The sequence below is a fragment of the Aeribacillus composti genome, assembly GCF_031760945.1.
Lineage (GTDB): Bacteria > Bacillota > Bacilli > Bacillales > Aeribacillaceae > Aeribacillus > Aeribacillus composti.
The window spans coordinates 1,884,549-1,942,219 of the sequence record NZ_CP134501.1 but is presented as its reverse complement, the minus strand read 5'-3'; the positions used below and the strand labels follow the sequence as shown (position 1 = coordinate 1,942,219).

The following is a 57,671-nucleotide window of genomic DNA, read 5'->3' as shown; positions in this document are numbered from 1 at the left end:
AAGCCCTTTAGTTGCAATCGAATATCAAATTGTGATTTTGATCGGTATTGCCGGAAGTGTAGGGATTTCATCTTTTTTATCACTGCAATTCGGCTACAAAACATTTTTTAATGATCGCTTCCAATTTATACCACAAAATAGAAAAGAGAAGTAAAAGAACGGCAAAGAGCGGCAATAATTCATTGATTTTGCCGCTCAAATCATGAGGATGAGGGTATGAGTGGAGTTTTTTAAAAACATAAATATATTATGTAAACTTAGAAGAAGATGAATGAACGGACTTCGGGATATAGAACAAACAAAAATGAAGCGTTAATAAAAATAAATAAATCATAATCCAAAATTAATCATGGAATGAATTTAAACACGCAGCAAATCATAACGAATTTTTAAGATCAATTAATTAAATTGCAATGTAAATTTACAATTTAAAAAGAAATTCATTAAATGCAATTAAAATACAATTTGTTTCATTTTTTTATTTCGTCTCATCACAACAAGTAATCTCTTTAGTGAAACAAGATCCATTTATAACTTCCTATAATATATATTATGTAAACTAAAATTCGAAAAATATAAAGCAGCTATTGACTACTTAACTGCCCTTTCGTTAATTTTATAAAATTCTTCGTTAAATGATTTGTCATGTTTTAACAACCATGTATAATACGTTCCTAATGTAATTCAAGCAGTTCCACATGCTCGATGAATGCAATAATTTTTTTTTTCGATATTCATCGATAAAAGCTTTTTACTTTCTGCAACAGCATGTTTTGTCTTTAATTTTGCGTTTTGCAATGTTTCTGTATCCAAATTTTGATCCGGGAACACTTCAAATTTGCGTTTTAAGTACAATCCTTTGTCATGAGATAAATCCAGTCGTAAAATTCCTTAATGGTTTTACGACCGCTCATATATAAACGAATATGATTTTCTTTTTTAGTTAAAGTTTACTTCAAATTCACATGCTTTTAAATGATTCTCCAATGCAGTTACAATAACTTTTCTATAAATCTCTATCACCAATGCAACAAGCATTTCAGAGGAATCTGAACTTGAAAAAAATTAATTTAAGTTATTATTGTTGATGTATTCACAATATTTATTTAATTATCTGGTTAAGAAAGTGAACATCGTTAAAAAGCAGTTAATTTAACAAACCGATCGACTTGATTTTCTTAGATTTCATACATTAATATTCAACCCGCAAATTATAACACCGCGTTTTCCTATTAGAAAATCCGATTAGATGAATTATTATTCTAAATCATCGTAATCATGAGGAGTACTTACAGCTAATTTATAACGATAATTTAAATTTCCTGGTTCTTTTTGATACAGTTCTTCATATAAGCGCAATGCTTCCACGTACTTTTTCATGTATAAGAAAATTCTTACTTTTTACTGATGTTGCAAAGCTTTCATAGTGTGTATCCTTAATGGTTACTCCTTCAAATTCGAGGATTTCTTCAGAGGGGTTCATTTGTGTCGTGAATTTATGAAGTTAGAATCTATTTGATTAATGCAATAGTGTTGCCTTAACCTTTTTTTCTTTTATTCGCAGGATGGTTGAGGTTCTTAACGAAAATTCCTTTCTGCATCTGGTTAGATAATTTATCTAACTTCTCCAACTTTTCGAATACAGATATGTCCCCTCCAATTGCTTTTCCAAACAACTCTTTTATGATATCCGTTTGGGCATTCTTTTCATAAAGTTCTGCTGACCTTCTTTTTGAATACTTTGGTGATAGATGGGCTTCTTCTGCTATCTTGAACATATTGAAATTGTAGAGCGTGCAAATTTGAAACATTCGAAGAAATGGATTTTACTCCTTCTATCAGTAGAGCATTTTTTACATCATGAGCGTTTATTTTGAACGACGAAATGAACTTTTTATTTGGGAAAGTTTATTTTGTAAGTTTGCGTGATCACGTTTCATTTGACTAAGACGATTTGTTACAACTTTTTTTCCATATCCATGTGGTGCGGAGGCGATTAATATTACATTTTCTTTATAATTGTTCATTTGAGAGACCTCCTAACAGCATTTTGATAAAGTAACAATAAGAATATCCTTTTGATTCAAGTATAGCATTAAATATATTCTCTTTGTAAGCCTTCAGTTTATAATAATCCCACTCTCCTAGCATGGGCAGATGAAAGCAAAATACATAAGTCTTTACCTTAAACAAGAAATAGCATATTCTTTTTTCCAGTGAATAGTATAGCTTTTCATTATGATTATGATCATTATATGTTTGCACAACGTAAGAAGAAGCATCATCTAATGAAAAGTTCTCAGGAGTTGTTAATCCATCATATTCTTTGCAAATCATCTGTTCATCTCTTTTTTCGTAAAGAGTTACGGCTTTACAGTCCATTAATGCTCCTATAGCTTCTTGTTGGTACTTTGTATTTGTAGAGTAAATATTGCAGCCGACCATCTTAGATCGTAAAAGTGCCAATAGCCTTCTCCAATTTGTAATTTGTCCATTCCGCAATAAACTTATGAATTCAAGTGATAGTTCATAAAAATCCCCGTATAATTCTACATGTTCTAAGCTCCGTTCTATTTCAGAACGAATATTTAAGTATTGAAGGCTTTCTTTGAAAAGAGCTGAAAGATAGCTTTTTATGTTTGAAAGAATTTCGACACCTAATGAGCATTTTTCAAAATATATACCTTTTTGTTCTGCATCATAAAGAAAGTACCATACATAATTTTCGGCAATATGAGGCTCCTCTTTAATATTTTCGCTTATAAAATTCAACATTGAATCCGGTTCTTTACCGTGTTCCCTTAAATACTGTACTAACGATTGTTTTATTTGAGGTCTGATCGTCCGAAAATAGGTATCAAGAACTATATCGTGAACATACACGATAAGACGTTTATTTTCGTGATATGCACGTAAAAATTCAAGGTGAGTAACAGTTTTCCCTTCATCCTCTAAGAATGTTCCTGCTTTATCCGCGATAAATAGTAGAAAGATATCACTTCTTGATACGTACTCCAAACAAGTTCGGATGGCATCTTGATGAATATATCGCATACTATCTTCAAAGCGAATAGGTTCATGCCCCATATTTTTTAATTCTTCAAATACAGCGTTTCGGATAGAGGAAAGCGTATCTTGTGCAACAGAACTTATAAAAATAGTAGTTCTATCCATATTACAACACCACCTTACTTTTTAAACAACCTCCCGTTAGAATCTATTTGATTAATCGAACATTGTTGTCTTAACCCTTTTTCTTATTCGCAGGGCAGGATGGTTGAGATTCTTAACAAAGATTCCTTTCTGTATTTAGCTTACGACAAAAGCTGCTAAATTCCTCCGCTTCAATGATAAGTTTTTCTTCACAAGAGCGATTAAAAATCACTTCAAATGAGAGAAAGAGCTCCGTAATCTGAACGCTTACCTCTAAATATCGCTTCATTCGAGCATTAAAGATGTAAATTTTAGGGTACCTTGGTACTTTAAACAAACGACTACCTGTTTTAATCCGATAGATATCGAACGCACTTGTTCCAACGGGGAGAAAATACATTCAAATCATATACGAAGGTATATGACCAAGTATGGCGTACCACATAAAATAAGTTTGCTATTAATTCTGCCTTTCACATATTTTCATTTTCATAACTTTTTCGTTAGGGATGTATTGGAAATTTCATCTATCAATAGTCTTATCATTTGATTATTTTCATATTATTCTAAAAATAAAACGATTAGGAGAGATTATGGATGAATACTTATTTTATTGCCGGTCACGCCAAACTTCCGACAGGGATGGCGGCCAGAAGTGTTTATGAAACTTTAACGATTACAGCAGAGGTTGATAAATTATATGGTGTGATTGTGGATGCTTCCTGTACGCTTGCTACCGAACACGGCAGAGAATATATTTCCAGGCTCTTGAAAGGTCATAGTTTGCGCAACGGCATTGAAAAGCCGTTGGAAGAGTTAAAGAATGGTTATTTAGGAAAGGCCAATAATGCCCTAATTGCCGCATTAAAAGATCTGTATAAACAGTATGAAGCTATCAATCAATAAGCAATAAGGGGATCGGATGCAAAATGGAATCCGATCCTGCTATCGATTGGTACCTAACTATCCGTTACTGTCTCTTTATCACATTCAAAGGGCCAGGCTGGCAGCATGTTATTTAATGGCTTATCTTCCCGATACCCAAGCACATATTCTGCCTGCATAATGGTGTGGATTTCTCTTGTTCCTTCGTAAATAACAGGAGCTTTGGAGTTTCTTAGGAAGCGCTCAACAGGATATTCATTGGAATAACCGTAGGCTCCGTGAATTTGAACCGCATCATCTGCGGCCTTATTGGCAAAATTACAGGCCTGCCATTTGGCTAGAGATGTTTCTCTCGTGTTGCGCAATCCTTTGTTTTTGAGCTCTCCAGCACGGTACACCAATAAACGGCTCATTTGCAATCCCGCTTCCATGTTGGCAATCATTTGCTGGACAAGCTGGTGTTTACCAATTTCTTTGCCAAATGTTTTACGCTCGTGACAATATTTTACACTTTCTTCCAAGCATGCCATAATCAGGCCTACTGCCCCTGCAGCAACGGTAAAACGTCCATTATCCAGCGCAGACATCGCAATTTTGAATCCTTCTCCTTCTTGGCCAAGTAAATTTTCTTTTGGTACACGGACCTGATCAAAGAACAATTCTCCTGTATTTCCGGATCGGATTCCGAGCTTCCCTTTAATGGACTTGGATGAAAATCCAGGCATAGTGCGTTCGACGATAAAGGCGGAAATTCCATGATGCTTTTTCGATTTATCTGTATACGCAAACACGATAAAATGATCGGCGACATCGCATAAAGATATCCATGTTTTGGAGCCGTTTAAAATGTAGTGGTCACCGTCTTTAACAGCCGTTGTTCCAAGTGATGCCACGTCAGATCCAGCTCCCGGTTCTGTTAAGCCAAAGGCGCCGATTTTTTCACCTTTTGCTTGTGGAACGAGATATTTTTGCTTTTGTTCTTCGGTCCCCCACTGTAACAACGTCATACTGTTTAATCCGGTATGAACGGATACCGCCGTGCGGAAAGCTGTGTCGCCTCTTTCCAGTTCTTCACAAACGATGGCCAGCGAATTATAATCCATTCCGCTGCCGCCGTATTTTTCAGGGATGCAGACACCCAGCAAGCCTAATTCTTTTAAGCGCTTCCAAATGATCGGATCGAAATATCCCCGTTCATCCCACTCTCGCATATTCGGGATAATTTCCTTATCAACAAAATTTCTGACCATCTTTCTCAACATCCGTTGTTCTTCTGTGAATTCAAAATTCATCTTAAAAACTCCTCCCGCGATTAAATAATGTTATTCTCTTTAAAATAGGTAATCTCCTCAAATGAAAATCCAGCTTCCTGCAGGATTTCCCATGTATGCTCCCCGGCCATCGGTGGATGACGTTCTATCTTTGTATTCGTTCTTGATAGTTTAACAGGCGAACCAACGAGTTTTACCATTCCTGCTTCCGGGTGTTCGACTTGGACAACCATATCACGGGCCAAAACTTGTGGATGTTCAAATACTTGATCTATAGTATGGATGGGACCGCATGGAATATTTTTTTCTGAAAACAGTTTTATCCACTCATTGACCGTTTTGAGCTGGAGCTGGTATTCTAAAATCCTCGTCAGCTCCAGCTTATTTTCCATTCTTGCCACATTCGTACAGAAGCGAGCATCCATTGCCATTTCGCTCAGCCCCATTACTTCACATAGTGTGGCAAACTGCCGGTTATTCCCGACTGCGATAATTATGTCCCCATCTAACGCTTTGAATTTCGAATAAGGGACTATATTCGGATGGTCATTCCCGAGTCTACGCGGTACCTTCCCGGAAATTAGATAATTGCTGGCGACATTGGCAAGCGAGCTGACCGCTGTATCCATCAGTGATAGATCAATTTTTTGCCCCTTGCCCGATCTTCCCCTTTCCAACAAAGCCGCTTCAATGGAAATGACCGAATATAATCCTGTTAAAATATCCACCATGGCAACACCGATTTTCATTGGACCGCTCTCTTCGCTTCCGGTTATACTCATCAGGCCGCTCATCCCTTGAATAATAAAGTCATAACCCGGCAGATAGCGGTACGGGCCCGTTTCCCCGAATCCCGTGATGGAACAATAGACGAGCCGTGAATTTATTTTTTGTAAGGAGTCGTAGTCGAGCTGCCATTTTTCCATCGATCCAGTTTTAAAATTATGAATGAGCACGTCCGCTTCTTTTGCCAGAATTCGAATGATTTCCCTGTCCTCTTCCGATTTCAGATTCACGGTAATGCTTCGCTTATTGCGATTTGCACATAAATAGTAAGCACTGACACCGTTTTGAAACGGCGGTCCCCAGAACCTCGTTTCGTCGCTGCCGCCCGGGGCTTCTACCTTAATGACATCTGCTCCGAGGTCTGCCAAAATCATCGTACAATATGGGCCGGCAAGCACCCTAGTCAAATCTAATACCTTTACACCCTCTAGTGCGCCTCCGATGTTCATCGCCTCCTATTGAAAAAGGTTTCTTAAAAACAAAAAACCAGCCCAAACACACTTTAGTGATATGGACTGGCTTTACGAACCATTTGAACCAGCCGGCTAAGGCTGGAAATGGAATCTTATCAGTCAACTGTTAAATTAAAAAGAGATATCTTCATTACCTTCACCTGTAAAAGGTAGATAGGATGAAGTTTACACTTATTTTAAAAGAATTTTCTGAATATTTCAAGAGGATTTTACCAAAAATATATAAACATTTCGCTCCTGTTTTGCTTATCGTTCATTACCTGTTATTTTTTGCTTAACCCCTAGATGCAATGATGTCATGAAACCTTCGTATGTTGCCTCTTCTAATGTTCTTGGTGCCAAACAGTCTCCAATTTGCCATACCTGTGGTACCAAATGCTTGATTTGTTCGTATAATTCACTATTTGGTACACGACCAAGTGAAAGAACGATCGTGTCCCAATTTTCTATCATTTCTTTTTCATAAGAAAATAGATTTCTGATGACAACCTGATCATCATTAATTTCTCCTAAGTCATAATGCGGTTTCATTTTAACATTCAACTGATACAATTTTTTTAAATATTCATTCCTTAAATATTGATGAACTTCTTCGCCAATATGGAGCCTAGCAGAAATCAACAAAACGATATGGCCTTTTCCGGCTAAATCAATTGACGCTTCAATCGCCGGCCAATCCCCCGCAAAATCAAATACCAAAACTCTTTTTCCGATGTCTTTCCCCCGCTTATTAAACAGTTCATCAACCGTCATCACTCTAGAATTGTTTATTCCGGGAATGTTTGGGATAAACGGTCTCGAACCGTTAGCACAGATGATGGCATCAGGTGAAATTGGTATAATATCGGCGGGCTGAACATCAAAACCTAGCTCAAGCTTTACATGACTATTGGACAATTTTCGTGTGTAATTATCGAGCATGGATTCAGCGAGCTCCTGTCTCATGGTCGCCTGTCTTAATGTATGCAATAATCCTCCCACTTTATCTGTTTTATCAGCTAAAATGACATCATGCCCTAGTTCATCTAATGTGACGGCCGCTTGCATCCCTGCTGGTCCCGCTCCGATTACAAGTACTTTCTTTTTCTCTCTTGCAGTTTTCTTTAATGCTGTAACCTGCACTTCCTTCCCTGCAGATGGATTTTGCACACAACCAATTGTTAATCCTTTGTGATAATGACCGATGCAGGCCTGAAGGCAGCCAATACAGGCATCAATCAGCTGTAAATTCCCAGAATACGCCTTATTAGGCATTTCGGGATCGACAATCAATGCACGGGTCATGCCCACTACATCCGCTTTTCCGGTTGCCACGATCTGTTCGGCCTCCGCTGGGTCAACAATCCGGGAGCCCACAAATACAGGCACAGCCCCGGCCATACGGATTTTAAAGGATTGGGGAGTAAGGTATCCATGTTTTATTGGTGAAGGCGGGACGATATGTGTCGAGCCGGCAAAGGTGCTGGAATCCCCAGCAGTGACATCGATAAAATCTACCCTTACCCGCTCTACTAAATATTCAACTATTTTCACGGCGTCTTTAATAGTGGTGCCATCCATGGTCATTTCATCCGAACTCATACGAATTCCGACCGTAAAGTCTTCTCCCGCTTTCTGCCATATCTGTTCGATTACTTCTACAATAAATCGCATTCGATTTTCAAACGTGCCCCCGTATTCATCGGTACGGAAATTCGTTTGTTCCGACCAAAATTGAGCGGGAAGATAACCATGCGAGCAGCAGATTTCTACCCCGTCAAGACCTCCTTCTTTCGCTAATTTTGCGGAAACGGCAAATCCTTCAATCACCTCTTTGATTTCCTCAATGCTCATCATCGCCTTTGGCATCGTGCTGAAACGCAGGCTGGGAACAGCGGACGGAGCCCAAGCGGCATTCCGGTAATCGCTCGAAACAACCTCCCTGCCTCCGTGAAATAATTGCGAGAACACTTTTGTTCCGTATTGATGCACCTCATTTGCCAGTTCCAAATAGGCAGGGACTACATTTTCATCATACCCGGCAATGGTATTTGTCGTCAGCTTCCCAGATGGATGAACAGCTGCAGCCTCGAGGATGATTAAGCCTGCACCGCCCTTTGCCCGTTCAACATGATAAGCCGTCATATCCGGGGTTGGAATCCCATCAATGACATGATTTGTTTGATGGGCTGTACTTAAAATCCTATTTTTTAATTTCGTACGACCAATGATGGTTTGACTGAATAAATGTTTAAATTGTGTCATGATCACTCTCTCCCAAGAAATATTTTTATAAATTTTACCAGCAAGAATCATGCCAACTATATTTCATATAAATTTCAATTTTTTGAAATTATTTAGAAAAAACAATTATATAATTTCTCGTAAGATTGAACCTTTTTTACATCACCCGTTGCAAAAAGGGTTCAAATCTCTAATATTACTTGCAAACAGTTTAAAATTCTGCTTCCAGGCTATTCAAACGGATTTTATTGATGCAAAATGTGTTCAATTTTTACAAAAAGGAGTGAAAATATGATGGGTGTTGACAAATACAAGCAACAGATTCATGATCTATTACATGTGAACGCCTCTCTTCAAGAACAATTAGATATTTCCCTAAAACAAATTAAAGAGCTTACCCAAATCCTGAATTCCAGTTATGATGAAATTTTTGTTACCGACGCAAATGGCAATGTGTTATTTGTAAGTGAATCATGCAAATATTTTACAGGTCTTCCTCCTGAGGCTTTTATCAATAAAAACATCCGTGAATTGGTACAAAAAGGTATTATTAAGGAATCGGTCACATTAAAAACGATGAAAACGCAAACGGTTCAATCCATTGAGCAGTATTACCCAAACGGAAAAACCGTTCTGGCTACGGCCAAACCTGTTTTTGATGAAGAAGGAAAATTATACCGGATTGTCTGTAATACACGAGATATTTCCGAACTGGTTGAAATGAAAAGAAAACTTTCAGAAATCCATTCCCTTCAACAAGAAAATAAAATCATCCTTACAGCAGGCAAGCAAAAATTCATTACACAATCCCCAAATATGATCTCCACGCTGCAAACGGCTCAAAAGGTTGCGCCCATGGATTCCTCGATTTTTATTCATGGTGAATCCGGTGTAGGCAAAGGTGTATTAGCGAGAATTATTCACGAACACAGTCCGAGGAAGAATAAACCTTTTGTTCAAGTGAATTGCGGAGCCATTCCGGTAACTTTATTAGAGGCGGAATTATTTGGATATGAGGCAGGAGCATTTACGGGCGCAAATAAACATGGAAAGCTCGGACTGGTTGAATTGGCGGACGGTGGGACATTGTTTTTAGATGAAATTGGTGAAATGCCGCTGGAGCTGCAGGTCAAAATTTTGCATTTAGTTCAAGAAAAATCCTTCAAAAAAGTCGGAGGTACGTCCGAAAAACAAGTCGATATCCGAATTATTTCGGCTACGAATAAGAACCTTCTGCAGATGATCGAAGAGAAAACATTTCGCCAGGATTTATATTATCGTCTGCATGTTGTGCCGTTAAGAATTCCGCCTTTAAGAGAACGCAAACAGGATATTTTAGTTTTGACAGATTATTTTCTTGAAAAATTTAATAGGAAGTATTCGCAACGCATCAATATTGATGAAAATGCTAAATTATTCATCCAACTGCAGGAATGGCGCGGAAATGTCAGAGAGCTCGAAAATTTCATTGAACATCTTGTGGTTACTGCTCACAAGCCCCTGCTAAGCATTGAAGATTTACCAATTGCCATGGACAATCGGATTCAAAACGACTTTTCATTTAAGGAAATACCATTGAAAAAAGCCGTTGAAGAAACAGAGAAGCATGTCCTTTTATACGCATTATCGAAATATAAAACGACTAGAAAAATGGCAAAAGCCCTTGGGGTGAATCAAACGACCATTATGAGAAAGCTTCGTAAGTATAAACTGAAGTTATATGGGACTAGTTAACATTAAAATTAACAGAATTTTAGAAATGGCACACAATTTGCATGGTATTTAATTGAACAAATGCAAAGGAGTGAATGAAATGGGGGAGTTTCTCTTTACTTTAGGCTATGGAGGCTCACTGATTATTCTTGGACTTATTACACATGCATTTATCCGTAACATGGATCACAGCACGGTTCCAAAACGTTCGGAAAATACGGATTAAAAGGCGGGGATATCATGATTTATACAATCGGTATTGCGGCATCCTTTATTCTGTACGTCCTTATCGGTTTGGTTCTTTCAAGGAAAGTAAAAAGCTCTGAGGAATACTATGTTTCAGGCAGAAAAGGTTCCACGCTTATGGTAACAGGAACACTTGTCGCTTCATTTTTAAGCACAGTGTCCTTTATGGGTGAAGCAGGATTTTCTTATGAAGGTTACCCTATTCTTTTATTAATTCTCGTTATTTTTAATGCAACAGGTTATGTGGTTGGTGTCTTCTTTTTCGGGCGATACTTAAGAAGAAGTAAGGCTTTAACTGTTCCTGAATATTTTGGTAATCGCTTTCAATCAAACAAAGTAAGGATGGCCGCTGCCATTACGACGATCCTAGGAATTTCTGCTTATTTAGTGGCGGTTACACAAGGCGGAGCAGTGCTGCTGTCGGAAATTTCGGGCGTCTCCTACTTCGTTGCCTTATTAATTATGTGGCTTGTATATGCATCCTTCACGGTTCTGTCCGGAGCAAAGGGTGTAATGGTGAATGATACAATCATGTTTTTCTTGTTTTCCATCGCGACATATATTTCATTCCCCTTTATTATAGGCAAGTCAGGAGGAGTTCCGGATGCTATTATTAAAGCAGCGACCAATCCGGAACGGCCAGATTTATTAAGCTGGCACGGAATCACCGGTCCTAATGCTTATATGGGCGAACCGTGGGAGGCTTTGATTTGGGCTGTTATTTTAGGATTAGTTTGGTCTGCCGTTATTGCAATCAGCCCGTGGCAAAGCAGCCGCTACTTAATGGCTAAAAATGAACATGTTGCTATTCGTTCCGGTGTCTGGGCGACGATTTCCATTATTACGATTTATCTATTCCTTCATATTAGTATTTCAACGACTACAACCGTTAATCCGGATATTAAACCTGCGGAAAAAGTATTTATTTGGTCAGCCATGAACATGGTCCCTACATGGTTGGGAGTTATTATCATAAGCGGGATTATGGCTGCAGCCCTTTCCTCGTGTGCAAGTTTCCTGCAGCTAATCGGCTCAAGTGTTACGAGAGATATTATGGAGCAATCCAGAAACAAAACGTATTCGGACAAACAATTGCTAAGAGCAAGCCGCATTTCGATGATTGTCGTTAGTTTTGTCATTCTTTTGATTGGTCTTTGGCAGCCGCCTTCTATCATGTGGATTGGTTATTTTGCAGCAACACTATTCGCCGCTTCTTGGGGTCCAGTTGCTTTTGCCAGTGTTTATTCAAAAAAGGTAACAAAAACCGGAGCTTTATGGAGTATTATTATGGGCTTTTTAGGTGTTGTATTTGGAGAAAGCTTGAAAAAGGTTGGAGTCGCACTTCCAGTTTATTTTAATCCCGTGATTATCGGTATTATCCTAAGCTCACTCGCCTTATATATAGGCTCTAAATTCGGAGAAATCACTGCCGAAGAAAGGGACTTTCAAGAAAACATTTTACAACGTCCGATTGAAGAAAACGAAAAAGAGGAAATGGCTATCACTCGCAGATATCCAATGTACTTGGCCGTTAGTGGTATTCTCATTATCGTGATAACTTTCATATTCTATTATTGGCCGCTGATACTGGCCATGAAGGGTTGATAATCGTTTAAACAATAAGCTAACATCAACGTAAAGCTGGGCTAGCTTTTTATTATCTTCAATTGTTGTGAGAGGAAAAATGTAAAAGTCATCTTCTAGAAAGCGTTCCGCCCGCTCCCTACCGCTTTAACGCGTTTAAACAGATGTGGACTGACCCATTTTTAACACACCTTTTAATCGACTTGGTGCGGAAAAACGATGGACCAATCAAAAGCAATGAAGTGTTGACGCTTAGACCATCTAGCTGTGACAGAATTATTTTCGTTTTGTTATTGAATCAAGAATAATTCTGTCACTTTTTATATACACAAGGGCTGCCCCCTCAACGTCTTTCACTCCATCATTGCGGCATACATTTGCTACCTTGTTACAATAAGAAAATGTTAATCTATGTACCGTATAAGAACTACTCGGTCATGAAAGTTTAACTATGGCTTAAGTGAAACTCGCTAAGGGGCTCATCCCTCTCTTTTTTGCATATAAATAAACGAATAGAAAGGCCTAAATCCAAAGGGGAGAAACAATTATCTCGACAACAAGATACATAAGAGGATCTTTCCATTATCGATCGTGTTTTCATTTACCTATTCCTCATTTTTCCCAACATCCATGTAATTGCATCAGACTCATTAGTAAACATTTCTCCAGAACAACCAAGCATCTTTGATATTATCATTCCAGCTAAGGGTTTATATAATTTCAGCAATCTATCAGAATTTGTAGCCATTGCTACACCGACGCAATATTGCTTTAGGAGAGGTTTATTTTTCTTCAACCAACCATTAAACCATTTGGTTGCTTCAGGATTTTTCTGATGATCTCCGTTTCTTATAATAATGATTCCGAATGTCTGTTGCTGCTTTAATTTTTCTTCAAGAATCTTAACCAATTCTCGCATATGGTCCACTGTAACAGAAGTACCTACTTCGTATTTAATTAATTTATCAGACATCTGTTCGATTTTCATTGATTCTCAACCTTTCTTTTTAGTTTTCCATTTCGATCTTAATGTCCAAAAAGCAGCCGTGAGAAACGATAAAACCCAGATGCATGAGACACCTTCAACTATATGTATCATTCCTATACACCGCTTGCACGTCTCTTCCTTGTTTTCACTGCTATGAGAGAATGAACAATCCTGCAAGCAAAATGCACAAGATATATCAAAATAAATTACTTACGGTATGCCTAACCTACGTATAACTGAATCTATCCTATGGAGACTGTTACAAGTGATCGATAATAATTATCATTCACAAGTCAATTTTTGTACTACCTGTTGAGGAAGTTTTTTTCCCTGTAAAAGGAGAAAATAAGAAAAACCCTTCAAGCACTTTCATGTGTTTGAAGGGTTAGGCTTATCGTTTATGGTCATCCTGCACACTGCCTTTTATTCCGGCCTGTTGATATATCTGTTTTAAGTATTCGCTGGGATTGAATCCATATTTATTTATACTATATTATTTGCAATTTGCAAATAATCATTTTTAATAATAAACTGAAGCTCCATCAGATCGTTGAATGGAGCCGAAAAAAACTGTTAAGACATTAGTTATGAAACTAGCTGAATTTTGCACTACAGAGTTAAAAATAGACTATTCACACAAATCTTTTGTCCGCTTTAAACCACTCATATATTGTTATTGGAACCATGAAAAAGTTTCGAGTCTTTCAATACCTAGACCTGTGCTGCTTATTTATTCGCTGTTAAAACAGTTGTTAGCTCGTCAATTGCTTGCCGAATATCATCCTGCGTATTGTAAAAATGAGGAGCGATTCGGATGACGTCGTTTCTAGCAGAAACAATGATATTTCTCTCTTTCAAGATCGATTCTATTTGCCCAGCATTTTTTACATAAAAAGCAGTTATGCCGCCTCTTTTGTGAGCCGATAAAGGAGTAACAGTGTGTAATCCTTTTTCTTGTCCATAATCTAATGCGAATTGAGCTAATAGGTTTAAATGAGAAGATATATTCTCCACTCCTATTTCAAGAAGTAAACGAATAGCGGCAGCTGCTGCATAAGCGCTTATAAAAGAAGGCGTTCCAGTCTCAAAACGACGTGTTCCAGCTGCTGGTATAATTTGATGAACATTGAATTTCGAATGATCCTCTTGACCAAACCATCCTGTGACGCGCGGCTTCCATTTCTCTGCCAATTCAGCTTTTATGTATAGGAAGGATATTCCCGGAATACCTAACAAGTATTTCCTTGTTCCTGCTGCCAATATGTCGATATCCATTTTCTTTACATCAATAGGCACCTGTCCAGCAGATTGATATGCATCAACAAAAAGAAGTGAACCTTTACGATGAACAATGTCTGCAATCGCTTTGAGATCTTGTTTAAAACCGTTGTAATAACAGACATGGGAAATGGATGTGACAAGTGTGTCAGACGTTACATAACGTTCATAATATTCTAAAGGAATGACTCCTTGTTGAGAAGGAATAAATCTGACCTTTGCTCCAAATTTCTCCTGAGCGAGCCATACATGACCGGCGGTTGGAAAGTCCATATCTGTCGTCACAATGATATTTTTCCCTTTTTCAAAAGAAAGTGAAGAGGCGATAGTAGAAAAAATGTCAGAGACCGAGCATAATACAGCAATTTCATTAGGTTCAGCACCGATTAATTTTGCAAAACGGTATTTTGCCTGTTCAACTACTTTTATTGCTTGATTCCAATTAACCCCCGCCGTTAGCAAACTATTCATATACGCTTCAATCGATTCGGAAACATTTTTTGAAATGGCTCCTTGCGAACAGCTCGCCAGATGGATTTTCGATGCTAAAACAGGAAATAAAGAACGATAATGAGCATACGGGTGTTTCAATCCTATCTCCTCCTTTCAACTCCGCAAAAAAATTTTCTCCTAGTTATTGGTCTCCCGATTATTATAGTAATCAGCAACTGGATTTTTTCTTTTAGTTTATTATCCTGTTTCATAGACTTACAAGAGTTTACTATTTGGAGTAATGAAACCTCTACTGTAAACTCCTGTTTTTATTTTGCCAGTGTGAATCCAACATAAATCGCTGCTCCCCACATGACGAGCGCGGAAATTTTGTTAAAAGCATTCATCAAACGTCCAGATTGATCTAGATCCCCTATTCTCCGCCCTGCCAAAGCCAGCCCCGCAAACCAGATCCAGGAAACTAGAATACAGGCAAGTGCAAAAGCTGCTTTTTCCCCTTCATTGTATTGAAGTGAACTCGTTCCGATCACTCCAATCGTATCCATGATCGCATGTGGATTGAGCAGCGAGACCGATGCTGAAAACACAACTTGTTTGAATGGTGTAAAAGTTTCCTTGGCTGTTTTTCCGTTATTCTCTTTAACAGCAGAAGGGGTACTTTTCCAAGTGCTCCACCCCATGTATAACAAAAATAAAATCCCTAAGCACAGCATAATCGTTTTGATCAAAAAAGAACCCAAGACCATAATAGATACTCCGAAAACAGCAAGGATGATTAAAAGTGTATCACATAGTGATGCAGTTAAAACGGCTGGGAGCGCATGAATGAAGTGTTTCTGAAGAGCTCCTTGATGAAAAATAAAAACGTTTTGGACGCCAAGAGGAAGAATAAGTCCAAATGCAAGAATAAGTCCGTGAATAAAGGCTTCCGCCAATCCAATCCCTCCTATTGTATAGCATATGAATACAATTTTACCCGGAAATCGATTATTGTCTCCAACCAATTGGATGGATTCAATACCAACCAAGTTGTATAATCGACTCATATGATTGTAAAGGGAGAGTATTTTTTCATGAATGAATTAGATTGGAAGCCAGACAAATCGACTCCAGTTCCCCTTTATATCCAGATCAAAGAATATATTAAAGAAAAGATTGAAACAGGAGAATGGACTTTAGGGACAAAAATCCCTCCTCAACGCACATTGGCCAAAGCATTCGGAGTGAACCGCAGTACGATCGTGGCGGCTATGGAAGAATTGATTGCTGATGGATTGCTGGAAGGAAAAAGAGGAGGCGGTACCAAGATTATTAACAATTCGTGGTCTTTGATGACCTCTACTCCTCTCCCAGACTGGAATTCCTATGTGCAAGCGGGGAGTTATTATCCTAATTTGCCTACGATACAGGAAATCAATAAAGCAGAGTTTGATTCAAATATCATCCGGCTAGGAACAGGAGAGCTTTCTCCAGATTTATTTCCACGTGAGATGATGAAACAAGTATTTGAAAAGCTGACGGGGCACATTGATTCACTTGGCTACGAGGAACCGAAAGGGCTGCTTTTTCTCAGGGAACAGCTCAGTAGATATTTGAAAACCATCGGGATTGAAGCTTCCCCTTCTTCCATTTTGATTGTGTCAGGAGCTCTGCAGGCATTGCAATTGATATCAATAGGTCTATTGCGGCGAGGTGCTACGATCTTTCTGGAAAAACCATCGTACCTGTATTCCCTGCATGTATTTCAATCTGTCGAAATGCGATTATTTGGACTTCCTTTAGATGAGCATGGAATTCAAGCAAATAAGATTTCGGAACAAAAAAAGCGGCAAAATGCTTCATTGCTTTATACAATTCCGTCCTTTCATAATCCAACAGGAATTTTGATGTCCGAAGAAAGACGGAGAAAACTGATCGATGTATGCGAAAAGGAGCGGCTGCCGATTATTGAAGATGACGTATACCGAGAACTCTGGCTCGATTCACCGCCTCCCCCACCATTGAAAGCCATCGATAAAAATGGGCTTGTTTTATATCTTGGGAGCATGTCGAAAACATTGAGTCCCGGTCTGAGAATCGGCTGGATAGTCGGACCGAAGCCTGTTATTGAGCGATTGGCGGATATTAAAATGCAAACCGATTACGGATCCAGTTCCTTGTCTCAATGGGCAGTTGCGGAATGGCTAGCAAGCGGGCTCTATCATCAACATTTGGAAGAGGTCAGAAAAGAATTGAAGGTTCGAAGAGAGATCATGATTGATTTATTACAGAGGTATTTTTCCGATATTGCGACCTGGACTGTTCCTAGAGGTGGTTTTTATATATGGCTGCGCATATTGCCTTCAATCTCCATACGGGAACTTTTTGAAAAATCATTAGAGCATGGAATTCTATTAAATCCAGGAAATGTCTATGATAAGCATGCAGCCCAGTACCTTCGCCTTTCTTATTCCTACGCTTCTTTAGCTGACCTGGAGAAAGGAATGTTCCGTCTTTCGAAAGTCATCCGACAACTAATCACCTAACTCTTTAACGTGCGTTCCATAGCGGTAGTTGAATCCATCGCATACATCAACATCTCGTATAAAACAGCCAATATCGAAACTTGAATAGGTCCCACATTCAGGCGATTGTGAATCGACGCTTGTATCGGAAGCTTTCTCGATTTTATTCTTTCAAGCCCCACTTAAACTACACATAACCAAAATAAAATAATGTTAGAAATCGGGCGGTGTTTCAAAAATGTAATAATTGAAGCCTCAAATCGTACTATAAATCCCTTAAAACTTTTACCTAAATTAAATATCTATTTTTCTCCCTAAAATCTGCCCCATTGCAGCAAATCTATTAATCTTAATGTTGATATTGTCTTGCAACAGCCAATGCTATATGACTTTTTCGTTAATTGTCTAATTCTTCTCCTAAAAAACACGAAGAGCCCGAGAAAGTTCTCCAGGCTCTTTTTGTTATTGATATGGAGGGACTGAAGGAAGTTATTCACCAGTCTCAGCAAAACGTTTAATTCTTTCACCAATCTCATCGCGAACACGCATGAAAACAGCCCATTTTTCTTCTTCTGTCCCCTCTGCCTTCGCAGGATCATCGAATCCCCAATGTACGCGTTTCACGTGCGGAGGTGTTACCGGGCAATGGTCTGCGGCGTGACCGCATAATGTTACGACCAAATCAGCATTATTTAAAATTTCCGGATCAATGATATCCGATGTTTGGTTCGAAATATCAATTCCTACTTCTTTCATGACTTTTACCGCGTTTGGATTTAATCCGCGAGCTTCGATACCGGCGCTGTACACTTCCCACTCGTCGCCAAGATATTTTTTTGCCCATCCTTCTGCCATTTGGCTGCGGCAAGAGTTGCCAGTGCATAAGAAGTAAATGATCTTTTTGTTTTTCATGTTTTATTGCACCTCTGTTGTTAGTATGATACTGATTCGGTTTTAAAGTATTTTCGCTGAAACCATAATGCTACGTTGACCAATGCAATCATGACAGGCACTTCCACAAGTGGTCCAATGACAGCTGCAAATGCTGCACCAGAATGGATCCCAAACACGCCAACAGCTACAGCAATCGCTAACTCAAAGTTATTGCTGCCGGCTGTAAAGGCAAGTGTGGTGGTGACAGGGTAGCTCGCTCCAAATTTCTTCCCCAAGAAGAAGGAAACGAAAAACATCAATACAAAGTAAATGAACAATGGAATGGCGACTCTCACTACATCCAACGGCAAACTTACGATAGCGTCTCCTTTTAAAGAGAACATGACGATAATCGTAAACAATAAAGAAATCAATGTAATCGGGCTGATTTTTGGAATGAATACTTTTTCATACCATTGTCTGCCCTTTGCTTTTACCAACAAAAAGCGCGTCACCATTCCGCCAAGAAACGGAATTCCTAAGTAAATGAACACCGACTTGGCGACTTCCGTCATTGTAATATGAACGACAGCACCTTCTAGTCCTAACCATTCTGGAATGATTGTTACAAACACATACGCATAAACAGAGTAAAATAGCACTTGGAATACAGAGTTAAACGCTACAAGCCCAGCTGCGTACTCTCTGTCTCCTTTCGCTAAATCATTCCAGACGATCACCATCGCAATACAACGTGCCAGACCGATTAGGATGAGTCCGACCATGTATTCCGGCTTATCCGGCAAAAATACAATCGCCAATACAAACATCAATATTGGTCCAATAATCCAATTTTGTACAAGGGACAAAACCAATACTTTTATGTCTTTAAAGACGCGTCCCATCTCCTCGTAGCGAACTTTTGCTAACGGAGGATACATCATGAAAATTAAACCAATGGCAATTGGAATCGATGTGGTTCCTGCCTGTAAACTGTTTATTGCGTCTACAAAGCCCGGAAAGACAGATCCAAAGCCAATTCCTGCTGCCATAGCTAGGAAAATCCAAAGCGTTAGATATCGATCCAAGAACGATAGGCGTTTTTTCCCCGTATTATTCATTTTCCCTCCCAATTAAATTAAAATTAATAGGTTAACAACCACAACGGAGTGTAGGGTTGGTTTCCTCAATCTTACGAATATTCTCTGTTTGATCTGGAATGTGCTGCAGAATTTCTTGAATGCAATCATATAACTCATTTTCTAGATTGAGAGAATAATAAATCCATTGCCCCCTTCTATCTTCTTTTACTAATCCTGCATCTTTTAACTTGCGTAAATGCTGACTAATAGCCGGCTGACTCATATCAAATACTTCGAGAAGCTCACAGACGCAACACTCGCGTTGCTTTAAAATGGCCATAATCGTTAAACGTGTTTTATCACCGAGTAGCTTTAAAATGTGTGCTGCTTTTTCTATTTCCACCACTGCTTTTTGCATTTGGAACACCCCTATACATATATAGTTATATAAATATTTACTTATATATCAATCTACTTTATGGTTCATCGCACACTAAAAAATGTCTTTTCATATCCACGACATGAATACTGTTTAGTATTATCATTTCCTTATCTTCAATAAACATATAACAATATACTTATATAAATCAACGGAAAATACGATTTTTAACATAATCTTTATAATTGACCCGAAAGTATGAAAGAAATTTTTAAAATCAGTGCAAATAATTTACACAATTGATTATGAGGAAAAAAATAAAACGTTAAAATTCCCTACTTTTTTAAGAAGCCAATACTATGTTTAAAACAAGAAGCTGTTGAACAATAACCCATGTCAACAGCTTCCTTCATCTATATAAAATTAAAAGAGGGGGAACAATTGTTAATCGCATTTTCTTATGCGAGACTGGATTTTACTAAAACTTTATAGAAGATCTCGATTCAAGCAATGCTTTGAAACGAATCATCATTTTGTTAAGACACTATGTTCAAAAATCCCGCAATAAATGACTCCGTTTAGCTTATCGTTTATCCAAAAAACTGGCTAAACGGCTGCCGCTAATTTGAATAATGGAAACTAAAATGATCATGATAACAACTGTAGCAAGCATAATATCCGGTTGATAACGATAATAGCCATTTCGAACGGCAAAATCTCCGAGACCGCCTGCGCCAACAACACCCGCTATGGTAGAATAAGATATTAAAAGAATAATAATATTAGATAAGCTGACTACCATTCCTGCTCTCGCTTCAACAAACATTACTTTCCATATAATTTGAAATATATTAGCTCCCATTGAAATAGCTGCTTCGATGACCCCTTTATTTACTTCCACTAAAGATTGTTCTATTAGTCTGGCGAAATAAGGAATAATAGCGATCGAAAGCGGTACAGAGGCAGGAACCGTTCCCACGGATGTTCCTACCAACAGCCGAGTAAACGGAATGACAGCTACGATTAAAATTAATAATGGAAATGCGTTAATTAAATTCACTAATGAATTTAAAATATTGAAAATATGCGGCTGTTCTAATAATTGCCCTTTTCTTGTTAAAAACAGAATCGTTCCTAAAGGAATTCCAAATAGTATGCCAGCTGTTACTGAAATACCTACCATAATGGCTGTTTGCTTAGTGGCTTCTATTATATCAGGAATTTGTTGAATGATGTTTTCAAACATTTAGGATCATCCTTTTGTCCTTATTAAATATTAATTTAGCAATATCAGACTTAGGATTATATTGATTGTCTGATAACGAAAATTCCTCTAAAATACTTCCTTTTTCCATTACGGCTACTTTATTGCAAATTTTTCTCACTACATCCATTTCATGTGTAACAATAACCATCGTTATATTTAGCTCTTGATTAATTTTCTTTAAAAAGGATAGAATATTATCCGTTGTTTGTGGATCTAAAGCTGATGTAGGCTCATCACATAACAAAATTTTCGGGTTCGTTGCCAAAGCTCTTGCGATGGCAACTCTTTGTTTTTGTCCCCCGCTTAAATTAGAGGGGTATTGATTTGCTTTATCTTCTAATTGAACTATGGAAAGACATTCTTCTATTATACTTTTACGTTTAACGGATGGTATTCCGGCAATTTCTAATGGAAAAGATACATTGTCATAAACCGTTTTATTATGAATCAAGTTAAAATGTTGAAATATCATGGAAATCGATTGTCTCATATGCCGCAGCTCTTTCTTCTTTAAAGCCATTATATTTCTTCCTTCAATAAGAACCTCCCCTTCATCAGGCTTTTCAAGGAGATTGATTGTACGAAGCAGAGTTGACTTTCCTGCTCCGCTAAATCCGATAATCCCATAGATATCCCCTTTTTCCACTTTTAATGATACGGATTTAATTGCTTCCAATTTCTCATCTTTTTTAATTTGATAAGTTTTCTTTATATTTTTTAAATGTATCATTTGTGACAGCCCCCATTATTCAAATACTGGGATTATGTCCCCATGGAATGTTTCCTCAATGAATTTTTTAACCTCCGGTGTATGCAAAACCTTTTTTAATTTTTGGATTTTTTCGTCATTTTGGTTGTCTGGTCTAGTCGTGATAACGCCTATAAATTCAGAGCTAGAGTCTTCCGCAAGCAGCGCATCTTTTAAGTGAAGACCAACTGCTGTTTGATATCCTCCTAAAATAAAAGCTAAATCTACATCATCAAGAGATTTTGCTGACATTCCTTGATCTAATTCGATAATTTTGAAATTTCTTTTGTTTTCAATGATATCTTTTTTAGTTGCTTGTAATCCTACCCCTTCTTTCAATTTAATGAATCCATGTTTTGCTAAGAAATCAAGCGCTCTTCCGTTATTGGAAGGATCCTGCGGTATACTGATGGTTGCCCCGTCAGGAACGTCTTTTATGTCTTTATAACGCTTTGAATAAAGTCCGGAAGGCCAAGCAAGTACTTTAATCGCTGCAACTAAATTAGTTCCATGCTGCTTGTTGTAAGCTTCCATATAAGGAATATGTTGAAAAGCGTTCGCATCAACACTTTTGTCATGAACGAGCTCATTAGGCTGAATAATGTCATTTACATATTCAATTTTTAAATCTATACCTTCCTCTTTCAACTTAGGTTTTATAAATTCAAGTATTTCTGGAAAACCATTAAACGAAGGATTCGTTGCTATTACTAATGTATCTTTATCTTCACCGGCATTAGTAGCTTTTCCACAACCGCTTATTAGTACCATTAAGCAAATTATGTAAATCAAATACGAAAGTCTTTTCATTTTGTCTTCTCCCCCAAAATCATTTATTATTGTTATTTCTTTTATTTTTTCTGGATGATGCATCTTTTTAGTTTATCCCTAATCCAACAAATTTTTCCCGATCATTTCTCGCGCGATATGATTTGATGGTCCCATGGCGCTGCCTGCTCTGGCATCTCGATATAATCTTTCCAAAGTTCCTTCACGGTAACCGAATCCGCCGCTGATATCAAGTCCTATTTGTGCAATCTCATTGGCTGCATCGGAAGCTAGGACTTTGAATTCAAGTAAAGAATTTTTCAGCTCTTCTGGAGCGTATTTTTCTCCGCTTTCTAACCATTCATCCAATTGAGAAGCTAAATCCTTCTGCCAGGCTTGCAGGCTGTCCGTTAAAATTTTCGCTTTTGCTAGCTGGCTGCGAATAACTTGATAATCGCTTAATGCCTTATTGACATCCTGATGAACTTTCCGCTTAGCATATGCAAGTGTTTCATCCAAAATCCCGATAGCGGTTCCTGTCCATGTTGCCCCTAGACCAATCAGGTAAGCGATACCGTTTTGAACAATTTCTTTTCCCTCACCTTCTTCACCTAAACGATCCTTTTTATCTACAAAAACATTACGAAGGGTAAGCGAAGAGCTGTGATTTCCACGCACTCCCAGCGCTGCCCATTCTCCAGCTTCTATCCCTTCTTGATGACCGTCCACAATAAAATAAGTAATGTCATCTGGTGATTTAGCATTTGGTGTTTTTGTTTGGAATACATAAAAATCCGCAAATCCACTGCTCGTGGTGAAAGATTTTTGAGCATTAATAATGTACCCGTCATCCGTTCTTACAGCTTCACTTATGTTGTACCAGTAATGTCCTCCTGTTGCTCCTTCGCTGGTTGAAGTTGTACCAAACTTTCCACTGCGAATCGGTTTCAACCACCGTTCCCATTGATCTTCATTTCCATGAGAGTATATCGTGCGGGCTGCCTCTACATGCATAGTGTAAATAAGTGCAGTGGAGGGACATGCCTTCGCTATTTCCTGAACAACAATTGCAAAGGCAGAATAGTTCAATCCCAATCCCTCTAATTTTTCTGGAAGTAAAATACTGTTAAACCCCTCTTTTGCAAGAACGGCGATATTTTCACTTGGAAATTCTTTGCTTCGATCAATACGATCTGCATTGGGACGGATAACTTTATCCACAATTTCACGAATTTTTTCATGTACTTGACCGAGTGTTAACGTGATAGGATTTTCATTTTCAGAAATAATTCTTGACATAAGCTTTCATCCTCCCTATATAAATGATGGTTTTTCCAGCCCATCCTCACTTTTTCTCGAGGAAAGGTGAAAACTACAGCATTTGCTCAAGTTTTTAGGCGTTCAGGGCCTTCAGATTATCCCTTAATGTTCCGTTTTCAACATATTCTGTCCTTGCCAAACCGCGTTTTTGTAAAATTGGCACCACCAACTCAACAAACTCTTCCAGTGAGCCGGGCAAATAAGCTGGACTTAACAGAAAGCCGTCTCCTCCTACTTCCTTCATTGTCTCTTCCATCCAATCGGCTACTTGCTCTGGCGAACCTACTAACTGTGGAGTCATGACGCCGCGACCATGTAACATCCCAGCCTCACGAATGGTTATATTTTTAGAACTACTATGTTTATAAGCGTCAATCATTCCTTGAATACCAGGCACTTTTAAATCAGCAATTAATTCGTCCAGTCCGTGTTTGGATAAATCGTAGCCCAAGTGACCGGACAAGATCGTTACCCCTGCTTCAGCCGGAACGAGAGAATTGTGGAGTGCAGCTTTCGCACGGGCAATTTCCTCTGTTTCTCCAACAAATACTTGCAATCCAAAACAGACTCTGACATCATCCGGATCGCGCCCAGCTTTCACTGCTCCTTCTTTCAAACGATTGTAATAAACCTTCATTGCTTCGCGATCAGGCTGAAGAGTAAAAATAAGTTCGGCATGTTTAGCGGCAAATTGGATTCCGCGTGATGATTGTCCAGCCTGAAGGATAACCGGGCGCCCTTGCGGGGAACGATCGATATTCAATGGGCCTTTGCACTTGAACCATTTTCCTTCGTGATTGATCGGATGCACTTTTTCCGGATCGGCAAATATGTTATTTTCTGCATCCATAACGATTGCATCCGGCTCCCAGCTGTCCCATAATTTGTAGCAAACCTCCATATACTCTTCCAACCGATCATAGCGCTGATCGTGGGATAAATGATACTGTTCAACACTCAACCCAAGGTTTTCAGATGCATTCTTATGAAAAGCAGTGACAACATTCCAGCCGACACGTCCACGTGACAGGTGATCCAAGGTGGCCAGTTTGCGTGCTAAAATGTATGGTGGATAACCTGCCACCGAAAACGTCATGGTCAGTCCAATATGCTTTGTTACCGCACCCATAAATGCCATTAAAACTGACGGTTCATAACAAGGCACTTGCGAGGCATAGCGAACGGCACTTTTGTAGCTGTTCTCATACTCGGAATAGATGCCTTCCGTATCGGCAAAAAATACTGCATCAAGTTTGCCTCTTTCGGCGATTTGGGCAACCTCTTGCCAAATTTCCGGACGATTCCATTGAAAAGCATTCGTCATCGTCATATTCCGCGGCTTCCATGTCGCGCTGCTGTGATGAGTTACAGGCGGCATCATATATTGAAGCAAATGCATTTTCTTCTTTTTCATGAGCTGTTTCCTCCCTACAATTCATTCCAATCATATTGCGTTCTGGCCAAAATTTTTATTGCCATGACCACCTGTACCGATAACAAGGAAGTTCTTTATTCGGTAAAGCGTGAATATTGTATTAAATAATTTCTGTACTATTTTGAAAAGAAAAAAGATTTTGATATTATCATCCGGAATTTTTCAGCACCTCCTCGTTCAAGACCTACCCGCCCATAAGTAAGGCTGATTTGCTCTCTTTTTTATGGAGTTCGCTCATACAACTCTCCTTATGAATCCATGCGAAAAAAAATTTGTGATGTTTTTTTCCTCAACATGCCGAATTAACTCAACTGTCTCCATACCATTCAGTTGCTTTACTCTCTAAGATAATGGGTACATCGAATTCTAAATCTCATTTTTTCAGACAGCTTTTGCTTTTAGCTGCAATCAAGGCGGCTTTCCCTACGTTAAGTAAATATTCATGTTCAGATGCTACATTTATAGCAGCCATACCTGATCCACCGAAATAAGCGTTGGCTAAAGAGTTAGGATAGCCATTAATTGGACGACTTCTTCTTCAACACACTGGTGAACTTTATGATCAGGCAAAATATTTCGATAACATTATTGAAAAATCATCCGTTAGCTTAAATCGTGCGTTTTGATCAAGAAATAAACCATCCCCGCTAAGCTGCGGGCTCTCGTCCTATTCAACCATCTGCTGTTGCGAAACGGTCAATCGTCACTACCATTCATGCAGCTATGGTAGAAGATCAAGCCCCGGCCGAACTGTAACAAGAAATTTCAGTTTTTCCATAAATTAAAGGCAAAAATCCTCGCATCTTCACTTGATTTCCCATTGGGATTAAGCCCCCAATATAGTCAAACTCATTTTGTGGTCGGAACGATTTATTTTAAATATGTAATTTAATTTGCGAATCAAACAGTGTATGCTCCATAGATCATGTCTAGAGCACCAAGCATCGGAAAAACGAAAAGAGGCTCTCAACTCAAATGAATATTTTCATTGAATTGAGAGCCTCTAGTAATCCAGTCGGCATGTTTATTTTTGAAATAAAGGAAACTATTTATATATTTCGAAAAATCTTTAGTAAATATATTAAATAAATTAAACATATGTGTCAAGTTGGATTTTTATTTTTTCTTCCTCGATTATCCCCCTCACATAATATAGTTTCACAAAGCTTTTTCAAATGCGCTTCAAACTGTTTTACCTTTTCTTGATGTCTCTTTGAAATTCCTCATGCTCGACATGTCTAGATATTCGATTGACTTAAAATTTAAGTTATCATATAGTTCGTAAACTGGGCGCTTGAGAGAAAAGTAATTAACAATACCACTTTTGCTTCTCCTGTTGTTTCATCATCTGTATCGTTTGCAACATGATTTCCTTTCTTGCAAAGGGTAATAAACATTTCATGTAGTTAATAATCAAGCAGTCTTTGTAATGAATGTATTGATTGGTTTCTCTAGTATTTCCAAGAGCCAAAATAATTTTGCAAACATATTTCCGAACGAGTGGAACATTATTAAAATTGAATTGGAGTCTTTTGTTACGTTCTTCCGTATTCTTTACATAGATTGACTAATATGTCTCATAAATATCAACGCTTATTGTATACTATCATTATTCATTTATTGTAATCGTAGTTTTAGATGCACAATAAAAGAAGGAGTAGTTTCATGGGTGATATTAAATTATTTCGTATAAATGGAGAACATGTAAGTGAATTGGAAGGCACATCTCTGACAATTGAAAAATCGCTGCAAACCCTTATTGAGCGTAATCTTGAAACATTTTTAGGTGTACGGTTTTTAGCATCAGAATATTCTACTGGTAAGACACATTGCGGCAGAATCGATACATTAGGTATTGATGAAAATAACTCTCCAGTTATTATCGAATATAAACGAGCTGTCAATGAAAATGTCATTAACCAAGGATTATATTATCTGGACTGGCTGTTGGATCATAAAGCAGAATTCACTCTTATGGTAATGCACAAATACGGTAATGACTTGGCTGACGCAATTGATTGGACGAATCCGCGCTTATTATGTATTGCGGGTGGATTCACAAAATATGACGAACATGCTGTTCAACAAATTAATCGGAACATTGAGTTGTACCAGTATAAGTTTTATAAAGATGGATTTCTTTTGCTCGATTTAGTAAATACAACAACTGCACAACCATTACTGGAAGTTGAAAACCATATTAACTCATCGAAGCCCGGATATAAGACAGTCTCCGAATATCTGGAACAATCCAGTACAGAATTAAAAGACCGGTTTGAAGCAATAAAAGCATATATTATGGCACTAGGCGATGATGTACAAATGGCTGTATTAAAATACTACATAGCCTTTAAGCGCATTAAAAATTTTGTCTGCTTAGAAGTGCATCCTCAGACAGAAAAAATCGTCTTATTTTTAAAAGTGAATCCAGATGAAATTGAACTCGAGCCAGGATTTAGCCGTGATGTACGAAATATCGGTCATATCGGAACAGGGGATTTAGAAGTCAGTATTTATAATGATGAAGATTTTGAAAAGGCAAAGCGACTTATTCATATGAGCTATGATAGAAGTTAGAAATCGCCGGTAATTATTATACTTGGCGATTTTTAATAATTAAATATTTTTAACCAATCCTCTGTAAAGAAGGCAGGATTTATTTTATCTCATTATTTTCATGATACAATTCCAATAAAAAGTGTTTATTAAGAAGAGACAGGAATTGTTAAAACATATAGGTGGAGCAGATTTTTGAAGGAATTTGCGAACGAAAGCAGTGATGATGTTCTACATATATTTGACAAAAAGGCAGTGTTAGAATATGAATAGCTGGAGGGAATCTTGTGAATCAAACTTTAAAGAAACAACCTGTTGCGTTTGTTACAGGAGCTTCAAGCGGCTTTGGATTGCTAACAAGTATAGCGCTTGTCCGCGAAGGCTACCGCGTGCTGGCTTCAATGAGAGATTTGGATAAGAGAGGACGACTGGAAGCGGCAGCCAAAGAAGCAGGTGTAACAGACCGGATTGAGATTATCCAACTAGATGTAACCGATTTTTCAGCAGCGGAAACTGTAATTCAGAATGTGATTGAAGATTACGGCCAAATTGATCTGTTGGTAAACAACGCGGGGTATGCAGCGGGAGGGTTTACGGAGGAGCTTGCTGTTGAAGAATGGCAGAGGCAATTTGAAACGAATTTTTTCGGTTTGGTGGCAGTAACAAAAGCTGTTTTGCCGTCGATGAGGGCACGCAGAAGCGGCAAGGTTGTGAATATAAGCAGTATTAGCGGACGAATCGGATTCCCTTCTATGGGACCTTATGTGGCATCCAAGTTTGCGGTGGAAGGATTCAGCGAGTCTTTGCGTTTAGAGATGCTGCCGTACGGTGTTCATGTCGTTTTAATTGAACCGGGATCCTATAAAACGGAAATCTGGTCAAAAGGGCTGGATGCGGTATCGGTCAATCCGGATTCTCCTTATGTTAAAGAGATGGAGAAAATTTTGAAATATGTCAACCATGTTGCTGACACGGCACCCTCTCCGTATGAAGTGATCCAACAGATTGTACACGTGGCAAAGTCTCCTTATCCGAAATTGCGGTATCCGGTTGGCAAAGGTGTGAAATTAGGAATTGTCTTGAAAAATATATTGCCGTGGAAGTGGTGGGAGCGGATGGTGATGAAGCGGCTGTGGGACAGATAGAATCCGGATACTAGGATTTTCTTCCAAAAAATCTAGAATTACGTTTTCCACTCTATTTTTGTTTTTAAGGTATTTAAATTATCTAGAAATTTACAATTGATATTTCTTGTTTAAAATGAAGTATTGCTTGCGGCAATGCTAACCTTTTTGGTTAACTATCTTGTGAGTGCCAATATCGTTTCAAATATTCCAGCATGGTTTTACTGGTCGCTTATCTTTCTAGGTCTTGTCATAAAAAATTTTGCTATACAAAAAATATGTTCCTGGTCAGCTCATTGCTGCTGTTACTCATTTATTCGTTGTGGTTCCATCAATCTTTTCCATTGGAATTTTTATGGTGCTTTTATCTGTAATTGTATTCATATTGCAATTATGAATATAAAAAAACAAAACTACGGATTCGCAAGTTGAGTTGAACGGAATTTACACAATAATCATTTCAGATTTTATTATTCATAAAAAAATTCGCCCTAATGACTAATGTCACCATATGACATTTAAATGAAACAAGGCGATTTTTCCACACTATCGCTACTAATGAAATATAATAGCTGATAGTTGTCTTAAAAATATTTGTCGCATTAAAAAAATGATGGTAATTCAACTTTAACGGAGATTTAGACGATGACGACTAATCCAATTCAAGGTCCTAATTGCCAATCTTTTGTCCATCTGTATTGTACAAATAAACATAATAAATGCTCTGAGGCAATTTCCAAGGATCAAAACTCTCGTAAGTTGAACTACCTTTCGTAATCAGCTTTTTTCTTTAAGAATCTACTAATGGCGGGCATGAAGGGCTCAAATATTCTTTCGTCATATCGCTTATTTCAAAATCTTAAATCCGAATTTTTCAAAAATTTGAAACGAATCTTCTGTCTGTAGGTACTGATAGAAATCGGCAGCCTCTTTTTTATGCTTTGTGTCCTTAATGATGCCAACTGGATAAATAATAGGATCATGCATATTTGCGTCTGCGATGTCGACAATTTTTACCTTATCAGATATTTGGGCATCAGTTTTGAATACTATTCCTGCGTCCACTGTATTTGCTTCTACATATGATAATACTTGGCGCACATCCTTTGTGTATACGACTTTCTCTTTTACTTTTGGCCAAAGATTTAGCTTGGTCAGAGTTTGCTGCCCGTATTGACCTGCTGGAGTAGTTTCAGGATTTCCTAATGCAAATTGCTTAATACCGCTGTCTGCCAAAGACTGAAATCCTTTTACTGTGTCTGCTTTATCTTTCGGAACGATTAAAACGATTTCATTTCCTAGCAAGTTTTTGCTCTCTTCTTTGTTAATCAATCCTTTGTCTACGAGTGGACGAAACTTATTTTCAGCAGCCGAGAAAAATAGGTCTACCGGCGCTCCTTGTTCGATTTGCTGTTGCAATGCACCAGAACTTCCAAAGTTAAATGTAATTTTTATATTTTCATGTTCTTTTTCATACTTTTTCTGAATTTCCGTTAAGGCATCTTGTAAGCTTGCGGCTGCTGAGATGGTTAATTGTACTGTCTGTTTATCCTCTGTCTTCTTTGATTCCTGTTTTTCTCCCTCGTTTGTACAACCAAAAATAAAAAAGATTGAAGCACACAAAAACATGATCATGATCATGCGAATAGAATGCTTCATGCTTTCTCTCCCCCTTCTACTTTTAATCTAATATAAAACTTATTATAATTTCTTATAACTATTTTGTATAGTATATAATTAATTTATATAAAATATAATTATATAGAATAGTAAAGTGTCTCCGTTCACGGATAGAAAAAACACATTTGTTCAGTGCAATGAAAAAAACCATAAGGTGCTTTTTTAATCGGCCTTGCCAATAACGCCTTTTCAATAAATGCTTTTATCAGCTTTTACTTTATCTACGTTTTCGATTCTTTTTTCAAACCATCCAATCTTAGATGTTTCTATTGCATCAAACATCGGAACGTAAGGCTTTATATCGAGTAGAGGTGTTTCGTTCAATACATCGACATCTAGGACATGGATATGATTCCCCTCAATACTTTTCAATCGAACGACTGAAAAGCCGATTGGGTTCGGTCTTTTCGGGAATCTTGTTGCAAAAATACCATGGGGTTGATCATCTAAGAAAGGAACTACCTGCAATGAATATTCATGAATCTTATGAAAATAATAAATAAGAATAAGATGTGAAAAGCCGTCCAGATCTTTCATCCCTTCTACATACAATGGGTTAAGCTCTATTGTTCCTTCTACATTTTTCGCCGCCGCCGATTGAATCGGCATTCCTTCCAAGGTGTTAAAAGGGGTTAGAATTTTTCCTATCGCTTTAAAATGAATGTTCATCTTTACAACATCCTATGTTCTTTTATTTATAATTAATTATATTTAATTATAAATAAATATAATAGAAAAAGATATACTTATGTTTCTCTTTTTGGTTTTTCATTTCCAGTGCTCACGAATCAAGAAAACCAGATATTCCAGTGCCAAAAAGTGATAAAACAAAGCCAGAGGTTTTTAAGAGAACCCCTGGCTTTTAGCTGGATCCATTTCAGCTTTCATAAACGACTTGTCCGGTTTGTGACAAATCATAGCCTCCTAGTGCTTTTAAATCGTTTTGAAAGTGAACCGATCTTAAAATTTGCAGGACTTGACTAATTAACTCTCTATTCTCATCGTTCTTTAAAATAACCAAATCGTACTTTTCATTAACTAACGGAATGAAATCGACATCTTTAACTAGGTTAGCCCCTCTTTCAATTCCTACCCCGACATCTGCATCCCCTTTAGCGACAGCACTTGCGACACTTACGTGATTGGTTACCTCATTGTCATAGCCGTTAATTTCAGAAACAGGTATGCGATACTTTCTCAAACATTCATCTAGTAAAACACGAGCACCCGCACCTTTTTCCCGGTTCACAATTTTTATATTTTTTCTTCTTAAATCTTCCCAATGCTTAATATTCAACGGGTTTCCCTTTTTGACGTAAAAGCCTGCCTTCCTTGTTAGTAAATGAATCACGATATACTGAAAATTCACTAGTATCTTATTGATATACGGAACATTATATTCACCTGAAATTCCTTCGATTAAGTGTGTACTGACAATGTCTGAATATCCTTGATACATTGAAATTAGGCTTTCTAAGCTTCCAACATAAGAACGAAGTGGCCGAAACCTTTTCGAGGATTTTTCTAAGTAGTTCGCCAAAATATCTAAGCTCATATCCTGGCCGCTTATAATTAATTGTCTAGGTTGCAAATACCCTTGTGTTTCAATCGATGTTTCTTTTTTTGATGACTGTACGGAGCTTGGCTGCAGTTCTTCTTTTGACTTTTTTATATACTCTTCTAGATCGGAAGGATCAATTCGCATTTGTCGTCCGACACGATAAGCAGGTAATAACCCTTTTTTCACTAAATCATATACGGTTAATTTTGAAACCTTTAATATGTTTGCCACTTCCTCGGTTGTATAAGAAAGATTTTTTTCCATACCTACTTGCTCCTTCATAAAAAAATTCGTTATAAGTAATTAAATGTAATTTGATATATTGTATTGATAACTTCTGTATCAATGATTTATATTTAAATATAAATAAAATTAATTATTTTCTTAACAAGAAGATGGCTATGTAGTTTATATCTAATCTTGATTATATCATGTTTTGTTTCGCTCTTTTTCAATGGAAATGACTCAACTTCTTGTTTTACCATTTCCTTTACTCCAAAGTTCAAAATAATTATAACCATTTATAACGAAAAATGATGAAACTTTATGAAAAGGTGAACGACAAATATGAATTACTCGCCGCTTATACTCTCTTTAAAAACGGCAACAATCGCCACGTTTATCGTATTTGTTACTGGGGTTGTGTTGGCACGATTGATTAGTCGTAACTCCTTTCGAGGGAAAAGTATTATAGAAGCGATTATTTTGTTGCCACTCGTGCTTCCGCCTACAGTTGTAGGCTTTGGTTTATTATATATATTTGGTAAAAACGGATTTATTGGTCGATTACTGCTCGATTGGTTTGATTTCCAAATTGTTTTCACCTGGTATGCTGTTGTGATCGCAGCAGTCGTCGTGTCTTTTCCTTTAATGTATCAAAGTGCATCTGCAGCGTTTCGGCAGTATGACCCAAATATTGAAAATGCTGCATATACAATGGGGGCATCGAAATGGAGAGTGTTTTGGACGATATCTTTTCCACTGGCATGGCCAGGACTGTTAGCTGGCTTAGTTTTATCCTTTGCACGAGCGTTAGGAGAGTTTGGTGCCACTCTCATGCTCGCCGGCTATATTCCGAATGTCACCGACACTATTCCTCTAGCCATTTATTTTGCGGTGGAGTCAGGTAATTTGGAAGCGGCAAAATTTTGGGTAATCATTATCGTTGCCCTCGGCTTTAGCGCTATTTTATGGCTTAATTGGTGGAGCAAAAGAAATATGATGAGACATGTACAAAAATAGTAAGTTCAAATTGTCGCTTACTTAAAGGAGTTTTTTCTTATGCTTATCGTTGAAATCCAAAAAAGACTATCCCATTTTGAATTAGATGTAAAATTTTCAGTGGCCAATGAGATTGTTGTCCTTTTTGGCCCCTCCGGCTCCGGAAAAACAACTATCTTAAATTGTATTGCTGGGATAAGCAAACCTGCTGCTGGCATCATCCGATTAAACGACACCATTTTATTTGAAAATAAGAAAGTATTTGTTCCTATTCAAAAAAGAAACATCGGCTATGTATTTCAAGATTATGCGCTTTTTCCCCATATGACTGTTTGGAAAAACATTGCTTATGGCATGCAAAATGAAAGCTTTGTCAAAAATTTAATGAAAGAGCTGCGAATTGAACACCTTAGAGATAAATATCCGTCTGAAATTTCAGGCGGCGAAAAACAACGGGTCGCCATTGCACGAGCCATTGCAACCGAGCCGGATGCCTTGCTTTTAGATGAACCTTTTTCTGCATTAGATAATCAAACACGTGTAAAAGGTCATGAAGAGCTATTACGTATCCATAAGCTTTGGCGCATTCCCATTATATTAGTCACCCATCATCTTGAGGAAGCAAAAAAATTGGGGAATCGAATTTTATATTTACACGAAGGAAAAATTTGTGACAGTGAAATGAATGTGAATCTTATTCAGAGTTAATTGACAGCCTTACTCTTTAAGCTAACATCAATTCTAGCAAATTATGAGGAAAAAGGGGGTTTATAGCATTCCCCTTTTTCAGATTTTGTGTTTACTTCCTTAAAAACAGTAAATTAAATTTATTTTTTATATTGTTCATTTAGCACATAGTTCTAAGTTTTGAAAATCTACAATAGTTATTTGAATCAACTTTTTTGTACAAATAGAAACAACATTCCATCCTCCCTCTTTTCACAAAAAAAAATCCTTGCCGCTAAATAAGCAGCGAAGGATTGGTTTGTTTTTCTCTCTGATAGATTCGTATTGTGATAATGTATCATATGCATTTTTTTATTTCTGAAGCAAGATTAATTTTTGTTTTACAATTTCTTTGATTCTCTGATTGGCTGGTATAAAAAGTTTTCTTAATGATGTTAAAGGGCGATCAGCTGCTTTAGGGAAGGTCTTATTTATTTCCTCTATATAAGCTTTATTTAGTTCAGATCCAATATTAACTTTTTTCACTCCTTCAGAAACACATCTTTTTATATCTTCATCAGATACTCCTGTTCCTCCATGTAGAACTAAACCCACATGGCCTATGTTGGAAGAAATTTCTTTCAATAAATCAAAATTGATTTTTGCTTTCGATTTATATAATCCATGTGTTGTCCCTATTGCAACGGCAAGGGCATCAACATTTGTCTCCTTAACAAACATATATGCATCCTCAGGATTTGTATACATTACATCTTTTTCATCGACAACTAATCCATCTTCAGTTCCGCCTATCGTTCCTACTTCTCCTTCAACAGATACATTCCGTTTATGGGCATATTCCACAACTTTTTTAGTATTTTCAATATTTTCATTAAGAGGCAAGCTAGAACCGTCATACATAACAGAAGTATATCCGCTATCGATTGCCTTTTGAATTGCATGAATATCTTGGCAATGATCTAAATGAAGACAAACATCAATATTGTATCTTTCAGAAAGCGTTTTAATAATAGATACCATCAAGTCGAAGCCAACATACTCTGCAGTGCCTAACGATGTTTGAATAATAATAGGAATGTTTAACTCGTTTGCTGCTTCCATCATGGACGGTAACATCTCTATACAATGCACATTAAAAGCACCAATTGCCCCTTTGTTATTAGTCATTTCAAACAACGATACTAAATTTTTCATTTTTATATCACCTTATGCCTTTCCTCTAATAATATCTTTGGATAATTTGAGCAATTCATCTATTTTTTTTAAATATAATTGAACATCTGAATCTCTTTTTTGATCAATTGCTTCTTTTCTCTTTATGTTATATAGTTTTAATAATTCATTATTCGCTTGTCCTATAGTTTTATTCTCAGAAATACTTAATTCATAGTAATTTATAGCTTGATCGATTTCCCCTGCTTCAAAATATAGCTTCCCTAATTGGTTTAAAATCTCTATTTTGTTATTTTCATTAACGTTTTCTAATAATTTTTCTGCTTTTTCAATCTCAATCATTAAATCCTCTTTATTTGGTGCTTTTGGAAGCTCGTTCGTAATCTTTTTTTCCTTTTTTCTTTTTTTAAAAAATACCACTGCTGTTCACCTCGACAGAATCAGAATAATTGAAGTATTGGATTAAATATCCAATGGTAAAGGAGTGCAGCCATCACAGTATCGACATCAGTGGCAGTTGTATTTACGAATCCTATAGAATTTAAAATGGGAACAAGTAAAGCGGGAAGTAATGTAATAAAAATTCCATGGGCTATAGTGGATATAATAGTCCCCCTTCTTCCGCCTACTGCATTTGCAAATACTCCTGCTGATCCACCGGCAAAAAAGTTTGTAAGCATCCCTGGTAAAATCATTGGCAATCCACATAATGGTAGTGCAAACATTGCAATAACTGAACCAATTGTTGTACCGATAAATCCTAATGTCACAGCATTTGGAGCATATGGAAATAATACAGGGCAATCTAATGCAGGTTTAGAATCTGGAACTATTTTAAGGGCAATACCTCTAAATGCCGGAACAATTTCTGCTAATAACAATCGCACTCCTGATAAAAGGACGTATACACCGACAACGAATTGGAAGCCTTGAATAAACGCAAATACTAAATAATTTAAATTATCTGAAAATTGAGATGCGAATTCTTCTCCTGCAAACGCTGCAGTTATGATATAAAGCGGAATCATGACTAATCCTACACCAACATAACTATCTGATAAAAATTCTAACCCTTTTGGAAATTTAAAATCCTCTGTAGATTTACTTTTGTCGCCAACGAGCTTTGAAACTCCTGCAGTAAAAATATAGCCAATTGTACAAAAGTGACCAAGGGCAATATCATCGGAACCTGTTATTTTCCTCACAATTGGCTGAGCAATGGCAGGCATAGCAACAGCAAAAATACCACCGACTAATCCACCTATTAAAATAAGAGGAAACCCTCTCAATCCAGCATTTACTCCAAATACTGTGGTCATTGTAGCCATCCATAATATTGCTTGACCAGTTAGGAAGATATATTTCCATCTAGTAAATCTAGCAATGAGTATATTAAAAATGAATATAAACAAAAATGTAAGAGCTATTTCACTCCCAAGGTTTAAATCATTCATAGCTTGCCCGTTTATAGCTTCTATCGACGGGACGATACCTTGCAGTCCAAATGCTTTTGAAAAAATTTGTCCAAAATAGGTTAAAGATGATACAATTATTCCAGAACCTGCTGAAAGCACCAAAAATCCCAACATCGTTTTAAACGTACCAGAAGTAATTTCACTAAAAGATTTTTTTTGCAGAAGTAATCCAATTAGAGCAATCAAGCCAATTGTCACAGCTGCCTGAGTTAATATATTTTCGATAAAAAAGTTAATAACAGACATTTTCATTTCCTCCTATAGCTTCTATTGGAGAATTCCTAATATATGTTTCATAAATTCTTTTAGTTTGATGAGGTATTGTGTTTACACAATCCTCATTTTTTAGTTTATAATTCTCCCTTTTCCTGCAAAATCGGCACTAATTTTTCTCTAATTTCATTTTTGTCTACTAGTTTATTTAAAAAGATAAAGCTGGAATTAATGTTGTATCTCTTAAACTGTGGCTCAAAATTTTTGCCTGCAATGATAATATCAGCTCCATACCCAGCTGCTGATGAAAGATCCGAATGATCTAATGATGCTTTAACATTAAGATCTTTTAACACTGACTCAACACTCATTTGGCAAGCAAAGCTGCTACCTAGACCAGCTCCACATACAACTAAAATTTTCAACATTTATTTCACCCCCTTTCTATTTTTAATGTTTTATTAACATATTATTTTTTATTGCTATATTTACTAATTGCGGATCAAGTTTTTGATTTGTTGAATGAACATCATTAAAGTCTATTAATTGAACCGTGCCATTTTTAACGCCAACCATTTTTCCAGAAATCCCTTTATTAATGCACTCTCTAGCCAATGCACCCATCTGTACAGCTATCATCGCATCTCTAAAAGATGTATTACCTGCTCTAATAAAAAATCCCATGATTGTTTTTCTAACTCTAATATTCAAGTGTTTTTCAATGTATTCTGAAATTTCAAAAGAAACTCCTTGATCCCCACTTTTATATAGTCTGCCATCATATGCAGACTCAGAACATACAATTATGATAGATTTTTTTTCTTTCAGTTTTTCTACAATAATATCTACTGCTTTATTTTTATCTGTAGGGAATTCGGGAATTATTGCCAAATCACAACCACCTGCAATTGCACTAGCCAAAGCTAAATTTCCGCATTTTCCTCCTAATACTTCCACCATAAAAATTCTGCCAGGCATATTGTGTGCAGTATCATGCAAGTCATGTATAGTTCCTATAATCCTATTTAAAGCAGTGTCAAATCCGATCGAATATTCACTGCCATCAACATCATTATCTACCGTCATGGGGATAAAAATGGTTTTTGTTCCTTCCGAATTCATTAATTTTGCCGCTTTTTGCGAACCGTTTCCGCCAAAAATTAGTAAATAATCAAAACCAAATGATTTTAATTGTTCATGTATTTTTTTCCTTCCTTCCTTTTCATACGGTAATTTGCTTCTTGAAGTCCTTATAATCTGTTTTCCATCAAGTGAATAATTTTGACAATTTTCCAATGTTAAAGGAATTGGCTGATTTTTTAATATTCCGTCAAACCCCTCATGGAATCCGTAAAGTTCTATTTTTTTATCTTTTGCTATCATTTCAATAGCAGCATTAACACCTGATCCGTCTCCCCCGCTAGTAATTATGGCTACTTTTGTCATCTTCCTTCTCCCTCGCTGTTTTATTTAACATTTTTACTCAGAAGTTGATTTAATTCATCAATTGAACAAACTTTGGAGATTTCATCTATTAAATCAGAATTTACAATATTCACTATCATTTTTATTAATTCTAGGTGTGTATCGCTATCTGTCGCTGAAAAACTGATCAAAACATTTACTGGAGTATTACTATTGGGAAAATACACAGGATTTTTTAAGGTAATAAGACTATATCCAATTTTAATCGCTCCATTTTCAGGTCTTGTATGGGGAATGGCTAATCCCGGATATATGACGATATACGGTCCATATTCCTTTATATTTTGAATAACTGACTCAACATAGTTTTTATTTACATGACCATTTTTTTCTAATAAAAAGATGCTTTTTCTAATAGCATCTTCCCAATTGGAAGCTTCTACATGAATTTCCACATTGTCAGCGTTAAATTCTATTTCATCCATAGTTATTGCCACCCTTATCTACTACTCATATTTTCTAGGTTGTGAATCATATCCTCATAAGTAAATTCATAAATTAGTTTACTTGCGCCAAACTCGTCAATTAAAAATTTATAAAGTAAACGAAAAACATACTCATAACTTTCAGCTTGGTTTTTAGGGATACTTAAAACGAAAACAACCTGTACTTTTTCCTTATCCCATATTATTGAAGACTTTAAAATACATACCGCAATTGCTACTTTGTTCATGTTATTTTCTAGGGCATGTGGTATTGCTACTAAATCACCTAATTCGGTTGAAGCCATTTTTTCTCTTTCAAATATTGATTGCTTTGTTTGATAATCAATATATCCATGCTTTTCCATTAAATTGGTAATATAATCAAGTACTTCATATTTGGTTTTGAATTCCACACCTTTAATAAATAGTTCTTTGATAAATATTTTTTTCAAATCAAAATAAATATTCAATTTGTCACCATTTAAAATATTTTTAATTTCAACCAAATCTTTATGATTTAAAATAGGATTGATTAGCATGATTTTCTTTGATTTTAAATTGTTAATCGGAACAGTAGTTAGAATCAAATCCGCTTGATTAATCATTTCCACATTAAGTTTTAAAAGGCTGGTAGTTTCTATAATATTAATTTGATTTCCGAAAAATCCCTTTAGCTTCTCTCGGAGTAAAGAGGCAGTAGCCAGACCTGATCCACAAACAATGAGTATTTTTTTAATATTATTTTTTTCATTAATTCCTTTCCTTTCTAAAGCCGCTCCAAAATGAATAGCAATATAGCCGATTTCATCTTCATTTATCGAAAAATTTGTTATTTCTTTTATTTTTTTACTAGCAATAACTGCAATTTCAAATGCTAACGGGTAGTTATATTTAATTTGATTTAAAAGATCATTTCGAATATTCATTTTGTATTTTAGTCTATTTAGAGCTGCACTAAGGTGGACTGTCAGATGATTCCTTAATTCTAAATCTTTTGTAAAATCAATTGAGGTTTCTATTTTTATTTGTTCCATGACTTTCATAATAATGTTATGGATTTTATTTAATTCAAAGGAATTCATCTGATGATAAATCAGTTTTCCACTGCTTACTAGATGCTGAGTCAAATAGTAGATTTCCGAATCGATATTTTTTCCCAATCTATTTTTTATTTCATTTATGATTTCAGCAGCAATCGTAAACTCAGGGGTATTTTTTAATTCCTTTTTGGCTTGGTTGCTATAAGAAAGATGCATGTTAGCTAAAGATCTTTGTATACTTATTTGGATGTGAATAATCAAATTGTTTATGGCCATATCAGTTAAAATAAAATTGTGATTTAATAAAATTTTTGTTATTATATCTTTAATTTGCATCATTTCATCAATTGAGAATAATTGGTGTGATGCATAATTGTCTCCTCTAAAAATATACTCAGACACACAATATCTAAATTTGTCCTCATCTCCTTCGATCCTAATTCCATTAAAACGGTCAATTTTAACCTTTAAATCAAATTTTTTTAATTCATTATTTACTGCAGGTAAATTATTTTTTAAAGTAGTTAAACTAATAAACAATTCATCCGCTAATTCTTGTAGATACAATTTTTTGTTAACAAGCATATTAATTAATATTTTTTTTATTATTAATAGTAAGAGCTCTGATTTTTCCGCTGGGAATGTAAAGCAATGATTGTTATCAATAATGTGGTTGTCTATTTCTGAGAATTTAGTATTATTACGAATTTCTAATTTATATCCCATGCCTCTTTTTGAAACAATCTCTGCCCCGTAATTTCTCAATACTCGATTTAATGCTTTTACATCATTTCTTATAGTCCTTGGGGATACCCCCATTAAAATCGCAATACTTTTTCCTGTTTGATATGTCTTCCCCCTCCTTAAAAGAAAAAGTATGGACCTTTCCCTTTCTGTTAGCGTTTTCATCTCGATGATCCCCTCTCATTTATTAGAATAAGTCGTAAAAACATTAATATTAAGTCAGAAATTTGCCATTGCAAAGGAATTTCCTTTAGTCACTTTCTGTTTAGTTAATTATCAAAGATATATAACTAAAGCATCGTTTGGCATTCCCAAAAATTTTTTAAAAAAACTTGCCAACTTTTTCGTTGAGCCAACCGACAGGGTTGTTTCTTTCAGACAAAGGAAATTAAACTTTTATTGAATAGGAAAGTTTGTTTATCAAAATATATTTCACTCCTTGGGTCGTCCTCTAAAACAATAATTGATATTCTTGTACAAGAGTTAATAGTTGTTTTCTTCTTTCCTGACTTAAAAAAATTCCGGAATAGTATGTATTAATCTAAGTTTGCATGTTTCATAAATTCTCATTCCATCTTCATCCATTGGTACAGATACAATGTTCGCACCGCAGGATCGGAATACATTTGAGTGCAGTTGGATAAATAGGTACCTCTTGAAATTTCCCTGAAGGCAATCGTTCCCCCTCAGATAAAAAAACAGACCAAATAAAATTTGTTGAACCTTTGGGATACTGGCATTTTGATTCAATTTAATCTTCACAAATTTCCTCTACTCGTATATAAATACAAATTGATTTCCCTGCAAATGAAAACCGTTTTGGCCATTAAACTTCTAGCCTATGTGGATTTTCAATTTGAATTCATATCGTTAATTTGATTACGGATATAGTGTTATATAGTCATATTGACTGTTATACATATAATTCGTTTAGTATAAGTTTAGTTTATTATGAACCAGGGAGGGAATGATTCGTGCCAGAAACTATTTTAAATGTAAGAGATAAAACAAAATATCGTGATAATTTTATTGAAGGAGTAAAGGCCTGTTACCTACCATATTTGGTTATTTAAGTATTGGCTTTGCTGCTGAAAGTTGTAGAAAAAGCGGCAGGTCTTAGTGTGTTGGAAATCGCTTTATTGTCTCTCTTTCTTTATGCAGGTTCTGGACAATTTGTTACAGCGGGGATGATTACAGATGGCAGTACTGTTCCATCTATTATTTTTGCAATTTTTTTAGTTAATCTTCGGCATCTTTTATTTAGTGTCTCTCTAGCCCCTTATTGTAGGCGTATGATCCTGTGGAAAAATTTTTTAATAGGTTGTCAAATAACAGACGAAACTTTTGGAGTAGCTTCTAATTATCTTGCAAACAAAAAAGAAGCTAGTTTTTCTTGGCTACTAGGGTTAAATATAACAGCTTATATCAATTGGCTTATAGCAAATATTTTGTGAGCCATCATGGGAGGATGGGTAACTAATACGGAGTCTATCGGAATGGACTTTGCGTTACCAGCTATGTTTGCTGGATGATTAGTATTTCAAATTATTGGTAAATATGAGAGGCTATTAGAAATAGGCATAGCAATGTTTACAGTTGTTTGTTTACTTGTTGTTAATTTTTTAATACTAGGGATGTGGGGAGTCATGATTGCGACTATTATAGGATCAACCGTTGGGATGGTGATGAACAAATGGAAATAAGGTAGGAGATTTTTTTAATCATACTTGGAACAGGTATTGTTACATTAATCCCAAGAATAGTGCCTTCGTTATTCTTAAGCAGAATCAAACTTCCTGAGTGGTTTTTAAGTTGGCTTAGTTTTGTCCCCGTTACTGTTATGGCGGCGTTATTGACACAGAGCCTTTTATTTGATGATGGTCAACTTTCTCCGATGGCAAATAAGTTTGAATTATTGGCTATTATACCCACTTTTTTAGTTGCTCTATTATTTAGAAGTCTACTAGGAGCTGTTTTAGTGGGAATGATATCTGTCAGTTTATTTAAGATGGATTTTTTAAATGAAATTTTAAGGGGAAGATTTATAAAAAGACTGAAAGATTAGTCTTCCCCTGGTTAAAGTAAGCAGATATAAAAATAGTATGTAACTAGTGGTGTTATGACAAGAAAATGGATACGTTTAACAGAGAGTAATAGCCTAATCAGTTGCTTTTTCCAGGTTAGCTAAATAAACTGCCTCATATTCACATTGGGTACATCATTCACACTGAAAAAATAGTTCATATAATTCCCACTACAATAATCACCAGCTGAAAAATATAGTTCAAATTTTTCGGAAAAATTACCAATCTATTTTCAGTTATGTCCCCTTTCCTTATTTCATGCTTACGTTTTTCTGCCGCCAAAGTAAAATCCATAGAAATAATCCCAAGCTCTTAATTCCCTAAAGTACTGAGATGGTTTGACTGTAAAAAACCCTGCACGTGCAAAAGCAATAAGAAAAGCAAACTTGACAAATTGAAAAATGAATGATTCTCAATCCATCTATCATCCCCCCTCTTTTTCTAATTGTTGAGAAATAAGAGGTAGTGGCTTTAGTTGTATTCACTTCTTCTTATAAGTTAACATAACATTTTTATTTAAAACTTTAAAAATAAGTTAATGTATTGTTGATTATTTGTTCTAGCCCTCTCCTTCCAAGTATGTATATTCGGAGATGAAGAGTATCTTTTTCTTTCCATTTGTTCGAAGTCCTCAAATGATTTTCCGTTTTTTAATCCTTTCTGCCCTTTAATTTTGCATTTTACCTTCTTGTATAATTTCTTTCTTTATTTTGTTTTATTGTTCATTTAGCACATAGTTCTATTTTTTTTTACTGGATACGTCTCTCGCTTGAAACAGCATAATTCTTTGGTCGTGAAATTTATAAAATTTTCCCTTATGATGCTTTTTGATAAAATCTATTAATTTTTAATGCAAAAGGATCAATGACGGACAGTTGAACAAAGAATTCTGGGGACAAATTACAGCGCTCGTCTCATTCATTTGTCGCCGGCAGTGGTTGCATTGGGCGCAGCTTATGGTGCATTAGAATTAAGCTCAGACGTTTCTGGAAAATACTGGCTTTCAGGTTGAGAGCTTGGCACAGGGGAAAAATTATTCTGCAGCGCCCTCGACCCATTGGATATCGTCACTGGCGTTAGTTCGTTTTCTAAATTCAGCAGCGCGGCCCGGTTACGCCCTCTTCGAGAAGCAATGGATCCAAAGCTATTTAAGCTGGATTGAATCAAAAATCACAACATGCCTGCGACATGGTTGTCCGTATAGAAGAAAGGCGTATCTTCCCTCATCAAATGCGACAAGACAAAGCAAGTGATCAACAATTTAACGGAGGTATGAAAGCGAAATGCCTATTGATATAAGAATTTTACCCGTTTTCGTTCAAAAATACTATGAATCCACAAGTTTAAAAGAATTGAGGGACATATAGGCTAGCGCTACCTTTTCTTTTAGAAAGGGAGGTACCCCCTTTCCAGAAGAAAAGGCCACCAAGCGAAGCACGGCAGCCTGAACCCCAATATTTGACAAAGAACCTTTTTTATTACACCGGATATACTCCATGCTTTCTTTCCGAAAAGACGATATATTTCGACATATAGGCATCAAAGCGACGAATCAATTCTTCGCGAAGCTGGTTTGGAGCGATAATTCCATCTATCACCATCTCTGAGGCTAAACGATAAATATCAATATCGCGGCGATACTCCTCCCGTTTTTGTTCAATAAAGGCTGCCTGTTCTTCTTTAGGAAGCTCAGCAATTTTATTGGCATAGACTGCATTAACCGCTGCTTCTGGTCCCATCACGGCAATTTGCGCATTAGGAAACGCTAAGCAGCAATCCGGTTCAAAGGCCGGGCCAGCCATCGCATAAAGACCTGCCCCATACGCTTTTCGCACAATAATAGAAATTTTCGGAACCGTTGCTTCTGACATCGCTGAAATCATTTTCGCTCCATGGCGGATAATTCCTGCTCTTTCCACTTTTGTGCCGATCATAAATCCTGGAATATCGGCTAAAAATAAAAGCGGAATATGGAAGGCATCACATAAAGTAATAAATTTGGCTGCTTTATCAGCCGAATCATGGAATAGGACACCGCCTTTGATGCGCGGCTGGTTAGCAAGGATACCGATTGGCTGTCCATTCAAGCGAGCAAGTCCTGTAATCAATTCAGGTGCAAACAGCTTTTTGATTTCGCAAAAAGAGCCTTCATCAATAAAACGCTCGATCAAGTCATACATATTAAACGGCGCATTTTGATTCAGGGGTAAAATGTCCTCAATCGTTTTTTCAAAGCTCTTCGCTGGCTTTGCTTCGACAATCGGCGGTTTTTCAGCGAAATTGGCTGGAAAATAAGATAAGTACTTGCGTGCAAACTGAATGGCTTCTTCTTCTGTTTTCACAAGTACATCTCCACACCCAGAGACACTGCAATGCATTCGCGCTCCACCCATCTCTTCAAGCGTCACTTTTTCGCCAATCACCATCTCGGCCATTCGCGGCGATCCTAAATACATCGAAGCGTTTCCTTCGACCATAATGACGATATCGCAAAAAGCTGGAATATAAGCACCGCCGGCCGCCGATGGTCCAAATAATAAGCATATTTGCGGCACTTTTCCAGAAAGCTTTACTTGATTGTAAAAAATGCGCCCTGCCCCGCGGCGACCAGGAAACATTTCGACTTGATCCGTAATCCGCGCTCCAGCCGAGTCTACTAAATAAAGCATCGGGCACCGAAGCTTTTCTGCGGTTTCTTGGATACGAATGATTTTTTCTACGGTCCGTGATCCCCACGATCCCGCCTTTACAGTTGAATCATTGGCCATTACACATACGGTTTGCCCGTTGATTTTTCCGATCCCTGTTACCACGCCATCAGCTGGCAGACCGTCAGCAAGACAATTGGCAAATAAAGCATCCTCAAATTGCATTCCCTCATCAAATAATAGCTTTAGACGATCTCGTACGAATAGTTTGCCTTTCTCCGCATTTTTTTGATGGTACTTTAATGCGCCGCCTTGTTCAATTTTTTCGACTTGTTCCGCCAATTTCTCGGTCAATGTTTTTGCTTGCTCGTTGATCACTTGCACTTCCTCCTTTACTCTCCTTTATAAACAGGCTTCCGCTTTTCTTTAAAGGCTTGCAGCCCTTCTAAACGATCCTTCGTTGGAATTGTCACCTCATAAGCCATCTGCTCCAGCTTCAAACCTGTATATAAATCGACTTCCAGACCTCGATTAATGGCTATTTTAGCTTGGGCAACAGCAATCGGCGCATTTTGAATTATTTGTCCGGCAAGTTCGTTTGCCTTTTCCATTAACTGCTCATACGGCACAACATATTCTACTATTCCGATGCTGGCTGCTTCCGCTGCCGTTAGCCGTTTAGCCGTAAAAATGAGCTCCTTTGCTTTCCCTTTTCCGATTAAACGCGGGAGACGCTGAGTTCCGCCGGCACCTGGAATAATCCCAAGCGCCGTTTCGGTTAATCCAAGCTGAGCATGATCAGAGGCAATGCGGATATCGCAAGCTAACGCCAATTCGAGGCCTCCGCCAAATGCAACGCCATTAATCGCGCAAATAGTTGGTGCTGGAAGCTGTTCAAATTCATTGATCGTCTCGCGAATCAGTGCAACCGTTTTTCTCACTTCTGTTTCAGTCATACTGGCACGTTCTTTTAAGTCAGCACCAGCACAAAATGCTTTTTTTTCGCTTCCTGTTACGATCACACAACGGATCGAGCGATCAAACCTTAATTGCCCAAGCTTTTGTTTCAGTTCCATTAACAGCGCGGTAGACAAAGCGTTGGCTGCTTGCGGGCGATGCAAAGTCAGCACTGCCACTCCATTCGCCGCCTCATAGAGAATAGAAGATTCCATTTAATCACTCTCCTTTATTAGGACAAACACGGATCAACAGTTTGCAAATAATGGCTATTGAGCGCTCGACCGATTTTATTTTGAATAAATAGCGCTGCCTCCGTTAACCGCCCAGCATCAATGCCTGTAGCAATACCCATGCCATGAAGCATATATAATAAATCATCAGTCGCTACGTTTCCGGAAGCTCCCGGTGCATACGGACAGCCGCCCAGTCCACCAAGCGAGCTGTCAAAAGTCGTAATCCCCATTTCTAATGAAAGCAGCACATTGGCTAAGGCTGTTCCCCTTGTATCGTGAAAATGCATGGATAGCTTTTCTTTCGGGAATTTCTTTAGAAGCGAGTTGAGCACAGCTTCCACTTGGCGAGGGGTAGCAACACCGATCGTATCACCTAAAGAAAGCTCATCCACTCCCATTTCAAACAACCGCTCTGATATAGCAGCTACCTGCTCAATGGAAACTTCTCCCTCATAAGGGCAACCAAAAACCGTTGAAAGATAGCCGCGAACGGTTTTCTTAGCACGCTTTGCCTCCTGAACAACAGCTGTTAAGACAGGAAAGGTATCTGAGATTGATTTATTAATATTTTTTTGATTATGCGTCTCGCTTGCAGACATAAATACAGAGATTTCATCAACTTGAGTCGTCAAAGCATTTTCAAGCCCTTTTTGATTCGGAACAAGCGCTGCATAAGTAACACCAGGAGCTCGTTCAATTCCTGCTGCAACATCTAGCGCATCGGCTAGCTGCGGAATCCATTTTGGATGAACAAATGATGTTATTTCAATGTACGTCAACCCTGTTTTGGAAAGCTGATTGATCCAAGCAATTTTATCTTCAGTCGCAATGGCTGTCTTTTCATTTTGCAGCCCATCACGAGGCCCTACCTCTTTAATCGTAACGTGTTTAGGCCAGTTGCCCACGCGCCTCACCTCTTATTCAAATTCAAGCAAAATATCGCCTTCATTGACAAAATCGCCTTCCTTCACATGAATTTCTTTAACGATTCCGTTTGCTTCTGCAGCAATAGGAATTTCCATTTTCATTGATTCTAAAATCACGACATCTTGCCCTTTCTCAATGTTTTCTCCGACAGAAACAATAACTTTCCATACATTCCCTGCCATTATTGCAGCAATTTGATTCATCTTTTTACTCCTCCATTTCCTGAGCTTGCAGATTGAAGGTCTTCCACTCTCTAATCAAGAAAAGTAGAAGACTTGATCAATATCTTATTTTTTGATAGAAACGCTGCTTAAATGCCGATTTACAAAATCGGTTGTTGTATGTCCCGCTTGAAATTCTGGGTGTGCCAACACTTTTTTTAGCATTGGAATGTTTGTTTTAATTCCTTCAATTTGATAGCTGCCAAGCGCTTGCAGCATGCGATTAATCGCTTCCTTTCGGTTTTCGCCTTTTACAATTAATTTAGCAATCATTGGATCATAAAACGGCGTTACGACCATTCCGCTTTGAACAGCTGTTTCATTGCGAATATGCTCTCCCTCCGGTAATTGAAGCTCAGTAATGGTTCCGGGGGATGGAAAAAATGTTTTTGGATCCTCTGCGTAAATCCGCGCCTCGATGGCATGCCCTTGACGCTGGATGTGATCTTGGCTATAGCCGAGCTTTTCCCCGGCAGCGATGCGCAGCTGCTCTTCGACAAGATCCAGACCGGTGATTTCCTCAGTTACTGGATGCTCTACCTGAAGACGCGTATTCATTTCAAGAAAGTAGAAGTTTTTCTGTTCATCAACAAGAAATTCAATCGTTCCTGCATTTGTATAACCAATATATTGAGCAGCTTGAATGGCTGTCTCCCCCATTCTTTTTCTTGTTTGCTCATCTAAAAACAGAGAAGGAGCTTCTTCAATCACCTTTTGGTGACGCCGCTGAATCGAACATTCACGTTCCCATAAATACACATAATTCCCGTAGTGGTCAGCAAGAAGCTGAACTTCAATATGGCGCGGATTCTGAATATACTTTTCCAAATACATCGCCCCATCGCCGAAGAAGGAAGTCGCCCGCTTTTGGTTGCCTTCAAACACTTTGTGCAATTCCTCTTCATTATGGACGATTTGCATTCCGATACCGCCACCGCCGCAAGACGCCTTTAACATAATAGGATAACCGATCGTCGCTGCTGTGCTTGCTGCTTCCTCGACATTTTGAAGCGGAAAGGAGATGCCGGGGACGATCGGCACGCCTGCTTCTGACATTGTTTTCCGCGACTCAATCTTACTTCCCATTTTCGCAATAACATCAGCATTCGGTCCGATAAATACAATTCCTTCCTCTTCACAACGGTGCGCAAATGTCGGGTTTTCCGACAAGAGACCATATCCTGGATGAATCGCTTCCGCTTTCGTCGCTTTTGCAACGTCAATGATTTTGTCAATATTCAAATAACTTTCACTGACATGCGGCTTTCCAATTAAATAAGCTTCGTTTGCCCATTTTACATGGAGCGAATCAGCATCTGCTTCTGAGTATATGGCTACTGTCTGAATTCCTAACCGCCGGCACGTTCGAATGACTCGAGCTGCAATTTCTCCCCGATTGGCCACTAACACTTTTTTAAACATGCAACTCCTCCTATTCATGTGTTGTCTTTGTACTAAGAATTTGTTTTGCCTGCTCGCGCAATTTAAATTTTTGAATTTTTCCGGATGCTGTCATCGGATACGAATCGGTAAATTCAATATAACGGGGGATTTTATGACGCGATATTTTTCCGCGGCAAAATTCTTGAACTTCTTCAGCCGTCGCAGTTTGCCCTGGTTTTAATATAATCCACGCCATTACTTCTTCTCCGTATTTTTCATCAGGTACACCGACCACTTGAACATCTAGAATTTTCGGATGCTGATATAAAAATTCTTCAATTTCCCGTGGATAAATGTTTTCTCCGCCGCGGATGATCATATCCTTTAGTCTTCCAGTAATGCGGCAATATCCATTTTCATCCATTATTGCTAAGTCGCCTGTACGGAGCCATCCTTCCTCATCAATCGCTTCTTTCGTCGCTTCCGGATTGTTATAATATCCTTTCATGACATGATACCCTCGCGTACATAGCTCTCCTTGCACACCGTACGGTACTTCCTTGTTTGTGCCTGGTTCGACTATTTTGACTTCAACGTTTGGAAGAGCACGCCCGACTGTCTCGACGCGCAAATGAATAGGATCATCCGTTCTCGTCTGAGTAATGACAGGCGAAGATTCAGTTTGTCCATAAGCAATCGTAATTTCTTTGGCTCCCATTTTTTCGATAACCGCCTTCATTACTTCAATTGGACAATTTGATCCCGCCATAATTCCTGTCCGCAATGAAGACAGATCGTATTTTTCGAAATCAGGATCGTTCAACTCAGCAATAAACATGGTCGGCACACCATGTAAAGCGGTGCATTTTTCGTCTTGAACCGTTTGAAGCACTTGGGTAGCATTGAATTCTTGTATTGGTACGATCGTAGCGCCGACAGAGACGCATGCTAAGACGCCAAGCACGCAGCCAAAGCAGTGAAAAAATGGCACAGGAATACATAAACGATCATCTTTCGTGAGTTTCATGCATTGAGCAATATTGTAGGCGTTGTTGATAATGTTGTAGTGGCTGAGCATAACTCCTTTTGGAAATCCTGTCGTTCCTGAAGTGTATTGCATGTTGATGACATCATGCGGGTCAAGGGAGTTCATTCGTTGATCGAGTTCATCTTCAGCGGTATCTTGAGCCATCGCCAAAAGATCATTCCATGTATATGTGCCAGGGTAACGCTTATCACCAAGAACGATGACATTTTTTAGACGTGGAAGACGCTTCGCCTTCAGCTGTCCTGGCTGACATTCGTACAGCTCCGGGGCAATCTCATAGATCGTGTCAATGTAAGAGGTATCGCGATATTGTTCGATTAAAAGAAGGGTCGTGGAATCTGATTGCTTCAATAAGTATTCTAATTCAGCTGTACGGTAGTTCGTGTTGACCGTCACAAGTACAGCCCCCATTTTGCCTGTAGCAAACTGGCATGCCAGCCATTCAGGAGTGTTGGTTGCCCAAATTGCAATATGCTCTCCTGACTGAATGCCCAGTTTCATTAAGCTTCGAGCAACAAGACGACAATATTCATCAAACTGCCTGTATGTCATTCTAAGTCCGCGATCTGCATACACAACAGCCTCATGCTCTGGATAAGCATTCGCTTTTTCTTCTAATAGTTTGCCAACCGTAACCTCTAACATCTCCGTCATAACATGCGCCTCCTTTGTTTAAATAAATTTTCATCCTCTCCATTTTTCTGTCCTTTAACATCCAAGCTGACGGGCAATAACGAGCCGCTGAATTTCTGATGTGCCTTCACCAATTTCCATGAGCTTAATATCGCGCAAATGGCGCTCGACCCCATATTCTTTCATATACCCGTATCCTCCATGAATTTGAATTGCCTGATTACATATGCGGAAGCCAGCTTCAGAAGCGAACAGTTTAGCGAAAGAGGCTTCTTTTGTAAACGGTTTCCCTTGATCTTTTAGCCAGGCCGCTTTATACACCATGCTGCGGGCTAATTCGATTTCCATCGCCATATCGGCAAGCTTAAATTGAATCGCTTGGAATTTAGAAATGGATTGACCAAATTGTTTCCGTTCCTTCGCATATTGAAGCGCTTTCTCAAACGCGGCTTGAGCGATGCCAACGGCAAGAGCAGCAATCGAAATGCGACCGCCATCTAGAGTATATAAAAATTGCTTAAATCCCTTTGCCGGATCCCCTAATATGTTCTCTTTCGGCACGCGTACATTTTCAAGCACAAGCTCGCACGTATTCGAGGCACGGACACCCATTTTGTCGTAATTGCATTGAATCGTAAATCCCGGAGCGTTTGTTGGAACAATGAAAGCAGAGATGATGTTTTTATCCTTGTCATCCTTTCCGGTCACTGCGGTGACAATCACTTGTCTTGCATGCCCTGCATTCGTAATCCAGCATTTTTCTCCATTAATCACATATTCATCTCCGTCAAGCACCGCTCTCGTTCGGGTTCCGCCAGCATCTGAACCGGCATTCGGTTCAGTTAACCCAAACGCTCCCAACGCCTCTCCTTTTGCCATCGGAACAAGCCACTTTTGCTTTTGCTCTTCTGTACCAAAATAGTAAATAGGGCTTGAACCTAATGAGACAGCAGCAGCATAGCTAAGACCTGTTCCGCCACAGGCGCGGCCAATTTCCTCTACAGCAACAGCATATGAAATCGTATCGCCACCAGCTCCGCCATATTCTTCTGGGAACGGGATTCCCAATAGCCCTAGCTCTCCCATCTTTTTGAATATTTCGATGGAAAAATAGGCTTCTTCATCCCATTTCGCTGCGTTTGGTGCAATTTCCTTCTCAGCAAACTCCCTTACCATTTCTTTAATCATCTGTTGCTCTTTTGTAAGTTCAAAATTCATGCTCTCTCCCCCATTTCTAACATATTATTCTAAAACCGACTAGTCGGTTTGTTTTTCATGAAAAATTTACGTTAACTAAAAATCATTTTTTAAATTTTAAAATGATTGAAGCGAAGCCTGCTTGCTTTTGATGAAATAAATGATATTTTCCGCCTTTTGCTTAGCCTTTTCTGTAAGGACAGAATGCAAAATAAAATCAATAAAATAGTCGGCAATTTGCTCGATTGTCATCGGCCCTTCCGGCTTATACCATTTATACGTCCAGTTCACCATGCCAATAATCGTCATTCCTGTAATTTCCACTGAAAGCTCTGGGCGAAACTCGCCTGCGTCAATTCCTTCGCGAATGACCCGAAAAATCACCTGCTTAAACTCATCACGTTTTTCATTAATTTTTTGTGCATACTCCGGCTTTAAATAATTGCTTTCTTGATAAAACACCGTTATATGCGGCTTATATAAATGAAATACTTTTACAAATGATTGAATAATAGCACATAAACGCTCTGTTGGGGTTTTGTAGTTTTCATAGGCCGCCTGTGCCTTGTTGAGCACATAGGTGATAAACACGTCGTGAATGTGATAAAGAAGTTCATCTTTTGATTTAAAATTATGATAAAAGCCGCCTTTTGATGCGTTGATTTCTGTGACAATCCGATCGACAGTAACCCCATGATAGCCGTATTGTTCAAAAAGATGCAGAGCCGTATCGATAATTCTTTCTTTTAAAGTTTTATTTGCCATAGAAAATCTCCTTCATCAGCTTATATTAACACAATTTTTAGAAAAGTTAAATATTTTATAGCTGTTATCTATAAAATACGTAATAAATGCCCCAAATGTCAATCCTCGTTTAATAAGATTGAGTCAAAATTTTGTGGGTATTTTCTTTTTTGTACAGAAGGATTTTTTATTCAAAAGCGTTTACTGAACTCCTTAGTTTGCTTGTGCAGTACCGTTTAGGATTTTTTAAATCTAACCATCGCTATCAAGGCATGATACATCGGGTTGCCAGATGAATGTTGTAGGTAAGGAACTGATCAAGAAGACACAGATATTGCTTTGATTTGTTTGTTTTTCTCTCTTATAAAACAATCGTTTGATATCTTCGCACAAGAGTTAATAGTTGTTTTTTTCTTTCCTGACTTAAAAAAATTCCGGAATAGTATGTATTAATCTAAGTTCGCATGTTTCATAAATTCTCATTCCATCTTCATCCATTGGTACAGATACAATGTTCGTGCCGCAGGATCGGCATACATTTGAGTGCCGTTGGATAAATAGGTACTTCTTGAAATCTCCCTGAAGGCAATCGTTCCCCCTCAGACACAATGTTTTTAGGTTAGTTTTTGTCTAATTCTATGTTGTAAAACGGCCTCCTTAAACCGTCTAAAAGAATAGGTTATCCTTTGCTTTGTTTCTCTAACAGTTCAATGATTCTATCCAGCTTCTTATCAATTTGTGCTGAACTTTTCTCATGACTAATGATTTGACTACAAGAACACTGCACGTGCAAAAGCAATAAGAAAAGCAAACATGACCAATGGAAAAATGAATGATTCCCAATCACCCATCCTCTTTTTTCTAACTGTATCACAAAGAAACAAAGGGCTGGAATCTTTGGTTGTATCCCGACTCACCATACAGTTAACATAACATTTTTATTAAAAACTTTAACAATCAGTAAATAGCAAATTTATTTTGATTGTTTGCTCTAGAGTGAAAAGCATCCATTATGCTTCTGTTTGATGCCCTTTAAAGAATTCTCTGTTTTTAATCCTTTTTCTTCTCCTTAAACTTCCATTTTTCCTTTACCTTCTTGTTTAATTATTTTCATTATTTTATTTCAATGTTCATTTAGCACATAGTTCTATTTTTGAAAAATAAGCGTTCACACTATACAATTTCTTATTAAAAAATCACCCGCCTAAAAAGGATTCTTATAAAAAAGAAGCAGGAACGTCTTCCCTGCTTCAGTTTCTTAGCTTCAATTGTTGGTTTTCCATGACATATATATGATCTGCGACACGATCAATAAACATGCGATCATGCGATACGAGGATAACAGTTCCTTCATATCCTTTTAAAAAACGCTCTAACGCTTCAATACAAAAAACATCCAAAAAATTGGTCGGTTCATCTAAAATCAGTATATTGTATCTTCCTAAAAATAGTTGACACAAAACTAGACGGATAGCTTCGCCACCGCTTAAATTGCGGACGTTCTTTTCTAAATCATTTCCTGTAAAATTCATTGCGTGCAGAACTGCACGAATCTTACTTTCATGATAGTCGCTTCGTTCTTTCATAAATGAAACTACTGTTTCGTTCTTTTCAAATTGATAGCCCATTTGTTTATATGATCCGATGACAGCTTTCGGAGAAAGAATAATTCCTTCCCCTTGCTGGATGATATGACGAAGGAGTGTTGTTTTCCCTGAACCATTTTTTCCCGTGATAGCGACCGTGCTCCCTAATGGGAATTGGAAACTGGCTTCTTTAAGCAGAATTTTATTTCCTGCCTTAAGCGTCAATCGATCCGCCATAATGGGAAACTTATTGTGCAGTTTGAGAGCAGCTGGCTGAGGAAAATAAAGGGTTTGTTCCTTTTTTGGCGCCTCTACTGCTTCGAGTTGCTCCGCACGCTGCTCAATCGCTTTTGCTGCACGTTGAATCGCCTTTTGGCTTGTATCCTTTGATTTCGTCATAAACATTTTATTTGCCTTTGCTTTTGTTTCCTTTTTTGACATACGTTTATTTGGCTGAGTAATTTTTTCAGCCTTTTTCATTTTCTCCTCAGCTGCTTTTAAAAGACGCGTTTTTTCTTTCACGTATTTTTCGTACTCTTTAAGCTGTCTATTCCGAGTGAGCTTTTTTTGTTCTGCGTAGTCTGAATAATTCCCCGTATATTCCGTTACACGCCCGTCTTCTACCTCCCAAATTTTTGTAACGAGTTCATCCAGCACATGGCGATCATGGCTTACAAGAACAAGCGCGCCATAGTAATAACTTAGCTCATCAATGAAAAACTGCACACCGTCCTCATCTAAGTGTGTTGTCGGCTCGTCTATTAATAAACCTTCATGATAGGTGGAGAAAATTTCCGCTAATTTCAAACGAGTTTGTTCTCCGCCGCTTAAATTTTTCACTTCTGTTTGCGGGATTGACAACCTTCCTAGCAATTTATAATCGATTTCACGTTTAACCGGTCTTGACAGCTGATCAAAATAAGCAAAATCGGCAAAGCGATGTACTTGACCTTTATCAGGCGTAATTTGGCCTGCCAAAAGCTTCAACAACGTACTCTTTCCGGCCCCGTTTTTTCCGACAATCCCGATACGATCAAATTGGTGTACGGCCAGTCGAGGAATATTTAATACAAGTTGGCCGGAAAATGAAACTTCAATATTATTTAACTCAATCAATACTTTTTCCATGATTCGCAGCCCCCATTCTTGTTGCAAATGTTTTCTTTACGCCTACTAAAATTTCCAAATCCACCATGATCTCAGCCGAATCCCGATTTATAAACGCATCAATACGCCCTTTATCCGCAGACCATGCTAGCGGGGTCATTTGCACCAAGTGTTTAAGATCAGCTTTATTAAGGTTCTTTGTGTAACATAAATGCTGCACATCCAGTAGATGGAGATGTTTTTTGAAAAGCGACACTGTTTGATCATTTTTATAGACCTTTTTTTCGTTGTGATCAAATAGTTCATCTCTCAGCTCTTTCAAATAATGAGGACGAGGAATAACTTTAATGACAAGTCCATCTTCAACTAATATCCTCTTGAATTCTTTGTAATTGGCGGGAGATAAGATATTTAGAATTACATGAAACGATTGATCCGCAAGCGGTGATGTTGCCAAGTCACCTACTAACCAAATTTGGTTTTCGTATCTCTTCGCAGCCATGGCAATGCCTTCCTTTGAAATATCAAGACCAACCCCAGTCATTGCCGAAACCTTACATTCGTCCAAAATCCTTTGTAAATGGGAGCCCTCTCCGCACCCTACATCTGCAACCATTAAAGGTTTAAAAGAAACGTCCATATACTCCTTTATCGACCTTGCAATCGCTTCATGCACGAATGTGTATAAGTCGCTTTCCATAATGATTTTGCGTCTTGCTTCAAACAATTCCTTCTTGTAATGACTAGTAGAGGAACGAGTCATCAAGTTTACATATCCTTGTTTAGTGAAATCAAAAGTATGATTTTTAGAGCATATTAGGCTTTTCAAATCAACAACCCTCATCGAACTTTTACAGAGTGGACATCTGAATGCCGCTACAAATTCACTAACAAGTTCTGCACTTTTGATTTTTTTGGTCATGTGATCTCTCCCTTTCCAAATAAAAAACACAGGCGATCTGCCTGTGATTCAGAGTAAAGGGAAGAAGACCCATCCTTATTTAAATTACGGGGCTATTTGAAGCCGTCACCAAATAAAGTGAAACTTCCATCAGTGGGCGACATGTGCTAGTGCCGATGAAGAAATGATGACGCTGCGTTTTTAATCGGCCTTCATCCCCACTGATGGTTAGCTAAACCAATCGGGCTTTTACGGGCAGTTATTCCCCACTTAGACTTATTATTTCAGCTTTAGTCTTGAAGCGGGGACTTATTGCCCGTTAAAGCGGGATAAACCTTCCTTTTGCTAAATAAAAGAAGGATAATTATACATATATAAAAAAGACAGACGAGACCCGTCTGTCTTCATATTACATATTTTCTATATGAAATGAAGATTATTAAAAAAGGACAGACTGCTCCCATTACTCTGCATTCACAAGCAGAGCCTTTGAACGTATTTAATTACTTAGTTCAAAGCTGGGAAACGCAATCTGACAGAATACACTTTTTAATAATCCTCCTTTAAATTTTCAGTACACCGATTATTATAGAGATCTTATCTGAAAAAGTCAAAGAAAACTAGCAATTATTCCGCTTTTATACAACATTTTCTTGAAGAAGCTGTCCATTAATCTCCCTGATTCTCCACCATCTGATCCCTTTAGAAAACAATAATACCTGAAGTTTGTGACAGCATTTTGTGCTTAACACATACACGTGATCATTTTATAAGCTTTAAATGATCGTGATCCAAGCAGTTTCATCACTTCCTGTAAAATCTTTTCTGTATTTTTTGCTCAACTGTCCAAGACGATATTGGTATTGCTCTTTAAATAAAAGCTATACATCGAAATTACCTTTGGTTCAAAAAAGAATTCTTCGCAATTATTCAAACTTGTCCAATTCCCTTTTTTCTCGTAAAAGTTTTTGAAATTCCATTTCTAATTCTTTAGATGGTTCGATACTTAAGCGACTTAGTACTTCTGATATTTTTGTTTCGAGTAAGAGACGTTTTTCTTTTGCAGTGTCTCGAGTTTTTTGCAGTTGAGCATGTTTATATTGCTGATAGGTTCCTTCAAAAAGTGCAATCTTTTGATTACGTATTGCCAAAATTCGTGTAGCGATATTTTCAATGAATCGGCGAT

The 57,671-nt window shown here is 37.6% G+C and carries 49 protein-coding genes and 1 pseudogene (2 of these 50 cut by a window edge); 12 read left to right on the top strand and 38 right to left on the bottom strand.

What is annotated here, in order from left to right:
• A protein-coding gene (locus tag RI196_RS09370; protein WP_311066122.1) for an ABC transporter permease crosses the window boundary here: on the top strand, positions 1–154 show its final stretch. The gene continues 647 nt to the left of window position 1, outside the view; only the last 154 of its 801 coding nucleotides appear in the window; its start codon lies off the left edge, out of view; it ends in the stop codon at positions 152–154.
• Positions 155–1,257: 1,103 nt separating this feature from the next.
• Here the strand turns inward: RI196_RS09370 and RI196_RS09365 are convergent.
• The 3 genes from RI196_RS09365 to RI196_RS09355 all read right to left on the bottom strand — a co-directional run bounded on the left by RI196_RS09365 (position 1,258) and on the right by RI196_RS09355 (position 3,174).
• Positions 1,258–1,380: a hypothetical protein gene (locus RI196_RS09365; RefSeq protein WP_311066121.1), complete on the bottom strand. Its 123-nt coding sequence runs from the start codon at positions 1,378–1,380 to the stop codon at positions 1,258–1,260.
• A 488-nt stretch (positions 1,381–1,868) separates the two neighbouring features.
• Positions 1,869–2,027, bottom strand: a complete 159-nt coding sequence (locus tag RI196_RS09360) for a hypothetical protein (RefSeq protein WP_311066120.1) — start codon at positions 2,025–2,027, stop codon at positions 1,869–1,871.
• Complete coding sequence (locus RI196_RS09355) at positions 2,014–3,174, bottom strand: DUF4062 domain-containing protein (protein WP_311066119.1); 1,161 nt, start codon at positions 3,172–3,174, stop codon at positions 2,014–2,016. Before RI196_RS09355 ends, RI196_RS09360 begins: the two co-directional genes overlap by 14 nt.
• 576 nt (positions 3,175–3,750) lie before the next feature.
• Here RI196_RS09355 and RI196_RS09350 point away from each other — a divergent pair.
• Complete coding sequence (locus RI196_RS09350; protein WP_063388312.1) at positions 3,751–4,059, top strand: DUF3870 domain-containing protein; 309 nt, start codon at positions 3,751–3,753, stop codon at positions 4,057–4,059.
• Between the two features lie 53 nt (positions 4,060–4,112).
• On the opposite strand, the gene RI196_RS09345 is transcribed toward RI196_RS09350, so the two are convergent.
• The 3 genes from RI196_RS09345 to RI196_RS09335 all read right to left on the bottom strand — a co-directional run bounded on the left by RI196_RS09345 (position 4,113) and on the right by RI196_RS09335 (position 8,812).
• A complete protein-coding gene (locus tag RI196_RS09345; protein ID WP_063388313.1) occupies positions 4,113–5,330 on the bottom strand; it encodes an acyl-CoA dehydrogenase family protein in 1,218 nt (405 codons plus the stop codon).
• Between the two features lie 20 nt (positions 5,331–5,350).
• Entirely contained in the window at positions 5,351–6,538 is a 1,188-nt protein-coding gene (locus RI196_RS09340) for a CaiB/BaiF CoA transferase family protein (protein WP_311067341.1), read from the bottom strand.
• A gap of 276 nt (positions 6,539–6,814) precedes the next feature.
• A complete protein-coding gene (locus RI196_RS09335; RefSeq protein WP_311066118.1) occupies positions 6,815–8,812 on the bottom strand; it encodes an oxidoreductase in 1,998 nt (665 codons plus the stop codon).
• Positions 8,813–9,085: 273 nt separating this feature from the next.
• Here RI196_RS09335 and RI196_RS09330 point away from each other — a divergent pair, with 273 nt between their 5' ends.
• The 3 genes from RI196_RS09330 to RI196_RS09320 all read left to right on the top strand — a co-directional run bounded on the left by RI196_RS09330 (position 9,086) and on the right by RI196_RS09320 (position 12,355).
• Positions 9,086–10,525: a sigma-54 interaction domain-containing protein gene (locus tag RI196_RS09330; RefSeq protein ID WP_311066117.1), complete on the top strand. Its 1,440-nt coding sequence runs from the start codon at positions 9,086–9,088 to the stop codon at positions 10,523–10,525.
• 79 nt (positions 10,526–10,604) lie between these two features.
• Positions 10,605–10,730, top strand: a complete 126-nt coding sequence (locus RI196_RS09325) for a hypothetical protein (protein ID WP_277986822.1) — start codon at positions 10,605–10,607, stop codon at positions 10,728–10,730.
• A 14-nt stretch (positions 10,731–10,744) separates the two neighbouring features.
• Positions 10,745–12,355, top strand: a complete 1,611-nt coding sequence (locus RI196_RS09320; protein ID WP_311066116.1) for a sodium:solute symporter family protein — start codon at positions 10,745–10,747, stop codon at positions 12,353–12,355.
• 580 nt (positions 12,356–12,935) lie between these two features.
• Here the strand turns inward: RI196_RS09320 and RI196_RS09315 are convergent.
• The 3 genes from RI196_RS09315 to RI196_RS09305 form a co-directional block, all read right to left on the bottom strand.
• Positions 12,936–13,322 carry a hypothetical protein gene (locus tag RI196_RS09315; RefSeq protein WP_311066115.1) on the bottom strand — a complete coding sequence of 129 codons (387 nt, stop codon included), beginning with the start codon at positions 13,320–13,322 and terminating at the stop codon, positions 12,936–12,938.
• Between the two features lie 726 nt (positions 13,323–14,048).
• Complete coding sequence (locus RI196_RS09310; RefSeq protein WP_311066114.1) at positions 14,049–15,191, bottom strand: aminotransferase class V-fold PLP-dependent enzyme; 1,143 nt, start codon at positions 15,189–15,191, stop codon at positions 14,049–14,051.
• 170 nt (positions 15,192–15,361) lie between these two features.
• Positions 15,362–15,988: a LysE/ArgO family amino acid transporter gene (locus RI196_RS09305; RefSeq protein WP_066250744.1), complete on the bottom strand. Its 627-nt coding sequence runs from the start codon at positions 15,986–15,988 to the stop codon at positions 15,362–15,364.
• Between the two features lie 138 nt (positions 15,989–16,126).
• On the opposite strand from RI196_RS09305, the gene pdxR reads away from it, so the two are divergent.
• Positions 16,127–17,578 (top strand): MocR-like pyridoxine biosynthesis transcription factor PdxR, encoded by a 1,452-nt coding sequence (gene pdxR / locus RI196_RS09300; RefSeq protein ID WP_311066113.1) that lies wholly within the window; start codon positions 16,127–16,129, stop codon positions 17,576–17,578.
• A gap of 468 nt (positions 17,579–18,046) precedes the next feature.
• On the opposite strand, the gene arsC is transcribed toward pdxR, so the two are convergent.
• The 8 genes from arsC to RI196_RS09260 form a co-directional block, all read right to left on the bottom strand.
• Positions 18,047–18,469, bottom strand: coding sequence for an arsenate reductase (thioredoxin) (gene arsC, locus RI196_RS09295; protein ID WP_311066112.1), 423 nt, complete (start codon positions 18,467–18,469; stop codon positions 18,047–18,049).
• 20 nt (positions 18,470–18,489) lie between these two features.
• Entirely contained in the window at positions 18,490–19,551 is a 1,062-nt protein-coding gene (gene arsB, locus RI196_RS09290) for an ACR3 family arsenite efflux transporter (protein WP_311066111.1), read from the bottom strand.
• Between the two features lie 31 nt (positions 19,552–19,582).
• Positions 19,583–19,930 carry an ArsR/SmtB family transcription factor gene (locus RI196_RS09285; protein WP_311066110.1) on the bottom strand — a complete coding sequence of 116 codons (348 nt, stop codon included), beginning with the start codon at positions 19,928–19,930 and terminating at the stop codon, positions 19,583–19,585.
• Between the two features lie 544 nt (positions 19,931–20,474).
• Positions 20,475–21,137, bottom strand: a complete 663-nt coding sequence (locus RI196_RS09280; protein WP_063388321.1) for a methionine ABC transporter permease — start codon at positions 21,135–21,137, stop codon at positions 20,475–20,477.
• Positions 21,130–21,888: a methionine ABC transporter ATP-binding protein gene (locus RI196_RS09275; protein ID WP_063388322.1), complete on the bottom strand. Its 759-nt coding sequence runs from the start codon at positions 21,886–21,888 to the stop codon at positions 21,130–21,132. Before RI196_RS09275 ends, RI196_RS09280 begins: the two co-directional genes overlap by 8 nt.
• Before the next feature lie 15 nt (positions 21,889–21,903).
• Positions 21,904–22,779 carry a MetQ/NlpA family ABC transporter substrate-binding protein gene (locus RI196_RS09270; RefSeq protein WP_311066109.1) on the bottom strand — a complete coding sequence of 292 codons (876 nt, stop codon included), beginning with the start codon at positions 22,777–22,779 and terminating at the stop codon, positions 21,904–21,906.
• Positions 22,780–22,794: 15 nt separating this feature from the next.
• On the bottom strand, positions 22,795–23,973 hold the full coding sequence (locus RI196_RS09265; RefSeq protein ID WP_311066108.1) for an acyl-CoA dehydrogenase family protein: 1,179 nt from the start codon (positions 23,971–23,973) through the stop codon (positions 22,795–22,797).
• 94 nt (positions 23,974–24,067) lie between these two features.
• Entirely contained in the window at positions 24,068–25,408 is a 1,341-nt protein-coding gene (locus RI196_RS09260) for an LLM class flavin-dependent oxidoreductase (protein ID WP_311067310.1), read from the bottom strand.
• Between the two features lie 1,686 nt (positions 25,409–27,094).
• On the opposite strand from RI196_RS09260, the gene RI196_RS09255 reads away from it, so the two are divergent.
• Positions 27,095–28,006: a DUF5655 domain-containing protein gene (locus RI196_RS09255; RefSeq protein ID WP_311067309.1), complete on the top strand. Its 912-nt coding sequence runs from the start codon at positions 27,095–27,097 to the stop codon at positions 28,004–28,006.
• Between the two features lie 266 nt (positions 28,007–28,272).
• Complete coding sequence (locus tag RI196_RS09250; RefSeq protein WP_311067308.1) at positions 28,273–29,130, top strand: oxidoreductase; 858 nt, start codon at positions 28,273–28,275, stop codon at positions 29,128–29,130.
• 825 nt (positions 29,131–29,955) lie between these two features.
• Here RI196_RS09250 and modA read toward each other — a convergent pair.
• The 3 genes from modA to RI196_RS09235 all read right to left on the bottom strand — a co-directional run bounded on the left by modA (position 29,956) and on the right by RI196_RS09235 (position 32,614).
• On the bottom strand, positions 29,956–30,768 hold the full coding sequence (gene modA / locus RI196_RS09245; protein WP_066250717.1) for a molybdate ABC transporter substrate-binding protein: 813 nt from the start codon (positions 30,766–30,768) through the stop codon (positions 29,956–29,958).
• Positions 30,769–30,978: 210 nt separating this feature from the next.
• Entirely contained in the window at positions 30,979–31,458 is a 480-nt protein-coding gene (gene tsaA, locus RI196_RS09240) for a tRNA (N6-threonylcarbamoyladenosine(37)-N6)-methyltransferase TrmO (RefSeq protein WP_311067307.1), read from the bottom strand.
• A gap of 208 nt (positions 31,459–31,666) precedes the next feature.
• Entirely contained in the window at positions 31,667–32,614 is a 948-nt protein-coding gene (locus tag RI196_RS09235; RefSeq protein ID WP_063389470.1) for a substrate-binding domain-containing protein, read from the bottom strand.
• A 303-nt stretch (positions 32,615–32,917) separates the two neighbouring features.
• On the opposite strand from RI196_RS09235, the gene modB reads away from it, so the two are divergent.
• Positions 32,918–33,592 (top strand): molybdate ABC transporter permease subunit, encoded by a 675-nt coding sequence (modB, locus tag RI196_RS09230; RefSeq protein WP_063389471.1) that lies wholly within the window; start codon positions 32,918–32,920, stop codon positions 33,590–33,592.
• A gap of 39 nt (positions 33,593–33,631) precedes the next feature.
• Positions 33,632–34,279 (top strand): ATP-binding cassette domain-containing protein, encoded by a 648-nt coding sequence (locus tag RI196_RS09225; protein WP_066250708.1) that lies wholly within the window; start codon positions 33,632–33,634, stop codon positions 34,277–34,279.
• 330 nt (positions 34,280–34,609) lie between these two features.
• On the opposite strand, the gene RI196_RS09220 is transcribed toward RI196_RS09225, so the two are convergent.
• From RI196_RS09220 to RI196_RS09190, 7 genes are all read right to left on the bottom strand, one after another.
• Positions 34,610–35,452, bottom strand: coding sequence for a class II fructose-bisphosphate aldolase (locus RI196_RS09220; protein WP_130157280.1), 843 nt, complete (start codon positions 35,450–35,452; stop codon positions 34,610–34,612).
• 12 nt (positions 35,453–35,464) lie between these two features.
• Positions 35,465–35,851, bottom strand: coding sequence for a tetratricopeptide repeat protein (locus tag RI196_RS09215; protein WP_311067306.1), 387 nt, complete (start codon positions 35,849–35,851; stop codon positions 35,465–35,467).
• A gap of 20 nt (positions 35,852–35,871) precedes the next feature.
• Complete coding sequence (locus tag RI196_RS09210) at positions 35,872–37,152, bottom strand: PTS sugar transporter subunit IIC (RefSeq protein WP_311067305.1); 1,281 nt, start codon at positions 37,150–37,152, stop codon at positions 35,872–35,874.
• 104 nt (positions 37,153–37,256) lie between these two features.
• A complete protein-coding gene (locus RI196_RS09205; RefSeq protein ID WP_130157284.1) occupies positions 37,257–37,547 on the bottom strand; it encodes a PTS sugar transporter subunit IIB in 291 nt (96 codons plus the stop codon).
• 22 nt (positions 37,548–37,569) lie between these two features.
• The gene (locus tag RI196_RS09200; RefSeq protein WP_130157286.1) at positions 37,570–38,565 is read right to left on the bottom strand and encodes a 6-phosphofructokinase; all 996 of its coding nucleotides are present in this window, start codon (positions 38,563–38,565) and stop codon (positions 37,570–37,572) included.
• 20 nt (positions 38,566–38,585) lie between these two features.
• Complete coding sequence (locus RI196_RS09195; protein WP_311067304.1) at positions 38,586–39,029, bottom strand: PTS sugar transporter subunit IIA; 444 nt, start codon at positions 39,027–39,029, stop codon at positions 38,586–38,588.
• Between the two features lie 14 nt (positions 39,030–39,043).
• The gene (locus RI196_RS09190) at positions 39,044–40,978 is read right to left on the bottom strand and encodes a BglG family transcription antiterminator (protein ID WP_311067303.1); all 1,935 of its coding nucleotides are present in this window, start codon (positions 40,976–40,978) and stop codon (positions 39,044–39,046) included.
• 809 nt (positions 40,979–41,787) lie between these two features.
• On the opposite strand from RI196_RS09190, the pseudogene RI196_RS09185 reads away from it, so the two are divergent.
• Together RI196_RS09185 and RI196_RS09180 are read left to right on the top strand one after the other, a co-directional pair.
• Positions 41,788–42,516, top strand: a pseudogene (locus RI196_RS09185) (AzlC family ABC transporter permease).
• 59 nt (positions 42,517–42,575) lie between these two features.
• Positions 42,576–42,878, top strand: coding sequence for a branched-chain amino acid transport AzlD family protein (locus RI196_RS09180; protein ID WP_311067302.1), 303 nt, complete (start codon positions 42,576–42,578; stop codon positions 42,876–42,878).
• Between the two features lie 1,497 nt (positions 42,879–44,375).
• Here RI196_RS09180 and RI196_RS09175 read toward each other — a convergent pair.
• The 11 genes from RI196_RS09175 to RI196_RS09125 form a co-directional block, all read right to left on the bottom strand.
• On the bottom strand, positions 44,376–45,923 hold the full coding sequence (locus tag RI196_RS09175) for an acyl-CoA carboxylase subunit beta (protein ID WP_063389473.1): 1,548 nt from the start codon (positions 45,921–45,923) through the stop codon (positions 44,376–44,378).
• Between the two features lie 14 nt (positions 45,924–45,937).
• Positions 45,938–46,717, bottom strand: a complete 780-nt coding sequence (locus RI196_RS09170) for an enoyl-CoA hydratase (RefSeq protein ID WP_311067301.1) — start codon at positions 46,715–46,717, stop codon at positions 45,938–45,940.
• 17 nt (positions 46,718–46,734) lie between these two features.
• The gene (locus RI196_RS09165) at positions 46,735–47,643 is read right to left on the bottom strand and encodes a hydroxymethylglutaryl-CoA lyase (RefSeq protein ID WP_311067300.1); all 909 of its coding nucleotides are present in this window, start codon (positions 47,641–47,643) and stop codon (positions 46,735–46,737) included.
• A 12-nt stretch (positions 47,644–47,655) separates the two neighbouring features.
• Positions 47,656–47,868 (bottom strand): acetyl-CoA carboxylase biotin carboxyl carrier protein subunit, encoded by a 213-nt coding sequence (locus RI196_RS09160; RefSeq protein WP_311067299.1) that lies wholly within the window; start codon positions 47,866–47,868, stop codon positions 47,656–47,658.
• An 84-nt stretch (positions 47,869–47,952) separates the two neighbouring features.
• Positions 47,953–49,308 carry an acetyl-CoA carboxylase biotin carboxylase subunit gene (locus RI196_RS09155; protein WP_311067298.1) on the bottom strand — a complete coding sequence of 452 codons (1,356 nt, stop codon included), beginning with the start codon at positions 49,306–49,308 and terminating at the stop codon, positions 47,953–47,955.
• A 10-nt stretch (positions 49,309–49,318) separates the two neighbouring features.
• Entirely contained in the window at positions 49,319–50,962 is a 1,644-nt protein-coding gene (locus tag RI196_RS09150) for an AMP-binding protein (protein ID WP_117017491.1), read from the bottom strand.
• A 63-nt stretch (positions 50,963–51,025) separates the two neighbouring features.
• On the bottom strand, positions 51,026–52,168 hold the full coding sequence (locus tag RI196_RS09145; RefSeq protein WP_311067296.1) for an acyl-CoA dehydrogenase: 1,143 nt from the start codon (positions 52,166–52,168) through the stop codon (positions 51,026–51,028).
• A 96-nt stretch (positions 52,169–52,264) separates the two neighbouring features.
• Entirely contained in the window at positions 52,265–52,912 is a 648-nt protein-coding gene (locus RI196_RS09140; RefSeq protein WP_063389479.1) for a TetR/AcrR family transcriptional regulator, read from the bottom strand.
• 1,229 nt (positions 52,913–54,141) lie between these two features.
• Positions 54,142–55,605, bottom strand: coding sequence for an Msr family ABC-F type ribosomal protection protein (locus RI196_RS09135; protein ID WP_311067295.1), 1,464 nt, complete (start codon positions 55,603–55,605; stop codon positions 54,142–54,144).
• A complete protein-coding gene (locus RI196_RS09130; RefSeq protein WP_117017486.1) occupies positions 55,586–56,506 on the bottom strand; it encodes a putative RNA methyltransferase in 921 nt (306 codons plus the stop codon). Before RI196_RS09130 ends, RI196_RS09135 begins: the two co-directional genes overlap by 20 nt.
• Positions 56,507–57,411: 905 nt before the next feature.
• Positions 57,412–57,671, bottom strand: partial view of a Vga family ABC-F type ribosomal protection protein gene (locus RI196_RS09125; RefSeq protein WP_311067294.1) — the final stretch only. Its footprint extends 1,315 nt past the window's final position; only the last 260 of its 1,575 coding nucleotides appear in the window; the start codon falls outside the window, past its right edge; its stop codon occupies positions 57,412–57,414.

Excerpts from the sequence above, each read along its gene's own strand:
- RI196_RS09365 (WP_311066121.1), bottom strand. The coding sequence starts at position 1,380 with ATGAAAAAGTACGTGGAAGCATTGCGCTTATATGAAGAACTGTATCAA.
- RI196_RS09360 (WP_311066120.1), bottom strand. The coding sequence starts at position 2,027 with ATGAACAATTATAAAGAAAATGTAATATTAATCGCCTCCGCACCACAT.
- RI196_RS09355 (WP_311066119.1), bottom strand. The coding sequence starts at position 3,174 with ATGGATAGAACTACTATTTTTATAAGTTCTGTTGCACAAGATACGCTT.
- RI196_RS09350 (WP_063388312.1), top strand. The coding sequence starts at position 3,751 with ATGAATACTTATTTTATTGCCGGTCACGCCAAACTTCCGACAGGGATG.
- RI196_RS09345 (WP_063388313.1), bottom strand. The coding sequence starts at position 5,330 with ATGAATTTTGAATTCACAGAAGAACAACGGATGTTGAGAAAGATGGTC.
- RI196_RS09335 (WP_311066118.1), bottom strand. The coding sequence starts at position 8,812 with ATGACACAATTTAAACATTTATTCAGTCAAACCATCATTGGTCGTACG.
- RI196_RS09330 (WP_311066117.1), top strand. The coding sequence starts at position 9,086 with ATGGGTGTTGACAAATACAAGCAACAGATTCATGATCTATTACATGTG.
- RI196_RS09325 (WP_277986822.1), top strand. The coding sequence starts at position 10,605 with ATGGGGGAGTTTCTCTTTACTTTAGGCTATGGAGGCTCACTGATTATT.
- RI196_RS09320 (WP_311066116.1), top strand. The coding sequence starts at position 10,745 with ATGATTTATACAATCGGTATTGCGGCATCCTTTATTCTGTACGTCCTT.
- RI196_RS09315 (WP_311066115.1), bottom strand. The coding sequence starts at position 13,322 with ATGAAAATCGAACAGATGTCTGATAAATTAATTAAATACGAAGTAGGT.
- pdxR (WP_311066113.1), top strand. The coding sequence starts at position 16,127 with ATGAATGAATTAGATTGGAAGCCAGACAAATCGACTCCAGTTCCCCTT.
- arsC (WP_311066112.1), bottom strand. The coding sequence starts at position 18,469 with ATGAAAAACAAAAAGATCATTTACTTCTTATGCACTGGCAACTCTTGC.
- arsB (WP_311066111.1), bottom strand. The coding sequence starts at position 19,551 with ATGAATAATACGGGGAAAAAACGCCTATCGTTCTTGGATCGATATCTA.
- RI196_RS09285 (WP_311066110.1), bottom strand. The coding sequence starts at position 19,930 with ATGCAAAAAGCAGTGGTGGAAATAGAAAAAGCAGCACACATTTTAAAG.
- RI196_RS09280 (WP_063388321.1), bottom strand. The coding sequence starts at position 21,137 with ATGTTTGAAAACATCATTCAACAAATTCCTGATATAATAGAAGCCACT.
- RI196_RS09275 (WP_063388322.1), bottom strand. The coding sequence starts at position 21,888 with ATGATACATTTAAAAAATATAAAGAAAACTTATCAAATTAAAAAAGAT.
- RI196_RS09270 (WP_311066109.1), bottom strand. The coding sequence starts at position 22,779 with ATGCATCATCCAGAAAAAATAAAAGAAATAACAATAATAAATGATTTT.
- RI196_RS09265 (WP_311066108.1), bottom strand. The coding sequence starts at position 23,973 with ATGTCAAGAATTATTTCTGAAAATGAAAATCCTATCACGTTAACACTC.
- RI196_RS09260 (WP_311067310.1), bottom strand. The coding sequence starts at position 25,408 with ATGAAAAAGAAGAAAATGCATTTGCTTCAATATATGATGCCGCCTGTA.
- RI196_RS09255 (WP_311067309.1), top strand. The coding sequence starts at position 27,095 with ATGGGTGATATTAAATTATTTCGTATAAATGGAGAACATGTAAGTGAA.
- modA (WP_066250717.1), bottom strand. The coding sequence starts at position 30,768 with ATGAAGCATTCTATTCGCATGATCATGATCATGTTTTTGTGTGCTTCA.
- tsaA (WP_311067307.1), bottom strand. The coding sequence starts at position 31,458 with ATGAACATTCATTTTAAAGCGATAGGAAAAATTCTAACCCCTTTTAAC.
- RI196_RS09235 (WP_063389470.1), bottom strand. The coding sequence starts at position 32,614 with ATGGAAAAAAATCTTTCTTATACAACCGAGGAAGTGGCAAACATATTA.
- modB (WP_063389471.1), top strand. The coding sequence starts at position 32,918 with ATGAATTACTCGCCGCTTATACTCTCTTTAAAAACGGCAACAATCGCC.
- RI196_RS09225 (WP_066250708.1), top strand. The coding sequence starts at position 33,632 with ATGCTTATCGTTGAAATCCAAAAAAGACTATCCCATTTTGAATTAGAT.
- RI196_RS09220 (WP_130157280.1), bottom strand. The coding sequence starts at position 35,452 with ATGAAAAATTTAGTATCGTTGTTTGAAATGACTAATAACAAAGGGGCA.
- RI196_RS09210 (WP_311067305.1), bottom strand. The coding sequence starts at position 37,152 with ATGTCTGTTATTAACTTTTTTATCGAAAATATATTAACTCAGGCAGCT.
- RI196_RS09205 (WP_130157284.1), bottom strand. The coding sequence starts at position 37,547 with ATGTTGAAAATTTTAGTTGTATGTGGAGCTGGTCTAGGTAGCAGCTTT.
- RI196_RS09200 (WP_130157286.1), bottom strand. The coding sequence starts at position 38,565 with ATGACAAAAGTAGCCATAATTACTAGCGGGGGAGACGGATCAGGTGTT.
- RI196_RS09195 (WP_311067304.1), bottom strand. The coding sequence starts at position 39,029 with ATGGATGAAATAGAATTTAACGCTGACAATGTGGAAATTCATGTAGAA.
- RI196_RS09190 (WP_311067303.1), bottom strand. The coding sequence starts at position 40,978 with ATGAAAACGCTAACAGAAAGGGAAAGGTCCATACTTTTTCTTTTAAGG.
- RI196_RS09170 (WP_311067301.1), bottom strand. The coding sequence starts at position 46,717 with ATGGAATCTTCTATTCTCTATGAGGCGGCGAATGGAGTGGCAGTGCTG.
- RI196_RS09160 (WP_311067299.1), bottom strand. The coding sequence starts at position 47,868 with ATGAATCAAATTGCTGCAATAATGGCAGGGAATGTATGGAAAGTTATT.
- RI196_RS09155 (WP_311067298.1), bottom strand. The coding sequence starts at position 49,308 with ATGTTTAAAAAAGTGTTAGTGGCCAATCGGGGAGAAATTGCAGCTCGA.
- RI196_RS09150 (WP_117017491.1), bottom strand. The coding sequence starts at position 50,962 with ATGTTAGAGGTTACGGTTGGCAAACTATTAGAAGAAAAAGCGAATGCT.
- RI196_RS09145 (WP_311067296.1), bottom strand. The coding sequence starts at position 52,168 with ATGAATTTTGAACTTACAAAAGAGCAACAGATGATTAAAGAAATGGTA.
- RI196_RS09140 (WP_063389479.1), bottom strand. The coding sequence starts at position 52,912 with ATGGCAAATAAAACTTTAAAAGAAAGAATTATCGATACGGCTCTGCAT.
- RI196_RS09135 (WP_311067295.1), bottom strand. The coding sequence starts at position 55,605 with ATGGAAAAAGTATTGATTGAGTTAAATAATATTGAAGTTTCATTTTCC.
- RI196_RS09130 (WP_117017486.1), bottom strand. The coding sequence starts at position 56,506 with ATGACCAAAAAAATCAAAAGTGCAGAACTTGTTAGTGAATTTGTAGCG.